Origin of the sequence: Allofranklinella schreckenbergeri, from assembly GCF_003703475.1 — a bacterium.
GTDB lineage: Bacteria > Pseudomonadota > Gammaproteobacteria > Burkholderiales > Burkholderiaceae_C > Lampropedia > Lampropedia schreckenbergeri.
In genome coordinates this window covers 113,361-171,031 of the sequence record NZ_RDQM01000006.1, presented here as the reverse complement: position 1 = coordinate 171,031, position 57,671 = coordinate 113,361, and the positions used below count along the sequence as shown (strand labels likewise).

General features: G+C 61.5%; 46 protein-coding genes and 1 tRNA gene (2 of these 47 cut by a window edge). 21 read left to right on the top strand and 26 right to left on the bottom strand.

Annotated features, from left to right (window positions below; genetic code table 11):
• From rpoC to hisS, 9 genes are all read right to left on the bottom strand, one after another.
• Positions 1 to 2,418, bottom strand: the 5' portion of a protein-coding gene (rpoC, locus tag EBQ26_RS06350) for a DNA-directed RNA polymerase subunit beta' (RefSeq protein ID WP_122238168.1). 1,812 nt of this gene lie to the left of the window's left edge; only the first 2,418 of its 4,230 coding nucleotides appear in the window; the start codon lies at positions 2,416 to 2,418; its stop codon lies beyond the left edge, outside the window.
• Between the two features lie 21 nt (positions 2,419 to 2,439).
• Entirely contained in the window at positions 2,440 to 6,558 is a 4,119-nt protein-coding gene (gene rpoB, locus EBQ26_RS06345) for a DNA-directed RNA polymerase subunit beta (protein WP_122238167.1), read from the bottom strand.
• Positions 6,559 to 7,011: 453 nt separating this feature from the next.
• The gene (rplL, locus tag EBQ26_RS06340; protein ID WP_122238166.1) at positions 7,012 to 7,389 is read right to left on the bottom strand and encodes a 50S ribosomal protein L7/L12; all 378 of its coding nucleotides are present in this window, start codon (positions 7,387 to 7,389) and stop codon (positions 7,012 to 7,014) included.
• Between the two features lie 67 nt (positions 7,390 to 7,456).
• Positions 7,457 to 7,957 carry a 50S ribosomal protein L10 gene (gene rplJ / locus EBQ26_RS06335; RefSeq protein WP_122238165.1) on the bottom strand — a complete coding sequence of 167 codons (501 nt, stop codon included), beginning with the start codon at positions 7,955 to 7,957 and terminating at the stop codon, positions 7,457 to 7,459.
• Between the two features lie 319 nt (positions 7,958 to 8,276).
• The gene (gene rplA / locus EBQ26_RS06330; RefSeq protein WP_122238164.1) at positions 8,277 to 8,972 is read right to left on the bottom strand and encodes a 50S ribosomal protein L1; all 696 of its coding nucleotides are present in this window, start codon (positions 8,970 to 8,972) and stop codon (positions 8,277 to 8,279) included.
• 1 nt (position 8,973) lies between these two features.
• On the bottom strand, positions 8,974 to 9,405 hold the full coding sequence (gene rplK, locus EBQ26_RS06325; RefSeq protein WP_122238163.1) for a 50S ribosomal protein L11: 432 nt from the start codon (positions 9,403 to 9,405) through the stop codon (positions 8,974 to 8,976).
• Positions 9,406 to 9,598: 193 nt separating this feature from the next.
• Positions 9,599 to 10,753: an outer membrane protein assembly factor BamB gene (gene bamB, locus EBQ26_RS06320; protein ID WP_122238162.1), complete on the bottom strand. Its 1,155-nt coding sequence runs from the start codon at positions 10,751 to 10,753 to the stop codon at positions 9,599 to 9,601.
• 63 nt (positions 10,754 to 10,816) lie between these two features.
• Positions 10,817 to 11,473 carry a YfgM family protein gene (locus EBQ26_RS06315; protein ID WP_122238161.1) on the bottom strand — a complete coding sequence of 219 codons (657 nt, stop codon included), beginning with the start codon at positions 11,471 to 11,473 and terminating at the stop codon, positions 10,817 to 10,819.
• Positions 11,474 to 11,560: 87 nt separating this feature from the next.
• Complete coding sequence (hisS, locus tag EBQ26_RS06310; protein ID WP_122238212.1) at positions 11,561 to 12,838, bottom strand: histidine--tRNA ligase; 1,278 nt, start codon at positions 12,836 to 12,838, stop codon at positions 11,561 to 11,563.
• 555 nt (positions 12,839 to 13,393) lie between these two features.
• Here hisS and EBQ26_RS06305 point away from each other — a divergent pair.
• Positions 13,394 to 14,005, top strand: coding sequence for a nitroreductase family protein (locus EBQ26_RS06305; protein WP_122238160.1), 612 nt, complete (start codon positions 13,394 to 13,396; stop codon positions 14,003 to 14,005).
• A 394-nt stretch (positions 14,006 to 14,399) separates the two neighbouring features.
• Here the strand turns inward: EBQ26_RS06305 and EBQ26_RS06300 are convergent, their stop codons facing one another.
• Positions 14,400 to 14,792: a GNAT family N-acetyltransferase gene (locus EBQ26_RS06300; protein ID WP_238944188.1), complete on the bottom strand. Its 393-nt coding sequence runs from the start codon at positions 14,790 to 14,792 to the stop codon at positions 14,400 to 14,402.
• Between the two features lie 48 nt (positions 14,793 to 14,840).
• On the opposite strand from EBQ26_RS06300, the gene EBQ26_RS06295 reads away from it, so the two are divergent.
• Positions 14,841 to 15,611 carry an endonuclease/exonuclease/phosphatase family protein gene (locus tag EBQ26_RS06295; protein WP_122238158.1) on the top strand — a complete coding sequence of 257 codons (771 nt, stop codon included), beginning with the start codon at positions 14,841 to 14,843 and terminating at the stop codon, positions 15,609 to 15,611.
• 316 nt (positions 15,612 to 15,927) lie between these two features.
• Positions 15,928 to 20,682 (top strand): isopeptide-forming domain-containing fimbrial protein, encoded by a 4,755-nt coding sequence (locus EBQ26_RS12660; RefSeq protein ID WP_238944187.1) that lies wholly within the window; start codon positions 15,928 to 15,930, stop codon positions 20,680 to 20,682.
• A gap of 295 nt (positions 20,683 to 20,977) precedes the next feature.
• On the opposite strand, the gene ispG is transcribed toward EBQ26_RS12660, so the two are convergent.
• The 10 genes from ispG to EBQ26_RS06235 form a co-directional block, all read right to left on the bottom strand.
• Positions 20,978 to 22,252, bottom strand: coding sequence for a flavodoxin-dependent (E)-4-hydroxy-3-methylbut-2-enyl-diphosphate synthase (gene ispG, locus EBQ26_RS06275; RefSeq protein WP_122238211.1), 1,275 nt, complete (start codon positions 22,250 to 22,252; stop codon positions 20,978 to 20,980).
• A 56-nt stretch (positions 22,253 to 22,308) separates the two neighbouring features.
• On the bottom strand, positions 22,309 to 23,253 hold the full coding sequence (locus EBQ26_RS06270; RefSeq protein ID WP_238944186.1) for a helix-turn-helix domain-containing protein: 945 nt from the start codon (positions 23,251 to 23,253) through the stop codon (positions 22,309 to 22,311).
• The gene (gene pilW / locus EBQ26_RS06265) at positions 23,246 to 24,019 is read right to left on the bottom strand and encodes a type IV pilus biogenesis/stability protein PilW (protein WP_238944185.1); all 774 of its coding nucleotides are present in this window, start codon (positions 24,017 to 24,019) and stop codon (positions 23,246 to 23,248) included. Before pilW ends, EBQ26_RS06270 begins: the two co-directional genes overlap by 8 nt.
• Before the next feature lie 72 nt (positions 24,020 to 24,091).
• Positions 24,092 to 25,219, bottom strand: coding sequence for a 23S rRNA (adenine(2503)-C(2))-methyltransferase RlmN (gene rlmN / locus EBQ26_RS06260; RefSeq protein ID WP_122238154.1), 1,128 nt, complete (start codon positions 25,217 to 25,219; stop codon positions 24,092 to 24,094).
• A gap of 160 nt (positions 25,220 to 25,379) precedes the next feature.
• Positions 25,380 to 25,805, bottom strand: coding sequence for a nucleoside-diphosphate kinase (gene ndk / locus EBQ26_RS06255; protein ID WP_122238153.1), 426 nt, complete (start codon positions 25,803 to 25,805; stop codon positions 25,380 to 25,382).
• 97 nt (positions 25,806 to 25,902) lie between these two features.
• Positions 25,903 to 26,952 carry a 23S rRNA pseudouridine(2605) synthase RluB gene (rluB, locus tag EBQ26_RS06250; protein ID WP_390614175.1) on the bottom strand — a complete coding sequence of 350 codons (1,050 nt, stop codon included), beginning with the start codon at positions 26,950 to 26,952 and terminating at the stop codon, positions 25,903 to 25,905.
• Positions 26,953 to 27,086: 134 nt separating this feature from the next.
• The gene (scpB, locus tag EBQ26_RS06245; RefSeq protein ID WP_390614174.1) at positions 27,087 to 27,821 is read right to left on the bottom strand and encodes an SMC-Scp complex subunit ScpB; all 735 of its coding nucleotides are present in this window, start codon (positions 27,819 to 27,821) and stop codon (positions 27,087 to 27,089) included.
• Between the two features lie 110 nt (positions 27,822 to 27,931).
• Positions 27,932 to 28,330, bottom strand: coding sequence for a hypothetical protein (locus EBQ26_RS12655; RefSeq protein WP_147474015.1), 399 nt, complete (start codon positions 28,328 to 28,330; stop codon positions 27,932 to 27,934).
• Positions 28,331 to 28,537: 207 nt separating this feature from the next.
• A tRNA-Asn gene (locus EBQ26_RS06240) sits at positions 28,538 to 28,613 on the bottom strand.
• Between the two features lie 49 nt (positions 28,614 to 28,662).
• Entirely contained in the window at positions 28,663 to 29,325 is a 663-nt protein-coding gene (locus EBQ26_RS06235; RefSeq protein WP_122238150.1) for a GntR family transcriptional regulator, read from the bottom strand.
• A 238-nt stretch (positions 29,326 to 29,563) separates the two neighbouring features.
• Between EBQ26_RS06235 and scpA the strand changes: the two genes are divergently transcribed.
• The 12 genes from scpA (at position 29,564) to uvrB (ending at position 42,999) form a co-directional block, all read left to right on the top strand.
• Entirely contained in the window at positions 29,564 to 31,714 is a 2,151-nt protein-coding gene (scpA, locus tag EBQ26_RS06230) for a methylmalonyl-CoA mutase (RefSeq protein WP_122238149.1), read from the top strand.
• A gap of 56 nt (positions 31,715 to 31,770) precedes the next feature.
• Positions 31,771 to 32,142 (top strand): hypothetical protein, encoded by a 372-nt coding sequence (locus tag EBQ26_RS06225; RefSeq protein ID WP_122238148.1) that lies wholly within the window; start codon positions 31,771 to 31,773, stop codon positions 32,140 to 32,142.
• Positions 32,139 to 32,555: a PIN domain-containing protein gene (locus tag EBQ26_RS06220; protein ID WP_122238147.1), complete on the top strand. Its 417-nt coding sequence runs from the start codon at positions 32,139 to 32,141 to the stop codon at positions 32,553 to 32,555. Before EBQ26_RS06225 ends, EBQ26_RS06220 begins: the two co-directional genes overlap by 4 nt.
• An 11-nt stretch (positions 32,556 to 32,566) precedes the next feature.
• Positions 32,567 to 33,595: a methylmalonyl Co-A mutase-associated GTPase MeaB gene (gene meaB, locus EBQ26_RS06215; protein WP_122238146.1), complete on the top strand. Its 1,029-nt coding sequence runs from the start codon at positions 32,567 to 32,569 to the stop codon at positions 33,593 to 33,595.
• 171 nt (positions 33,596 to 33,766) lie between these two features.
• Positions 33,767 to 35,299 (top strand): acyl-CoA carboxylase subunit beta, encoded by a 1,533-nt coding sequence (locus tag EBQ26_RS06210; RefSeq protein ID WP_122238145.1) that lies wholly within the window; start codon positions 33,767 to 33,769, stop codon positions 35,297 to 35,299.
• 18 nt (positions 35,300 to 35,317) lie between these two features.
• Positions 35,318 to 35,611, top strand: a complete 294-nt coding sequence (locus EBQ26_RS06205; RefSeq protein WP_122238144.1) for a helix-hairpin-helix domain-containing protein — start codon at positions 35,318 to 35,320, stop codon at positions 35,609 to 35,611.
• Between the two features lie 156 nt (positions 35,612 to 35,767).
• Complete coding sequence (gene accC / locus EBQ26_RS06200) at positions 35,768 to 37,825, top strand: acetyl-CoA carboxylase biotin carboxylase subunit (RefSeq protein ID WP_122238143.1); 2,058 nt, start codon at positions 35,768 to 35,770, stop codon at positions 37,823 to 37,825.
• 163 nt (positions 37,826 to 37,988) lie between these two features.
• The gene (bioB, locus tag EBQ26_RS06195; protein WP_122238142.1) at positions 37,989 to 39,149 is read left to right on the top strand and encodes a biotin synthase BioB; all 1,161 of its coding nucleotides are present in this window, start codon (positions 37,989 to 37,991) and stop codon (positions 39,147 to 39,149) included.
• A gap of 23 nt (positions 39,150 to 39,172) precedes the next feature.
• A complete protein-coding gene (locus tag EBQ26_RS06190) occupies positions 39,173 to 39,643 on the top strand; it encodes a VOC family protein (RefSeq protein WP_238944184.1) in 471 nt (156 codons plus the stop codon).
• 163 nt (positions 39,644 to 39,806) lie between these two features.
• Positions 39,807 to 40,628: a tetratricopeptide repeat protein gene (locus tag EBQ26_RS13150; RefSeq protein ID WP_275265346.1), complete on the top strand. Its 822-nt coding sequence runs from the start codon at positions 39,807 to 39,809 to the stop codon at positions 40,626 to 40,628.
• A 13-nt stretch (positions 40,629 to 40,641) separates the two neighbouring features.
• On the top strand, positions 40,642 to 40,923 hold the full coding sequence (locus tag EBQ26_RS06180; protein ID WP_122238140.1) for a DUF6364 family protein: 282 nt from the start codon (positions 40,642 to 40,644) through the stop codon (positions 40,921 to 40,923).
• 18 nt (positions 40,924 to 40,941) lie between these two features.
• Positions 40,942 to 42,999 (top strand): excinuclease ABC subunit UvrB, encoded by a 2,058-nt coding sequence (uvrB, locus tag EBQ26_RS06175; protein ID WP_122238139.1) that lies wholly within the window; start codon positions 40,942 to 40,944, stop codon positions 42,997 to 42,999.
• A 214-nt stretch (positions 43,000 to 43,213) separates the two neighbouring features.
• Here uvrB and EBQ26_RS06170 read toward each other — a convergent pair whose 3' ends face one another.
• Genes EBQ26_RS06170 through EBQ26_RS06155 form a run of 4 tightly spaced genes read right to left on the bottom strand, consistent with a single transcriptional unit; the run spans position 43,214 to position 50,219 of the window.
• Positions 43,214 to 45,295 (bottom strand): TonB-dependent receptor, encoded by a 2,082-nt coding sequence (locus EBQ26_RS06170; protein ID WP_122238138.1) that lies wholly within the window; start codon positions 45,293 to 45,295, stop codon positions 43,214 to 43,216.
• Between the two features lie 3 nt (positions 45,296 to 45,298).
• Positions 45,299 to 47,134, bottom strand: a complete 1,836-nt coding sequence (locus EBQ26_RS06165; protein ID WP_122238137.1) for an ABC transporter ATP-binding protein — start codon at positions 47,132 to 47,134, stop codon at positions 45,299 to 45,301.
• The gene (locus EBQ26_RS06160; protein ID WP_238944183.1) at positions 47,131 to 48,930 is read right to left on the bottom strand and encodes an ABC transporter ATP-binding protein; all 1,800 of its coding nucleotides are present in this window, start codon (positions 48,928 to 48,930) and stop codon (positions 47,131 to 47,133) included. Before EBQ26_RS06160 ends, EBQ26_RS06165 begins: the two co-directional genes overlap by 4 nt.
• The gene (locus tag EBQ26_RS06155; protein ID WP_238944182.1) at positions 48,927 to 50,219 is read right to left on the bottom strand and encodes an MFS transporter; all 1,293 of its coding nucleotides are present in this window, start codon (positions 50,217 to 50,219) and stop codon (positions 48,927 to 48,929) included. Before EBQ26_RS06155 ends, EBQ26_RS06160 begins: the two co-directional genes overlap by 4 nt.
• Here EBQ26_RS06155 and EBQ26_RS12905 point away from each other — a divergent pair.
• The 3 genes from EBQ26_RS12905 (at position 50,218) to EBQ26_RS06145 (ending at position 52,303) form a co-directional block, all read left to right on the top strand.
• Entirely contained in the window at positions 50,218 to 50,511 is a 294-nt protein-coding gene (locus EBQ26_RS12905) for a hypothetical protein (protein ID WP_238944181.1), read from the top strand. The genes EBQ26_RS06155 and EBQ26_RS12905 overlap by 2 nt on opposite strands.
• Positions 50,469 to 51,425, top strand: a complete 957-nt coding sequence (locus EBQ26_RS06150) for a helix-turn-helix transcriptional regulator (protein WP_238944180.1) — start codon at positions 50,469 to 50,471, stop codon at positions 51,423 to 51,425. Before EBQ26_RS12905 ends, EBQ26_RS06150 begins: the two co-directional genes overlap by 43 nt.
• 209 nt (positions 51,426 to 51,634) lie before the next feature.
• Positions 51,635 to 52,303: a 7-cyano-7-deazaguanine/7-aminomethyl-7-deazaguanine transporter gene (locus EBQ26_RS06145; RefSeq protein WP_122238134.1), complete on the top strand. Its 669-nt coding sequence runs from the start codon at positions 51,635 to 51,637 to the stop codon at positions 52,301 to 52,303.
• Between the two features lie 81 nt (positions 52,304 to 52,384).
• Here the strand turns inward: EBQ26_RS06145 and pssA are convergent, their stop codons facing one another.
• Positions 52,385 to 53,257: a CDP-diacylglycerol--serine O-phosphatidyltransferase gene (gene pssA / locus EBQ26_RS06140; RefSeq protein ID WP_122238133.1), complete on the bottom strand. Its 873-nt coding sequence runs from the start codon at positions 53,255 to 53,257 to the stop codon at positions 52,385 to 52,387.
• Positions 53,258 to 53,431: 174 nt separating this feature from the next.
• A complete protein-coding gene (locus tag EBQ26_RS06135; RefSeq protein WP_122238132.1) occupies positions 53,432 to 53,908 on the bottom strand; it encodes a universal stress protein in 477 nt (158 codons plus the stop codon).
• Positions 53,909 to 54,163: 255 nt separating this feature from the next.
• Between EBQ26_RS06135 and macA the strand changes: the two genes are divergently transcribed.
• The 3 genes in view from macA to EBQ26_RS06120 are tightly spaced (at most 16 nt apart) and all read left to right on the top strand, a layout consistent with a single transcriptional unit that may run on beyond the window.
• Positions 54,164 to 55,351 carry a macrolide transporter subunit MacA gene (macA, locus tag EBQ26_RS06130; RefSeq protein ID WP_122238208.1) on the top strand — a complete coding sequence of 396 codons (1,188 nt, stop codon included), beginning with the start codon at positions 54,164 to 54,166 and terminating at the stop codon, positions 55,349 to 55,351.
• 16 nt (positions 55,352 to 55,367) lie between these two features.
• Positions 55,368 to 57,362, top strand: a complete 1,995-nt coding sequence (locus EBQ26_RS06125) for a MacB family efflux pump subunit (protein WP_122238131.1) — start codon at positions 55,368 to 55,370, stop codon at positions 57,360 to 57,362.
• Positions 57,359 to 57,671: the beginning of an efflux transporter outer membrane subunit gene (locus EBQ26_RS06120; RefSeq protein ID WP_238944179.1), read on the top strand. The gene runs 1,253 nt beyond the window's last position; only the first 313 of its 1,566 coding nucleotides appear in the window; the start codon lies at positions 57,359 to 57,361; its stop codon lies off the right edge, out of view. Before EBQ26_RS06125 ends, EBQ26_RS06120 begins: the two co-directional genes overlap by 4 nt.

Sequence of the window (57,671 nt, the reverse complement as noted above, 5' to 3'; positions counted from 1 at the left end):
CAAGTCCTGCGTCACGTCCACCAGGCGGCGCGTGAGGTAACCGGAGTTGGCGGTCTTGAGCGCCGTATCGGCCAGACCTTTACGCGCACCGTGCGTGGAAATGAAGTACTGCAACACGTTCAGCCCTTCGCGGAAGTTCGCGGTAATGGGCGTCTCGATGATGGAGCCGTCGGGCTTGGCCATCAGGCCGCGCATGCCAGCGAGCTGACGGATCTGCGCGGCCGAGCCGCGCGCGCCGGAGTCGGCCATCATGTAAATGGCGTTGAAGGACTCCTGCTCGACTTCCTTGCCGTAGCGGTCGATGGTCTTTTCCTTGGCCAACTGCTGCATCATGACCTTGGAGACTTCGTCACCGGCCTTGCCCCAGATGTCCACCACCTTGTTGTAGCGCTCGCCTGCGGTCACCAAACCGGAGGTGTATTGCTGCTCGATCTCTTTGACTTCGGCCTCGGCGCGGCTGACGATGCTGTGCTTTTGCGGCGGCACCAGCATGTCCTCAATGGCGATGGAGATACCCGCATGGGTAGCCAGACGAAAGCCGTTTTGCAGCAGCTTGTCTGCAAACACCACCGTCTCTTTCAAGCCGCATTTGCGGAAGGCCGCGTTGATGAGCTTGGAGATTTCCTTTTTCTTCAGCGCCTTGTTGATGACATCAAAAGGCAGGCCACGAGGCAGGATTTCCGACAACAGGGCGCGGCCCACGGTGGTTTCGCGCACCTTGGTGTTGGCTTCGAGCTCGCCGGTGGCCTTGTTTTTGACCCACTCGGTCAGGCGCACGTTGACGCGGCTGTTGAGCTCCACCACGCCCGCATCCAGCGCGCGCTGCACTTCGTCCACGCCGGTGAAGACCATGCCTTCGCCCTTGCCGTTGATCTTCTCGCGGGTGGCGTGGTACAGGCCCAGCACCACGTCCTGCGAGGGCACGATGGAGGGCTCGCCCGAGGCCGGGAACAGCACGTTGTTGGAGGCGAGCATGAGCACGCGCGCTTCCATCTGCGCTTCCACCGACAGCGGCACGTGCACAGCCATCTGGTCGCCGTCGAAGTCGGCGTTGAAGGCCGCACACACCAGCGGGTGCAATTGAATGGCCTTACCTTCGATCAGGATGGGCTCGAAGGCCTGGATGCCCAGGCGGTGCAGCGTGGGGGCGCGGTTGAGCATCACGGGATGCTCGCGGATGACTTCTTCCAGGATGTCCCACACCACGGGCGTGCCGTTTTCCACTTCTTTTTTGGCGGCCTTGATGGTGGTGGCGATGCCGCGTTGCTCCAGTTGGGCAAAGATGAAGGGCTTGAACAGCTCCAATGCCATCAGCTTGGGCAGGCCGCACTGGTGCAGCTTGAGCGTGGGGCCGACGGTAATCACCGAGCGGCCGGAGTAGTCCACGCGCTTGCCCAGCAGGTTTTGGCGGAAGCGACCGCCCTTGCCCTTGATCATGTCGGCCAGGGACTTGAGCGCGCGCTTGTTGGCGCCCGTCATGGCCTTGCCACGGCGGCCGTTGTCCAGCAGGCTGTCCACGGCTTCTTGCAACATGCGCTTTTCGTTGCGCGCGATGATCTCTGGCGCCTTGAGTTCCAGCAGGCGGCGCAGGCGGTTGTTGCGGTTGATGACGCGGCGGTACAAGTCGTTGAGGTCGGAGGTGGCAAAGCGCCCGCCATCGAGCGGCACCAGCGGGCGCAGGTCGGGCGGCAGCACCGGCAGCACATCCATCACCATCCAGCTCGGCTTGATGCCGGACTTGCGGAACGACTCCAGCACTTTCAGGCGCTTGGAGTTTTTCTTGATCTTGACCTCGGAGCCGGTCATGTCGCCGCGCAGGCGCTCGATTTCGGCTTCGATATCGATGCCTTCGAGCAGCTCCTTGATGCCTTCGGCGCCCATGCGGGCTTCGAACTCATCGCCGTACTCCTCGCGCTTGGCGTCGTATTCGTCCTCGCTCATGATGCTGAACTTCTTCAGCGGCGTCATGCCCGGCTCGGTCACGACGTAGGCCTCGAAGTACAGCACGCGCTCGATGTCGCGCAGCGTCATGTCCAGCACCAGGCCCAGGCGCGAAGGCAGGGACTTGAGGAACCAGATGTGCGCGCAGGGCGCGGCCAGGTCAATGTGGCCCATGCGCTCGCGGCGCACTTTGGTTTGGGTGACTTCCACGCCGCACTTCTCGCACACCACGCCACGGTATTTCAGGCGTTTGTACTTGCCGCACAAGCACTCGTAGTCCTTGATGGGGCCGAAAATTTTGGCGCAGAAGAGACCGTCGCGCTCGGGCTTGAAGGTACGGTAGTTGATGGTCTCGGGTTTTTTCACTTCACCGAAAGACCAGGCGCGGATTTTTTCAGGCGAGGCCAAGCCCACCTTGATGACGTCGAAATGGTCGTCCGGCGTGAATTGCTTGAACAGGTCGAGTAAGGATTGCATGGTGTGAACTCCTTTGGCTCATCAGTTGCGTTCGAGCTCGATGTCGAGGCCCAGCGAACGGATTTCCTTGACCAGCACGTTGAAGGATTCGGGCATGCCCGCCTCAATGGCGTGCTCGCCCTTGACGATGGACTCATAGACCTTGGTGCGGCCGGTCACGTCGTCAGACTTGACGGTGAGCATTTCCTGCAGCACGTAGGAGGCGCCGTAGGCTTCCAGCGCCCAGACTTCCATCTCCCCGAAACGCTGGCCACCGAACTGCGCCTTGCCGCCCAGCGGCTGCTGCGTGACCAGCGAGTACGGGCCGGTGGAGCGCGCGTGCATCTTGTCGTCCACCAAGTGATGCAGCTTCAAGAAGTGCATGTAGCCGATGGTGGTCGGGCGCTCGAAGCGCTCGCCTGTGCGGCCATCGTACAGATAGGCCTGGGTGCGCGTTTCGGTCAAGCCTTTGGCCTTGGCAACCTCATCCGGGTAGGCCAGTTGCAGCATGTTCTGGATGTCTTGCTCATCGGCGCCATCGAACACCGGCGTGGCGAACGGCACGCCGCGTTGCAGGTTGCGCGCCATGTCGATGATTTGCTCATCGCTCAGGCTATCCAGGTCTTCCTTCTGGCCAGCCTGGTTGTAAACCTTGGCCAGGAAGGCGCGGATTTCCTTGATTTGCTTGCCTTTTTCGATTTCCAGTAAGGCGGCAATGCGCTCGCCCAAGCCCTTGGCGGCCCAGCCCAAATGCACCTCCAGCACCTGGCCCACGTTCATGCGCGAGGGCACGCCCAGCGGGTTGAGCACGATGTCAGCGGTCGTGCCATCGGCCAGGTAAGGCATGTCTTCAATCGGCGTGATTTTGGACACCACACCTTTGTTTCCGTGGCGACCGGCCATCTTGTCACCCGGTTGCAGGCGGCGCTTGACGGCCAGGTACACCTTGACCATTTTGAGCACGCCCGGCGGCAGCTCATCGCCTTGCGTGAGCTTGCGGCGTTTTTCTTCAAACGAGAGATCGAAGCTGTGGCGCGTGGCTTCGATGGCGTTTTTCATGCTTTCAAGCTGCGCGGCTACAGCCTCATCGGCTGGGCGGATGTCGAACCAATGGTGTTTGTCCACCGAATCCAGATACGCCGCCTCGATCTTGCTGCCCTTGGCCAGCTTTTGCGGGCCGCCGTTGGCCACCTTACCCAGCAGCAGCTTGCGCACGCGGTCGAAAGCATCGGCTTCCACAATGCGCAACTGGTCGTTCAGGTCCAGGCGGTAGCGCTTGAGTTCGTCCTCAATGATTTGCTGAGCGCGCTTGTCACGCTCAATGCCTTCGCGGGTGAACACCTGCACGTCGATCACCGTGCCGCTGGAGCCTTGGTCCACACGCAGCGAGGTGTCCTTCACGTCGCTGGCCTTCTCGCCGAAGATAGCGCGCAGCAGCTTTTCTTCCGGCGTCAGGGTAGTTTCGCCCTTGGGCGTGACCTTGCCCACCAGCACGTCGCCAGGTTGCACTTCCGCACCCACATAGATGATGCCGGAGTCGTCCAGACGGCTCAGTTGCTGCTCGGAGAGGTTGGGAATATCGCGCGTGATTTCCTCGGCACCCAGCTTGGTGTCGCGCGCCATCACCACCAATTCTTCAATATGGATGGAGGTGTAGCGGTCGTCGGCCACAACGCGCTCGGACAGCATCACCGAGTCCTCGAAGTTGTAGCCGTTCCAGGGCATAAAGGCGATCAGCATGTTCTGCCCCAAGGCCAGCTCGCCCAGGTCGGTAGAGCCGCCATCGGCAATCACATCCCCCTTGGTCAGCTTGTCGCCCTTCTTGACGATGGGGCGCTGGTGGATGTTGGTGTTCTGGTTGCTGCGCTGGTACTTGATGAGGTTGTAGATGTCCACCCCCACTTCGCCGGCGATGGCCTCGTCGTCGTTGGCGCGGATCACGATGCGTGTGGCATCGACGTAATCGACCACGCCGCCGCGCTTGGCGGTGACTACGGTGCCCGAGTCCACGGCCGAGACGCGCTCGATGCCCGTGCCCACGAAGGGCTTTTCCGGGCGCAGCACAGGCACGGCTTGGCGCTGCATGTTGGCGCCCATCAATGCGCGGTTGGCGTCGTCGTGCTCCAGGAAGGGCACGAGCGAGGCCGCCACGGAGACGATCTGCGCAGGGGAAACGTCCATGTACTGCACGCGGCTGGGGTTGACCAGGATGGATTCGCCCTTCTCGCGCGCCGACACCAAATCGCCAGTCAGATTGCCGTCCTTGTCCAGCTCGGCGTTGGCCTGGGCGATGATGTAGTCACCTTCCTGAATGGCCGAGAGGTAATCGATTTCATCAGTGACCTTGCCATCGACCACGCGGCGGTACGGCGTTTCGATAAAGCCGTATTCGTTCAGGCGCGCATACAACGCCAGCGAGTTGATCAGACCGATGTTCGGGCCTTCAGGCGTTTCGATCGGGCAGACGCGGCCGTAGTGCGTGACGTGCACGTCGCGCACCTCGAAGCCGGCGCGCTCGCGCGTCAGACCGCCCGGGCCCAGGGCCGAGACGCGGCGCTTGTGCGTGATCTCCGACAGCGGGTTGGTCTGGTCCATGAACTGCGAGAGCTGCGAAGCGCCGAAGAACTCCTTGAGCGCAGCCGAAATCGGCTTGGAGTTGATCAAATCGTGCGGCATCAGCGGCTCCTGCTCAGCCGTGCCTAGGCGCTCCTTGACGGCTTTCTCGATACGCGCCAGGCCGGTGCGGTACTGGTTTTCGGCCAGCTCGCCCACGCCGCGCACGCGGCGGTTGCCCAGGTGGTCGATATCGTCCACCTGACCTTTGCCGTTGCGCAAGTCCACCAAAATTTTCACAACCGCCAAAATGTCCTCGTTGGACAGCACCATCGCACCTTTGGGGTCGGGGTTGCCAATCTTGGCGTTGAACTTCATGCGCCCCACGCGCGAGAGGTCGTAGGTGTCCGGATTGAAGAACAGGCGATAGAACAAAGCCTGCACCGCTTCTTCGGTAGGCGGCTCACCGGGGCGCATCATGCGGTAAATGGCGATGCGGGCGGCTGTTTCATCCGTCGTTTCATCAATGCGCAGCGTCTGGGAGATATACGCACCCCGATCCAGCTCATTGGTGTAGATACAGGCAATTTGCTTGATGCCCGCCGTGCGGAGTTTTTTCAGCAACGCCTCGGTCAATTCCTCATTGACGCGGGCCAGCACCTCGCCCGTATCGCCATCGATCACGTTCTTGGCCAGCACACGGCCAATCAAAAAGTCCTCCGGCACCGCCAAATCCTTGAGGCCAGCTTGCTCTATCTCGCGGATGTTGCGCGCCGTCACCCGTTTGTCTTTGGCGACGATGACTTTGCCCGATTTGTCCGTGATATCGAACCGCGCCACATCGCCCTTGAGACGTTCGGGCACCAGCTCCATGCGCGCGCCGCTGTCCATCAAGGTGAAGTTGTCGTTGTCAAAGAAGTTCGCCAGGATCGCCTCGGGCGTCAGGCCAATCGCCTTGAGCAGAATCGTCACCGGCATCTTGCGGCGACGGTCAACGCGGAAGTACAGCAAATCCTTGGGGTCGAACTCGAAATCCAGCCAGGAGCCACGGTAAGGAATCACGCGCGCCGAAAACAGCAGCTTGCCCGAGCTGTGGGTCTTGCCCTTGTCGTGCTCGAAAAACACGCCCGGGCTGCGGTGCAACTGGCTGACGATGACGCGCTCGGTGCCGTTGATGATGAACGAGCCTTTGTCGGTCATCAGCGGCACTTCGCCCATGTAGACCTCTTGCTCTTTCACTTCCTTGACCACCTTGTTTTGCGAGGTGGAGGCGTCACGGTCGTAAATGATGAGCTGCAGGCGCGCGCGCACGGCCGAGGCGTAAGTCAAGCCCCGGGTCTGGCATTCGCGCACATCGAAAGCCGGTTTGGCCAAGTTGTATTCAATGAACTTCATCTCCACAAAGCCGTTGTGGGAGACGATCGGGAAAGCCGAGTTGAATGCCGCCTGCAAGCCCTCGTCCAAGCGTTTCTTGGGGGGCACGTCCGCTTGCAGGAATGCCGTGTAGGCATCCTTTTGCATTTGCAGCAAATAGGGGATGGGCAAAACACTTTCGCGGCGGCCAAAGCTCTTGCGGATGCGCTTGCGTTCGGTATAGGAATAAGCCATGAGATCTCCGGTCTGAAGGGCTGGGTTTCAGGGGATTCTTCGACGGTGCACTTGCCAGCGCCCAGGATAGGGGCTTGAAGTCTTGGCGGTTGGCCACTACCAACCATGGCAGACGGCGGTGCGTTGCACACCACCCGACCAAGGTGCTTTGCTGTGTCGCGGATTCAGAAAGCACACAAAAACAGGCTTGGCGCATCAACGACCAAAAACGCTTTTGTCTGCACTCTGACGCAGGCCGGCGGCCAGCTTGCCACCCACACGCAAATAAAATTTTAAATCAAAAGAAAATAAACACCTTACCCATCAAGCCAAAATCAGTCAATTTATTATCCTATTGATATGAAAAATAAAACATCCTCCCCCTTGACGGCAAGCTTTCAATTTCCATAGGCGTGAAAACAACAAGAGCCAGGGGCTCGCAATCGAACCCCTGGCTTATGCAAGCGCCTCAAATTACTTGAGTTCAGCCTTGGCGCCAGCTTCTTCCAGCTTCTTGAGAGCGGCTTCAGCGTCAGCCTTGGGCAGAGCTTCCTTGACCGTCTTGGGAGCGCCGTCAACCAGCTCTTTGGCTTCCTTGAGGCCCAGGCCAGTGATTTCACGCACAGCCTTAATCACGGCCACTTTGTTGCTGCCAGCATCCTTGAGTTCCACGTTGAACTCGGTCTTCTCTTCGGCAGCAGCAGCGCCGCCAGCAGCGCCACCAGCAGCAGGAGCGGCCATGGCGGCAGCGCTCACGCCGAATTTCTCTTCAATCGCCTTGACCAGATCGTTCAGTTCCAGAACGGTCATGCTGTCCAGGGCGGTCAGGAATGCGTCTTTATCGAATGCCATTTTGTTGATCCTTTAATGGGAAATAGGGAGTTTCGGATTGGTTCGTTTCGAGCAATAGCCCCGCGCATCATGCAGCGGCCGCCTCGCCCTTTTTCTCGGCCAAAGCGGCCAGCACGCGAGCCGTGCGGGAGACTGGCGATTGCAACAAGCCCAACAGCTGCGACAGCAACACTTCTTTGCTGGGGATGCTGGCCAGCTCCTTGACGCCATTGGCATCAAGCGCTTTGCCGTCGTAAACACCGCCACGGATGACCAGCTTGTCATTGGTTTTCGCAAAGTCGGCCACCACTTTCGCGGCAGCGATAGCATCTTCCGAGAAACCATAGATCAGCGGGCCTGTGAGCTGATCCGCCACCACTTCGAACGCACTGCCAGCCACTGCGCGACGTGCAAGCGTGTTCTTCAACACGCTCAAATTCACGTTTTGCGCACGGGCCTTGACGCGAAGCTGGGTCAGATCAGCCACCGTGACACCACGGTATTCCGCCACTACCAGCGTCTGGCTTTTGGCGGCGAGGTCGGCCACTTGCGCAACGACCGCCTCTTTTTCACTGCGATTCAGACTCAAGGTCCTTCTCCTTTCAATGCAGCCAAGCGAAGCCCCAAAAGAACTTCACCCACTGCGCCGGTTTCAGCGACCACAACTGCCAGAGAACAGGCCCGCAATGCGGCAAAACCGCATCCGCTGCACCATTTCCACCAGTGGGCACACCATCTGCGCTGGCCCATTTACCACCCCACAAAGGTGGCTCAAAAGCTTAAACAGGCAACCCTGCACCAGCGGTCTTCGATGACCTACCACCCCAAAAAAAAACAGAGGGATGACAGCCCACCAAACCAAAGCACCCCTAAGCAAAAACCAAGGCGCGCTTTGGATTTTTTTCACATCAGGCCGCGATGCTTTGCGTTTCCACACGCACACCCACACCCATGGTGGACGACACAGCAACCTTGCGCAGGTACAAGCCCTTCGCGCCAGCAGGCTTAGCCTTATTGAGCGCCTCAATCAGAGCCTGCAAGTTTTCCTGCAACTTAGCATCTTCAAACGAACGACGACCAATCGTGCCGTGGATGATGCCAGCCTTGTCAACACGGAATTGAACCTGACCGGCCTTGGCATTCTTCACAGCCGTCGCCACATCAGGCGTCACCGTACCCACCTTGGGGTTAGGCATCAAACCACGCGGACCGAGAATTTGACCCAAAGCACCTACCACGCGCATCGCATCAGGAGCCGCAATCACAACGTCGTAAGGGATGTTGCCAGTCTTGAACTCAGCCGCCAGCTCATCCATACCCACCACGTCAGCACCAGCCGCCTTAGCTTCTTCCGCTTTGGCGCCTTGGGCGAACACCGCCACACGCGCCGTCTTGCCGGTACCGTTAGGCAACACGACCGCGCCACGCACCACCTGGTCGGACTTCTTGGCATCCACACCCAGTTGCACAGCCACATCGATGGATTCATCGAACTTGGCCGTAGCGCACTCTTTGACCAGAGCAATCGCCTCAGCCCAAGGGTAGAGCTTGCCGCTATCAACCTTGCCTTGCAGGGCTTTTTGTTTCTTAGTCAGCTTGGCCATTTCACACCCCTTCCACAGTCACACCCATCGAGCGCGCAGAACCCGCAATGGTGCGCACCGCCGCATCCAAATCAGCCGCACTAAGGTCGGCCATCTTGGTTTTGGCAATTTCTTCCAACTGCGCACGGGTGATCTTGCCCACCTTTTGCTTGTTGGGGTTGGCAGAACCCTTATCCAGCTTGATCGCCTTCTTGATCAACGTAGCCGCAGGAGGCGTCTTGATGATGAAGGTAAAGCTCTTGTCCGCGTAAGCCGTAATCACCACAGGCAACGGCAAACCAGGCTCCATGCCTTGCGTTTGCGCATTGAACGCCTTGGTGAACTCCATGATGTTCAGGCCACGCTGACCAAGCGCAGGACCAATAGGAGGCGAAGGATTGGCCTTGCCTGCGGGCACTTGCAGCTTAATGAAGCCGACGATTTTCTTTGCCATTTAAAAAACTCCAATCTGGGTACAAACGCCGCTCTGCAACTTCGACAATAGCCCAAGCCGCTAGACCAGCTCCCCCTCAGGTTAAAAATGCCCGGCATCGGGCAAACCGCGCATTGTAATGACGCCGGTTTTTTTGCACAAGAGGCTACTGCAATAATTTGGGGCAAGCCGGGCGTTTTGCATGCCCTCCGAATCAAGGCAACACACCCTCTCCCAAGCGCAAGCCCTGTACCGAGCCATCCTCCGCAATAACCACCAATGTTTGACCGACCAACAGCGGCGCGCGCAAGGCCGACTTACCCACCTGCCATCGGGTCAGCTCGCTGCCGTCCTCGCGATCGAGCAGATGCAGTAAGCCCGTAGAGTCGCCCACAGCCACTGCGCGCCCCAAGCCCAGTGGCGCAGAAAGTTGGCGATGCCTCAAGCGGTCAGAAAGCCATTTTTGCTTGCCATCCACACGATCCCACGCCTGCAATCGGCCGGAAACATCTACGCCGTAGATGGCATCCACATCCCCTCCAACGCCTTGCGCGCCGTTGTGGCGTTGCGTCCACAACGTGGCTCCGCTGACGGCATCCACACAGCCAATCGCCGTTTGAAACGCTTGCACGCAAAGGCCGCCACCTTGACGGCTAAAAGGCGCCAGCACATCAACCAAGCGCTCAATATCATTGATGCCACGCGGCACCGCCACGGGAGTCTCCCAACGCAACGAGCCGGTATCGGGATTGACACCCATGACCCGCCCAGAAAACCCGGTCACCAGGGTATCGCCCACCGCCGTGAGCAGCAGCGCCTGGCGCAGCGCCAGCGCCTCGCCCTCCGCACCCGGGCGATCCCAAATGGGAGCGCCGCCTTCGGCATCAAAAGCGTACAGCGCACGATCAGCCGCCAGCACAAATACGCGCCCACCTGCCACCAGCGGCGGCGTGAACGAACGGCCTGGCAAAGCACGGCGCCAGATGACTTGCCCATCGCGCAGTGCGACCACATCGTTTTGCGCAGTCACAACGGCAAAGACACGCCCATCGCCGCCCACGCCGGCCACCAAAGATTCGCCCAGTTTGGCCTGCCAGAGCACGGCGCCTGTCTCGGCGTCCAGGCTCGTCACCGCGCCCGTAGCTGTCGCCACAGTCAGCGCATTACCGTTCACTTGCGGCCGCAACTGCACATCACCCAATTTGCCGATCTGCGCCGTCCAGGCTGGACTCAACGCCACGCGTGATGCGCTGGGCGCCAGCACTTGCGGCTTCGGCGCTTTATTGCCGGAGAGCAAGGAGCAGGCCACCAACTGGCTGGCTACCACGGCCAACAACAGCGCCTTGCAGGATTTAGCGATACGCATCATTTCTCCCGTTCACATCCGAAGACCACGGCAGCGCTGCACGCGCCGCCATCCATGCCCCACGCATCAACCCGCTTTGGCCGGGTTCTGTCCCAAAGCATTGAGCTTGGCTTCCACCACGCTGCGATAGGGCGTGAAAGCATCCAGACCCGCAAACGCCGCCTGGTAAGCGGCGATAGCCTCCTGCGTCTTGCCCTGTTCTTGCAGGATGTCGCCACGACGGTCATCACGCAAAGCGCGGTATTCGTAGGGGAAGTTGTAACCATCCAACGCCGCCAACGCCGCATCCCATTGTTTCTGCTGCATGTGCACGGCAGCCTTGCGCAACACGGCCAGCGCTTTAAAGCCTTCATCCTGGCTGTTGCGCTGCACCCAGTCGAGCACCTTTTCCGCCGCAGGCCAATCCTGCTGATCCACCCAATATTTACCTGCCAGCAATGAGGCCTGGCTGGCCTGCGCCGTACTCGGGAAGCTCGATTGCAGCACTTCCAGACTCTGCGCCAATGCGCCGCTTTGGTTTTGCTGCGTCGCCAAGGCCACTTGATCGAACAGCTCGGCGGCTTTGCCAGCTTGCTGTGTTTTCCAATAATTCCAACCGTTGTAAGCCGCTACGGCCAAGACGATCGCCAAAGCCACGGAGGAAATCAGCGTCCCCCAGCGATTCCAGAAGTGCTTGATCAGCGCGATTTGTTCCTGTTCTTGCAGGTCGTAGTTAGAAGCCATACACAGTGAAATAGGGTCAATCAGTCAAGAGCGTCGCAAGCAGTCTCACACTTGGGTGGCGCTCGCTAGCGCGCGTGGTACGCCCACTCAAGGCGAAACCAGTGATTGTATGCGGGCCGCCAAGGCGCCAATATCCGCCAGGGGCAGACACTGCTGCTCGCCGCCTCGCAAAGGTTTGAGCGCCACCTCGCCGCGCGCCAATTCATCCGCCCCGAACACCAGGGCACAGGCAGCACCGCTGGCGTCGGCCTTTTTGAATTGGCTCTTGAAGCTGCCCATGCCCTGGGCCGAATCGGCGCTGGCGTGCATTTGCACGGCCACGCCAGCGGCGCGCAATTGGGCCAGCACGGCCATGACTTGCGGCAGGCTGGCCACATCGGGCACCACGGCGTAGGCGTCGGGCACGGCCTCGGGCGGGGCCACGCCCTCTTCCTTAAGCAGCTCCAGCACGCGCTCCACGCCCAGCGCCCAGCCCACGGCCGGGGCGGGCTTGCCGCCGATTTGCTCGATCAAATAGTCGTAACGGCCGCCGCCGCAGATGGTGCCCTGCGCGCCCAGCGATTCGGTGATGAACTCGAACACCGTCAGGTTGTAGTAGTCCAGCCCGCGCACCAGGCGCGGGTTGATGCGCCAGGGCACGCCGTTGGCGTCCAGAATGGCCTGCACAGCCTTGAAGTGCGCCAGCGAGGCTTCGCCCAGGTAGTCCATGAGCTTGGGCGCGCCTTCGGCCAGCGCCTGCATGGCGGGGTTCTTGGTGTCCAGAATGCGCAGCGGGTTGCTGTGCAGGCGGCGGCGCGCGTCTTCGTCGAGTTGCTCGGCGTGCTGCTCGAAGTAGGCGATCAGCGCGGCGCGGTGCGCGCGGCGCTCTTCGGGCTGGCCCAGGCTGTTGAGCTCCAGCCGCCAGTTGCGGATGCCCAGTTCGCGCCACAGCGCCACGGCCAGCAGGATGAGCTCGGCATCGACCTCCGGCCCGCCAAAGCCCAGCGCCTCGGCGCCGATCTGGTGGAACTGCCGGTAGCGGCCGCGCTGCGGGCGCTCGCGCCGGAACATGGGGCCCATGTAGTACAGGCGCTTGCCGCCGTCGTAGAGCAGGTTGTGCTCCACCGTGGCGCGCACCAGGCCGGCCGTGCCCTCGGGGCGCAGCGCCAGGTGCTCGGCGCGGCCGTGTTGGTCGGCGCGGTCCTCGAAGGCGTACATCTCTTTTTCGACGATGTCCGTCACCTCACCGATGCCGCGCACGAACAGCGCCGTGTGCTCCATGATGGGCAGGCGCACGTTGCGGTAGGCGTGGCCCGCCATGACGCGGCGCACCGCGTCCTCCAGCCACTGCCAGCGGCTGGATTCGGGCGGCAGGATGTCGTTCATGCCGCGCACGGCGCGCAGCGCTTGGCTCGCAGCCTTTTCGGCTTTTACGGGAAGATTGGATTGGGTCACGGTGCTCAAAAACAGCGTTCAAAAGGGACAAAAGCAAACGGCGGCACGACCAGTGCTATTACAAAAGTCGCTAAGCAGGGCGCTCGCCCGACGGTGGAGGCGGTCTGCAAGGCGTAAAGCGCGGCCAATAGCCTGTGCCATTGACCGCGCCTTGTAACGCAGCGAACGCCCGACCCTGGAAATGAGGGCGGCGCGAGGATTTTGATAACAGGCCCGCAACACTCGCAGCGGCCAGCGCACAAAAATCAGTGCGCTATGTTACCAAGCCCATCCCTAGCCGCTGCCCATCAGCGCATTCCATGCTGCTCTCGCTGCGGGAAGCAAGGCATAGCACACACCAAGGCAGCATTCCTTCTCTAGAACACTGAGTTTCTTGCACCAGGCCACACCAATTTAAGAAAACGCCCTATGATTCGCCCCGGCTCATCGACACTCTATTGAAAGAGGAAAGAGCAATCCTTTCATTGAAATTCAGTTCGGAAAAATATGTCTAACCTGCAATCTCTGCAACACAACGCTGAAACCCGCCGCTCTATTTATGCTCTGGGCAAGAATTTGCCCATTAGTAATGAGCAGGTTGTAAAAATCGTCGAGCATGCGCTTCAGCACACACCTTCGGCTTTTAACTCTCAATCGACCCGTGCATTGGTTCTTTTTGGTTCTGAGCATGAGAAGTTGTGGGACCTCACCAAAGAGGAGTTGCGCAAAATTGTCCCAGCAGACAACTTTCCTGCCACCGAAGAGCGGATTAATGGCTTTAAAGCCGCTGCTGGCAGCGTCCTCTTTTTTGAAGATCAGGAAGTCGTCAAAGGCCTGCAAGAAAAGTTCGCCCTGTACGCTGAAAACTTCCCAATTTGGAGCGAACAAACCAATGCCATGCACCAATATGCCATTTGGACGGCACTGGCTTGCGCTGAGGTAGGCGCCAACTTGCAACACTACAATCCGCTCATTGACGCGCAAGTGTCCCAGAATTGGGATATTCCCAGCAATTGGAAATTGCGCGCGCAATTGGTCTTCGGCAACGTACTCGCTCCCGCTGGGCAAAAAGATTTTGCTCCAATGGAGAGCCGATTGAAAGTATATGGGGCTAATTGAATTGGCCACACACTTTCTCTAGCCCAATACACACTTCGAAATTCGGCTGATATTGCCCCTTATCCTTCCTCGCGCTTTCCAATGGATTAAGTTTTTTTCTTGGAAAGCAAAGCGCTTGGAAGTGATAGCGCCCTATAAAAAGCCCTCAAACGTCTGGCTCTGCGCAAGACATTTGAGGGCTTTCTCTTTGGCTCCAGAGGCGCGATAGCCCGCTCATAAATCGGGTTCTGGCTTGATCAAAAATGACTGTTTTGCTGCGAGCATGCAGGCAACAAAGCCAGCCTCTTCAATAGATTAACACATATTACAAATCAAAGGAAAAATGAAATCAATAAAAACACGCCGAAGAATGGATAAATTTTATCCCATTGATCTGTAAAAAATCACCCCAAGGTTACACTGGGCAACGCAAAGACTGCCATTGCGGCTTGCGCTGCAAATAGGCTTCGATAAACGAGCAAGCGGGCACGACGCACTGGCCTGCCGCCTGGATATCCTCCAGCGCAGCCTGAGCCAACAAGCTTGCCAAACCTTGCCCGTTGTATTCAGGTTGAACCACGGTATGCGGCAGCACCACTTGGTTGCCCCGGATTTCATAATCAGCAAAGCCTGCGACAGTGCCGTCATCCAACAAAACCTCATAGCGCTGGGCTTCTTCATTTTTACGTACGGTTGGCATAGCAATCTCCTTGATGAGAGTAGAGGGAAAGTTCAGGGCGATTATCACGCGATGACGCCAACAGCCTGTAATCGGGCATTCCACCAGGCCTTCAATGAGAAAATGCACTCGCCATTTTTTCCTTGCCCCCCAACCGAAATTTCTTCAAGCCAAGCCATGAGTGCGTTCGCCCACGCCGAAAACGCCAGCACGCCAACCGTACTGCGCGTTGCGACTTACAACATCCACAAGGGGGTACAGGGAATGGGGCCTCTGAGCCGGCTGGAAATTGGCAACCTGGCGCTGGCGGTGGAGCAACTCGATGCCGACATCATCTGCTTGCAAGAGGTGCGCAAAAACAATGCACGCGCTCAGGCCCGCTTTGCCCGCTGGCCTGAGCTGCCGCAGGCCGAATTTCTCGCGCCGCAGGGTTACGAAGCCGTCTATCACACCAACGCCATCACGCGCCACGGCGAGCACGGCAATGCGGTGCTGACGCGCTGGCCGGTATTGCATTCACAACAAAGGGACATTTCCGACCATCGTCTGGAGCAGCGCGGCATTTTGCATGCAGGCATCGACGTCGGCGGCTGCGTGGTGCATGTGCTGGCGGTGCACCTTGGGCTGATCCATATCAGCCGCTTACGCCAAATCGCCATGATTTGTGAATTCGTACGTGACGAAGTGCCTGCGCACGAGCCCGTCATCATCGCGGGCGACTTCAATGACTGGGGATCACAGACTGGCTTGCTGCTGCGCGAGACAGGCTTTGTGGAATACGACGGCGCACGCGCCTTGACCTACCCCTCACGCCTGCCGCTGGTACAGCTCGACCGCATTTTCGTGCGCGGGCTAAAGCCCCAATCCATTTTCGTCCCGCGCGGGCGAGTGTGGTGGCGCATGTCCGACCATTTACCTTTGGTGGCGGATTTCTCTTTTCTATTATAAATCAATAAGCAATAAATATAGCCACTGTAGGCAATTATTTATTGACATCGAATTTCCTATAAAAATAAACAAGGGCAATAAAGCATCGCAGCGGCAAGCCGCCTGTTCGCACGCTCGGCACGTGGGTACAAATGGTTTCGCAGGGCTACTAGCGCCACCTGATGCCACCCCCCCATCGCTGCGGCAAAGCTCTTAACGCGCACCATAAATTTCCTTACAAATCAAAGGGCTGTGTTGAATATTTAAGGTTCTATGTATGAAAATGTATCGGCCCAATATAATCGGGCGGCTTAAATCAAAAAAAGGAAAACCTGACATGTCCCGTTTTGGTCATTTCCTGCGTCGGCCCTTGGTAGGGGCTTGCGCAGGCTTTTTGGCGGCGGTTTCTGCAACGCCAGCCCAAGCGGCTTCGGTGGATTTGATTTCCACCATCACCGTGCCGGCCAGCTTGCAAACGCTCACGCCATTCAACATCACACTGAGTTACTCCAACGCACAACCTGGCAGCGAAGCGACGGATGCGGTTATCAGCACGCCCTTGCCTGCCAACTTGTTCAACGTCAGCGTGGTGGGCGTTACTGCCAGTCACGGCGCAACATGCCCTGACGTAAGCGATTTCACCCACGTGCCCGCAGGCGTCACGGCCAATGGAGCTCCCGCCGTGCAGGCGGTGATCCCGAAACTGCCTACCAGCGGCAAGTGCGAGGTGGTTCTGGGCGCCACCGTACTCAAGCCAGGTTCCTATACGTTCGGCACCACAATCGATGCCGCTGCGGGCGATAGCGAGACGCTGCCTAATACCAACCCGTCTTCCACCAATTTGTCGATACCAGCCAGAGGCATTCAAATTGGCATCAAGAAAGAAGTTGTTAGCGGCGCCACCCCAGCGGGCACAGGCCCTGGCGGCATTCCCCGCTTCGAAGCCAATGGCTGGGACATCGTTTACCGGCTGACCTACACCAATGATTCCGACGTGGATTTGCCCATCGGCGTGACTCAGGATCAATGGCGTGATCAGGAGCAAATCAACTCCAGCACACGCCCAAGGGATGCGACATCCTCGGACATTTCCTGTACCCCCAGCGACGCGGGTTCTGTGTGCCCCGGAATCATCCAGGGTAACAACAACTTTGCGCTGGGTTCAGGCACGCCCTTGGTTTTCCAAACGACCAATGCGCTGCTCAAGGCCCATTCCAAGATGGTGATCGAGTACAAGCGTACTTACACACCACCCGCATGCGGCCAGTTGGTTCTGACCAATGCTGCAAGCTGGCGCCCCGATCCCGCCCTCAAGCCATTCGTACCAGATTATGTAGAGGGCATAGATGGCGAATCGCGCGTACAACTGGTATTCCAGGAACCACAGCCCTGCACTGGCTTGCATGTCCAATGGGACGCAGAGAAAACGCTGGATCGCATCACCAAAAAAGATGGCACGCCTGTGCCCCCCACGAGTGGCAAGAACATCATTCGCGAGGATGGGGACGCAGCCCATTTCACCATCACGCTTACCGGTGATAACCAACGTGAAGTGCCGCTACGCTTGGATGACCTGTACCGCAACTCCAGTGCCGGCTCCAACCATCCAACTTTCTTTCCAGCCCTGGTTGCTGGCCCCGGAAGTCTGCCCAGCGTGCGCTACAGCGTCTTCGTAGATGGATGTGAGGCCACAGGCGCTGCGGGCGCAGCGTGCCCTGGTGGAGTATGGGCAGGCCCTTACCCCAAGAAGATTAGGGAAAACATCCCCGCCAACAGCAACTACGGCGGTCTGAGCGGTGTTCAATTCATGCTGGCCCCCAAAGCCGTGGTGAAGCTCAAGCTGCGCGTGGTTTACCACATTGACCACCCCGATCCCGCCAGCGGCTTGAAACTGTGCCGTGCAAACTTGGACAGTATGGTCAATACCATGTCGGCCGCGGTCGTCCAAGATGGCGCCTTGGCCAATGGGAGCATCTACACTGGCGTTACAAAGCGTGACCGGATGAGCGCGCCACTGGAACTGTTGAGCGACAACACCCCACGCTGCACCAATTTGACGGCGGCGAAAACAGTCAATAACACATCGGTAGCTTCGAACCAGGAGCTGGAGTTCACGCTCACCTACAGCAATAGCACCGCAACAGATGCCAAAATCAACACCCACTCGTTGAATGCCGAAGTCAACCCCATCCTGAACGCACGCGTAACGGATACATTGGGTAAAAACTTCATCCCCTCTACGGTTAGTTGCGCCAAATTGGAAGGTGAAGCAGTAGCGCCAACCGTTTCCCTGGCCAACATCACGGGAGCGGACAACACATTTGCGGCCGAGATCCCCAGCATGCACAGTGGGGGCAAAGTGCAATGCGTTATCAAAGGCAAAGTGACGGTGCCTGGCACTTATGAAAACACCACTGAAATCAGCCTGCCGCAAGGTTCCAACCTGACTGAAACCACCTTGGGAGACAACTTCGGAAAGCAGAACTACGGCATCATTGGCCCTCAACTTGTGCTGCAAAAAACGGCCAACCCCACTCAAGTTGCCGTTGGTGACCCTGCCACCTTCACTGTCGTGCTTCAAAACGTCAGCACCGAAGCTGCTCTGAACACACGATTCACAGATCCAGCCACCACGGGATTGGACAACATTGCATGGAGCTGCGTGGCTGCCGCCGGGGCCACATGTCCTGCCGCCAATGGCAATGGCGCAATCGACCACACCCTTCCATCCATTCCTGCTGGCGGCCAGTTGACCTACACCGTTACAGGAACGCTGGCAGCGGCATCCGTAACCAACACAGCCAGAGTGCATCCCCCTGCGGGAGGAGGCTGCCGCTTGGAAGGGGAAACGACAATGAACCCTGGCCCCTGTGAGGCCACAGCCACTGTCACATCTCCCACCCCACCCACGCCCAAGGTGGCCGTAACTAAAACGGCTCATCCTGCCGCAGGCACATCTGTAGCCATCGGTGGAGCCATTACTTACACCCTCACGGCTCAGGTTGCCATAGCCCCTACGGCCAACGAGTTGGTATTGACAGATACCCCCAGTGCGCATCTGACCATTGATCCTGCCAGCTTCACTGCCCCTGCAGGAGGCAGTTGTGAGCTGGGCGCAGGCGCAAACGCAGGCAAGCTGATTTGCAAGTTGCCCGCTGGCGCCGCAATTGGCAATCACACTTTCAGCTACGAAGCGAAAGTCGCTGCAGGAGCCACTGGCTCGATTGCCAACCACTTGGTGCCTACAGGCGGAGATAACCCTACATGTGCCGCCCCAACCGATTGCGCAGTAAATCACACGGTTTTGGCGCCTGCACCCCAGCCCAAAGTGACCGTAGCCAAAACGGCTAACCCGGCTAATGGCAGTAACGTAGCGCATGGCAACGTCGTGACTTATACAGTAGCAGTCACGGTGACTAATCTCGCCACGACAGCGCCAGTCACACTGACCGACACACTCAGTACAGGTTTGAGTTTGCAAGGCAACCCCACCGTTCCTGCGGGGGGCAGTTGCAATGCCGCAGGCCAGGTTTTGACCTGCCAGCTGGCCGCAGGTGCCGCTATTGGCGTACATACCTTTAGCTATCAAGCCAAAGTGGAGACAACAGCGACTGGCCAAGTCAGCAACACCGTTGCCGTCACCGGCCCCAACACAGATGCACGAACCTGCGCAGCGGGCTGCACCACTACGCATCCAGTCACAGTTACGCCGCCGCCACCACCACCACCACCACCACCACCACCACCACCACCGCCTCCACCGTCGGCCACTTCTAAAGTGATGGTGTCCAAGAGCGCCAATCCGGCTGCTGGCACGGCTGTGGCAGCCAATGAGCAAATTGCTTACGCCATCAATGTGCGAGTAGCTGAGGCTGCCACAACGGGGGTGTTGACGCTGACAGACACCTTAGGCGCAGGTTTGCGTTTTGTGGAAGGCTCTTTCCAAACTCCCGCAGGTGGCAAATGCCAAGCAACAGGGCAAACGCTCCGTTGTGAACTTGCGGCAGGAGCCGCCGTGGGTGCACACACCTTCCGCTACCAGGCCAAGGTGGATGCTCAAGCTACTGGCACGCTGAATAATCGCGTGACAGCCAATGGCATTGACAAGCCTGCCTGCACGGAATGCCAGGTGAGCCATCCGATTGCCACGGTTCCTGCACCTGTCGTCAAGGTCAGCAAGAGCGCCACTCCAGCTGCGGGTAGCGCTGTGCCAGCAGGCACGGTCCTCACTTATGCTCTCAAAGTGAAAGTGGAGAAGGGGCCAACCAAAGACAAGGTTACATTGACCGACACCCTGGATGCTGGCTTGCTCTACGTAGACGGTTCATTCAGCGTGCCCGCAGGCGCTACGTGCAGTGCAGCAGGGCAGGTTCTCACTTGTGAACTGGCTGCTGGCGCCGCTACGGGTGAACACCTCTTCACCTATCAGGCCAAAGTGCGTGATGGAGTCACAGGCTCTTTGAACAACACTGTTGTTGCTGCAGGGGCCGATCAGCCTCGCTGCACAGGCGCAGGCGATTGCCAGACGACCCACCAAGTGACACCTCCCACCGTGCCACCGCCTGCAACAACCCCAGCCGTAACTGTCAAGAAGAGCGCCACCCCTGGCAGCGGCAGCACTGTTGCCGTGGGCAGCCTCATTACTTACACGCTGGATGTCACAATCGCCCAAGCACCAACGACAGACAAAGTGACACTCAAAGATACCTTGGGCGCTGGCTTGGATTACGTGCACAACTCATTCGTTACACCTGCAGGCGGAACTTGCAGCGCCGCTGGCCAGTTGCTGACGTGCGAATTGGCCGCTGGCACAGCCGTAGGCTCGTACATCTTCCAGTACCAAGCCCGCGTACGCTCGGCCACAGAAAAGCTGGACAACATCGTTGTGCCACATGGCGCTGTGCTGGATAGCCCAAGCTGCACCAGCGCCAATGATTGCCAAACATCGCACAAAGCCCTGCCTTTGACGCCTCCCGCAACAGGCGGATCGGTTACGCCAGTACCTGGCAACGCCCCGTGGGCGATGCTGCTGGCGATGCTGGCTCTGCTGGGGCTGGGGTATCGCTATCAAGCGCATCGAGGCCCACGCTAATAAGTGGTAAGCAAAAAAGCCCAGCCCGCCAGGCTGGGCCCCTAGCACAAAGCCCCTGTAAGGTCCAACCTCACAGGGGCTTATTTCATGCCGCTAGTTAATAGGGGGATTCAACTTCCAACAGCCTCGACCGTTTGCTCACGCCCAAAACAAAACAGCCATTTCCGCAGCAATGGCGGTATTGGCCACTTGCGCCGCAATCGAATAAGCCAATCAAAGCAAAACCAACCTTTTGCCCATCAAGCCTAAACAAGGCAATTTATTTTCTTTTGAATTGTAAACTCAAAAGAAAAATTCACCCCGCCACAGCGCCATAACGCTTTTCCACATACTCGCTGACGACGCGGTGGAACTGCTGGGCGATGTCCTCGCCCTTGAGGTGCATGGCTTTTTCGCCGTCGATGAAAACGGGGGCTGAGGGAGCTTCACCGTTACCGGGCAGGCTGATGCCGATGTCGGCGTGCTTGCTCTCGCCCGGGCCGTTGACGATGCAGCCCATGACGGCCACCTTCATGTTCTCCACGCCCGGATAGCGCGCCCGCCACAGCGGCATTTGCGCGCGCAAAAAATCGTCGATCTGCTTGGCCAGCTCCTGGAAGGTGGTGCTGGTGGTGCGCCCGCAGCCCGGGCAGGCGGTGACGCTGGGCACAAAGGTGCGCAGGCCCAAGGCCTGGAGGATTTCAGCGGCAACCACGACCTCCTGTGTGCGCGCCTCGCCTGGCTGGGGCGTGAGGCTGACGCGGATGGTGTCGCCAATGCCTTCCTGCAATAGCAGCGACAGCGCCGCAGCCGAGGCCACGGTGCCTTTGGCACCCATGCCCGCTTCAGTCAAGCCCAGGTGCAGCGGGTAGTTGCAGCGGCGCGAAAGCTCACGATACACAGCCACCAAGTCCTGCACACTGCTGACCTTGCAGGAGAGCACGATCTGCCCGGCGGCCATGCCCAGCTTCTGGGCTTTTTGCGCCGAGTCGATGGCTGAAGAAATCAAGGCTTCATACATGACCTGGCGCGTGTCCCAGGGCTGGGCGCGCTGCAGGTTTTCATCCATCAAGCGCGCCAGAAGCTCCTGATCCAGGCTGCCCCAGTTCACGCCAATGCGCACGGGCTTGTCCCACTTCAGTGCGGCCTCGATCATCTGGCCGAACTGGATGTCGTGGCGCGCGCCCTTGCCCACGTTGCCGGGGTTAATGCGGTATTTGGACAGGGCCTGGGCGCAATCGGGGAAGTCGCTCAGCAGCTTGTGACCGTTGAAGTGGAAGTCGCCCACCAGCGGCACGTGCACGCCCATGCGGTCGAGCTGCTCGCGGATGTGCGGCACGGCCTCGGCGGCCTTGTTGGTGTTGACGGTGATGCGCACCAGCTCCGAGCCGGCCTGCGCCAGCTCCTTGACCTGGATGGCCGTGGCGATGGCGTCCTCGGTGTCGGTGTTGGTCATGGACTGGATGCGTACCGGCGCGCCACCGCCAATCGTGACGACGTGCTCGCCCCAACGCACCTGCGCTTGCAGGGAATGGTGCGGACGTGGCTCGGAAAGCGGGATGGGGGTGCCACCAGTCCGGCCCAAAACCATTGGCGCCGACAACGGCTCCGGGTGCACCTGGGGCTGGCCAAGCATCGCGTCCTCACTCACGGCGACACCTCAAAGCGCGCCACATTGCCGCGCGCAAAGGGCTGGACGTCAAAAGGCTGGCCTTTGACGACAACCTTGACGGCATCGACCCGACCGATTTCCACCCGCAAAGGCGGCGGATTGGTGATCGCAATCTCGCGCCCCTTGGGCAAGGTGCTTTGGTGCAGGATGGCATTGGAAGCATCGCGAATTTGCACCCAGACAGGCTCTTGCGCGGAAATGCGAATGCTCTCGGCAGGAGCGGCAGGCTGTTCTTCCTGCACGGGCGGCTCGGCTACTGCTGCGGGGGCAGCTTCAGTGGGCTCGCTGGCAGGCGCTTGCTCCTGGCCTGGCGTCAAAGCTGGGGCGAGGGTGCCACTCTCCGCAGACGCCGCCGCACTCAGCGCTGGGACCTGCACTTCCTGGCTGCTCAAATGGGGAGAACCAGATGCAATTTCGTGGCCGACGGAAGACTCGCCCCAGCCCATTTTGTGTTCGATTTGCGGCCAGAAAAACACGATGGCCGCCACGATGGACATGACGATCGCCAAAACAATCGCCGAGCCCGGGATGCCCGAGCGCACCGCAGGCTGCGAAGGCGTGGGCAATGCGGTGGATTTAAACGGCTGGTTAATCCCATCCGTGTCGCGCGCCAGCCGGGGCGAATGGACCTGCGGAAACAAAGCCATGACGGGCGCAGAGTCGTAGCCCAGGAGACGACAAATCGTCATGGCCAGCGCGCGGGTGAAGACCATATCCGGGAGCTGGCCGTAGTCATCACGCTCCAAGGCTTCGAGCTTGCCTGCAGGGATTTTGAGCACCGCGGCCAGCTCTTCCAAACTCACTTCGCGCTCTAGCCGGTAATGCCTCAGCCACGCTCCCGGCGTTTTCAAGGACTCCACCGAAGGGCGTTCCAAGCCCGTAGCGACCACGTCCATAGATGCAGATGCGTCTTCACTCATAAAAAGCGCCGCGTTCATAAAGAGTCGTTTCTCGTGCCTGGGGGAAGCGCTGCACCAGCGCACTACCCAACTCACGCACACCCAAGAGATTGCCCATGGCGTTCTCCACCTTAATGCCTAACCATAGGGTTTCCGCATTGGCCATGTCCGAGCTATTGAGCGGACGCAGATAAATCTGCGCCTGGCTGACTTGCCCTGCGTCGTAATGCATCTTGGCCAAGTTGTACGCCACCACAGGGTTGCGCGGATCCACCCTGTACGCCTGCTCCAGCGTGGCTACAGCGGCACGCGTTTGGCCCGCACCTTGCAAGCACAAACCTTTGGCCATCAACGTGCGAGCAGCAGCAGCCTGGCCGGGCATCGCCAGCACGCGGTCGAAATACGTGATGGCTTCGTCAAAACGGCGCAATTGGCACAGCAGCCCGCCATAGTTGTGCAGCACATCGGGATCGTTGCTCTTGGCACGCAAGATGCGAGAGAAATCGGCCTCTGCGCTGACATAGTCGCCCCGCTGTGCATGGGCCATGCCACGCACCATGTATGCATCGGTCAAGCCAGAGTCCAAAGCGAGCGCCTGGTTGGCCTCCTCAATGGCCACCTCATTACGCCCAACCCGCAGATACTCCGCCGCAAGCTCCAAACGCGTTTGCGCTGCGCGGCGCACATCCGCGCTCGATCGAGGCACGGTCAAAGCCCCATCTGCGCCAGGATGTACGGTGGAGGTCACCCGCGATGTTTCACAAGCGCTCAGTACACACGCCAGCATTGCCATCGCAATATGGCGCGTTCCACAACCCCATGCTTTTTTGCTCATCGCCCTATCTCCACAGATTCACCATCACAAAGGCACGGCATCGCGCTTGCGCTGCATGCGCACCACCGCTCTGGTGCGATCTTTCACTTCGCCTGCCAACTGGCCACAGGCTGCGTCGATGTCGTCCCCACGGGTTTTACGCACGGTCACCACCACTCCCGCATCAAGCAACACCTTGGCGAATGCCTGAACATCGTGCGGCGTAGAGCACACCAGCCCTGAATCGGGGAAAGGGTTAAATGGAATCAGATTGAGCTTGCACCAGCCTACACCCAGCCCATCCGTATTCAACAAGTCAAGCAAGGCTTGGGCATGCTCGGGCTGGTCGTTGACTCCTGCAAGCATGCAGTACTCAAAAGTGATGAAGTCGCGTGGCGCATACTGCAGGTAGCGTCGGCACGCTGCCATCAACTCGGCCAAAGGGTATTTCTTATTGAGCGGCACCAGCGAATCGCGCAGCGGATCCTGCGGTGCATGCAAGGAAACCGCCAAAGCAACAGGCACTTGCTGCGCCAGGCGATCCATCATCGGCACGATGCCCGAAGTCGATACTGTCACCCGTCGGCGCGACAAGCCGTAGCCGTTGTCATCCAGCATGGTGCGCAAGGCCGGAACCAGTTGCCCGAAATTCTGCAACGGCTCGCCCATCCCCATCATCACCACATTGCTGATTTGGCGTTCACTGGTTTTGTGGCGCCTGCGCAGCTCGTGCTCGGCATACCAAAGCTGCGCAACAATTTCTGCCGCCGTCAAATTGCGGCTGAATCCCTGATGCCCTGTAGAGCAAAAGCGGCAGCCAATTGCGCATCCTGCTTGTGAAGAAATGCATAGCGTCGCCCGGTCTTTCTCGGGGATAAAGACGGCTTCGACCGCATTCCCTTCCCCGACGTCAAACAACCATTTGATGGTGCCGTCGCGGGAAGCGCGCTCTGTCAGCACGGGAAGGGCTTGTATGTAAGCACACTCCGCCAGCTTGGCGCGCAAGGATTTGGCCAAATCGGACATGGCCTCGAAATCGGCTACCCCACGTTGGTGAATCCAACGATAAAGTTGCGTTGCGCGAAATTTTTTTTCGCCCAGCGCAGCACAAAATGCCACCAGACCCTCATGGTCTAGCCCAAGGAGGTTGGTTTTAGAAGGGGCGCTGTTCATATTGAAGCTGGGCGAACGGCACGTTACCAGGCAAAACCCAAGAACCTGTCAAGGGAAGCGAACTTGGGCAACCTTCACTACACATGCAAGAAGGCGACTTGCCCAAGCGCACCAAGATTCCCAACAGGCTTTGCTTCAGCCAGGTCAACGCGCACACCAATCAACGGGAATAAATATTCAGACCAGGGAAGAAGAAAGCCACTTCCACTGCAGCTGTTTCCGGAGCGTCGGAGCCATGCACAGCATTGGCATCAATGCTGTCTGCAAAGTCCGCACGGATGGTGCCTGCATCGGCCTTTTTCGGGTCGGTCGCCCCCATCAACTCACGATTTTTAGCAATGGCGTTCTCACCTTCCAGCACTTGAACCATGACTGGGCCGGAGATCATGAAGTCCACCAGATCCTTGAAAAACGGACGCTCTTTGTGCACAGCATAGAACTGCTCCGCTTCTTGGCGCGAAAGGTGAATCATGCGAGCGGCAGCAATCTTCAGGCCCGCATTCTCAAAACGAGCGTAGATCTGACCAATCACATTTTTGGCGACTGCGTCAGGTTTGATGATGGAGAGAGTGCGTTCGATAGCCATCGTTATGTTCCTTTTGGAGCTAAGTTGAAGAAAACCGCGCATTCTAACGACTTCGTATTACCCAAAGGCGGGGGCATGCGCTGACGCACCAGCGCCATCAGCGGGCGCGTTTCGCTTTTCCACGGCCTTTGCCCTTGCCCCGCTGGGCTTGGGGCTTGTAAATGCCAGCCTCACCAATGTACCCCTGCGAAGCGGATACGCCGCCTCGCCCGGCGAGCATCCGAACAGGCTTGCCAACGCTTTTAACCTCCGCCGCTGAGGATGGCGCAGACCGGCCGGCTCCAGTTTTTCGGTCCGGCACACGCCGCACCCTACCGCGGCCCATCGGCACAGGCGGCTCAAGCCCTACCTCATCCATTAAACGCGCCACGTCGGCATCAGGCAACTCATACCAAGCGCCTCGGCGCAAACCGCGCATCAACACCACACTGCCATAACGAATACGAATCAAGCGGCTGACGGCATGACCAACGGCCTCCATCATGCGACGCACTTCGCGGTTACGCCCCTCAGAAATCGTGACGCGGTACCACTGATTCACCCCTTCGCCCCCACCATCTTGGATAGAACCGAAAGCCGCTTCGCCATCTTCCAATTGCACCCCTTCAAGCAATTGGGCGCGCTCCTCATCGGAAAGCGCTCCGAGAATGCGCACGGCGTATTCGCGCTCTAAGCCGTAACGCGGATGCATCAAGCGATTAGCCAAATCGCCTGAATTGGTCAGCAGCAGCAGCCCCTCCGTGTTCAAGTCCAAACGGCCTACGGCTTGCCATTTGCCCACAGCCAAAGGCGGTAACTTTCGAAATACGGTTGGCCGACTTTGCGGGTCGTTGCGCGTCACCATTTCGCCCGCCAACTTGTGATAGGCCAAAACGCGCGTTGCTTGCTGCGCCATGCGCAGCCGCACCGGCTTGCCATTGACCTTGATCTGATCGCCCTGCTGCACACGCTGACCCACATGGGCCGGTTTGTCATTGACCATTACCCGCCCTTGGGCAATTAAGGCCTCCATCTCCACGCGCGAGCCTATACCTGCCTGCGCAAGCACCTTGTGCAGCTTGGGTTGCTGCATATCGGCTTGCAATACGCGTTTATGAGAATTTGCAGACTGTGCCTCTGCTGCTCCAACCAAAGTACAGGAGTTCAAAGGCGTTACGTCTTCAGCCCGCCTTGGCGAGGAACGCGGTGCTACCTTGCGAGGCGGAGACCGACGCTCTGCGCCACTGCGCGAAGCCGCGCCAAAACGACCGCCACGACCGGGGCGGGGTGATTGGGGATGTTTCATACGTTTTCCAAACTATGGGAATGCTCTGTTGTGGCTGTCATTGTCGTACAGCATGCAAGCGCATTCGCACGGCCCTGCCCTACCTCATCCTCGCCAGCAGCCCCTGCAAGCGACCGCGCTTCCACGCGAGCATCCGGCTGGATCTCCTCTTGCGCAGGCAGTGCTGCCTCTACGGTATTGGACACGGGGGAATCTATGCCCAATTGGCGCAACGTGTCCTCATTCATGGCATCGACTTCAGGCAAATCACGTAAAGACGCCAAACCCAAATCATCAAGAAACTGTGCCGTCGTCGCCAGCAACGCCGGGCGTCCCACCGACTCGCGGTGACCAATCACCTCAATCCAGCCCCGCTCTTCCAACTGCTTGATGATGTGGCTATTGACCGCTACGCCTCTTATCTCTTCAATGTCTCCGCGCGTAACGGGCTGCCGGTAGGCAATGACAGCCAATGTTTCCATAGCGGCACGAGAATAACGCGGCGTGCGCTCTGGCTCCAGCCGCCCCAAATAGGGCAATACGGCAGAACGACTTTGAAAACGCCAACCGCTGGCAACCTGCACCAATTCCAGACCACGCCGCTGCCAATCGTGTTGCAACTGCTCCAACCACGCCTGAATGTGCGTCTCCGTCACGGGCGCATCTTCGCCGAAAAGAGCTTGCAACTGCGACACACGCATAGGCTCCTGCGCACACAGCAAAGCAGCTTCAAGAACAGAAATAGGATCCACAGCGTGCGGACTTGCAATAATTCGCATAAAAATTAAATAAAAACTTCAAAATCTCTGCATCACTCTAATAAAAAAGCCACCCGAAAGTGGCTTTTTTATTGGAGACATATTCAGGGTTTCTTGCCCACCGGAAACGGCCACACTACCTGCGGCGCCAATGTCGTACGCACAGAACTTTCAGCAACTGTTTTGATTTTCTCAGCATCGATATTAGCTGATGTTCTATTCCTCACCTTACCAACTTTTTTCGCAGTAATCTGCTTCTTCGCCTTTGGCTTCGCCGCCTCATCGGCCAACTTGGGTGTTGCGTTTTTTTTCGGTATTTTCGCTACAGATGCCTTGGCCGAAACGCTTTTTTTTGCTGCGGTTCGCTTAGGCGCTGGATTTCCTATTTTTTGCCCTTCATCGGTATTTTTTTTCGCACGCTTTGCACCTGAAGACCCCATCGACCCCGCATTTTTTGCATTGCCATCCATTCTCTCACCGATATTTTTTTTCTCGTTCGCCATTCGTCTCTCCCGCTTTAAAGAGCAAATTACCTCATCCCCACGCTAAATAAGAATACCTCGATTTCAAATCAACCCTTCAATCTATCCTTATCAATCAGAAGCCCTGCAAAAGCAAAGCTTCGCCCGCCGCCGCGATCTCAAACGCTTTCTTGCTCTGAACGCGCATAAAAAAAGCAGACCGAACGGCCTGCTTTTTAACATAAGAATTGGCTCCCCGACCTGGGCTCGAACCAGGGACCTGCGGATTAACAGTCCGTCGCTCTACCGACTGAGCTATCGGGGATCAAGCTGCGCATTGTAGCGCAAAAACCGGAGCCAAAATTCAAAGACCTTCATGCATCCCGCAAAGGACGCGCAGCATCCAAGCCATTCATGATGTGCTGCGCCATATGCCTTCTGGCGGCATCGGGATCTTTTTCCTGCAGCGCTCGCATGATGGCGCGGTGCTCTTGCAGCGATTGCGCAATGCGCCCCTGTCGCAGCAGGGAGCTATGGCGGCGCAACTTCATGACTTTGCGCAAGTCGGCCACCATTTGCTGACGCCAGCGGTTGGCGGCCATTTCCAGCAAGCGCACATGAAACTCCTCATTGGCTTTGAAAAAAGCATCCGGATTGTGCGCATTGCGTTCAAGCCGCTCGTGAATGCGCTCAAGCGCCTCGTATTGCGCTGGGCTGGCATGCGCGGCCACAAAAGCGGCTGCGTCGGCCTCAAGCAGGCTGAGCATTTCGTAGACTTCCTGCAAGTCCTCCTCGTTGGTCTCAGCCACATAAGCGCCGCGGCGCATTTTCATCGTAATCAAGCCTTCTGCGGCCAGCACCTTGAGCGCTTCGCGCAAGGGCGTGCGGCTGATGCCCAACTCAGTCGCAATAGCCACTTCGTCAATCCAATCGCCAGGCTTAAGCGCCCGATTGGCGATGCGCTGGCGCAGCCAATCAGCCACATCCTCGTACAAGGCGCGGCGAGCAAGCTGGGGCGGAGGGAAAGCGGCGGGCATGAATGGGGCCTGATGCAGCTCATCAATGGCCTATGAGCGGGATTTGCAGACGTAGGCCTTAAATTATGCATTCATAATTACGAATGGCATACACTAGCGCGCCATAGTCGCTGGCGTATGAGGATCAAGCTCTTGCAAGCTTGTGCCGCTTTTCGCATCCCTGATGCGGCAGAAACATCTACGTCAAAACAGCCGCACCTTGTTCGCAACAGAAATAAACCAACCTTTGGGATCGCTTATGACCACACCCGAATTCAAGCAATACAGCATGGCCGACTGGGAAAAGGCGGCCAACAAAACATCTCCTGAAGGTGATTGGCAGAACCTGAACTGGCACACACCCGATGGCATCGTCGTCAAGCCCCTGTACACGGCTGAGGACACCAAGGACTTGCCCTACACGAACACACTGCCGGGGCTGGAGCCGTTCATCCGCGGGCCGCAGGCCACCATGTACGCTGGCCGCCCCTGGACGATCCGCCAGTACGCGGGCTTTTCCACTGCGGAAGAATCCAACGCCTTCTACAAAAAGGCGCTGGCCGCAGGCGGTCAAGGCGTTTCCGTGGCGTTCGACTTGGCCACGCACCGCGGCTACGATTCCGACCACCCGCGCGTGACGGGCGACGTGGGCAAGGCCGGTGTGGCCATCGATTCGGTTGAGGACATGAAAATCCTGTTCGACGGCATTCCGCTGGACAAGGTGTCCGTCTCCATGACCATGAACGGTGCGGTGTTGCCGATTCTGGCTGGCTACGTGGTGGCGGCCGAGGAGCAAGGCGTTTCGCAGGACAAGCTGGCGGGCACGATCCAGAACGACATCCTCAAAGAATTCATGGTGCGCAACACCTACATCTACCCGCCCAAGCCATCGATGCGCATCATCGGCGACATCATCGAGTACACGGCGCAGAACATGCCCAAGTTCAACTCGATCTCCATCTCCGGCTATCACATCCAAGAGGCGGGCGCCAACCAGTCGCTGGAGCTGGCCTTCACGCTGGCCGACGGCAAGGAATACGTGAAGACCGCGCTGGCCAAGGGCATGGACGTGGACGCCTTTGCCGGCCGCCTATCCTTCTTCTGGGCGGTGGGCATGAACTTCTACCTGGAAATTGCCAAGATGCGCGCCGCGCGCCTGCTGTGGTGCCGCATCATGAAGGAGTTCAACCCCAAGAACCCCAAGAGCCTGATGCTGCGCACGCACAGCCAGACCTCGGGCTGGTCGCTGACCGAGCAAGACCCCTACAACAACGTGGTGCGCACCACCATCGAAGCCATGGCGGCCGTCTTCGGCGGCACACAAAGCCTGCACACCAACGCGCTGGACGAAGCCATCGCCCTGCCCACGGAATTCTCCGCCCGCATTGCGCGCAACACCCAGCTCATCATCCAGGAAGAGACGCACATCACCAGCGTGGTCGATCCCTGGGCGGGCAGCTACCTGATGGAAAAGCTCACCCAAGACATGGCCGATGCCGCCTGGGCCATCATTGAAGAAGTCGAGCAAATGGGCGGCATGACGCAAGCGGTCGATTCCGGCTGGGCCAAGCTCAAGATCGAAGCCGCCGCCGCTGAAAAACAAGCGCGCATCGACAGCGGCAAGGACGTAATCGTTGGCGTCAATAAATACAAGCTGGCCAAGGAAGACCCGGTCGAAATCCTGGAAATCGACAACATGAAAGTGCGCAATGGCCAGATCGCGCGGCTGAAAAAAATCCGCGAAACCCGCGACAGCGCCGCCGTGCAGGCCGCGTTGGATGCGCTGACTGCCGCGGCCGAGAGCGGCCAAGGCAACTTGCTGGATTTGTCCATCAAAGCCATCCGCCTGCGCGCCACGGTGGGCGAAGTTTCTGATGCGCTGGAAAAAGTCTTTGGGCGCCACCGCGCCGATACGCAAAAGGTCACAGGTGTGTACGCTGCCGCTTACGACTCGGCCGAGGGCTGGGACAAACTCAAGCAGGAAATCAACCAATTTGCCGAAGAACAAGGCCGCCGCCCGCGCGTGATGATTGCCAAGCTCGGCCAGGACGGGCACGACCGCGGCGCCAAAGTGGTGGCGACCGCCTATGCCGACCTGGGCTACGACGTGGACATGGGCCCGCTGTTCCAGACGCCCGAGGAATGCGCTCGCCAAGCCATTGAGAACGACGTGCATGCCGTGGGCATCTCCACCCTGGCCGCAGGCCACAAAACCCTGGTGCCCGCCATCATTGCCGAGCTGAAAAAGCAAGGCGCAGACGACATCATCGTCTTCGTCGGCGGCGTGATTCCGGCGCAGGACTACGACTTCCTCTACGAGGCGGGCGTCAAGGGCATCTACGGCCCGGGCACCCCCATCCCGGCCAGCGCCAAGGATGTGCTGGAGCAGATCAGGAAGGCCGTGGCCTGAAGGCCAGAGCGCTTTGTCGGTTGACACGGCATTTCAATCCATTGGGGAGGTACACCATGGCCGTATCCGTTCACATGGAGCCGCTGCTGGAAAAAGAGCTGGAGCTGGCCGCGCAACGCAAAGGCATCACCAAGTCGCAATTCATCATCGACGCGGTGGAGCGCGCGCTGGGGCGCAAAAACCCTTACCAGCTCTTGCTGAAGATCGAAGCAGAGTCTGCGCAAGACCCGCAAATGCAAAGAATTGCACAGGCTTTTTCAGCGGCATCTGCGGTGGATGCAGGCGCGCCGACCAGTGATGCAGACCGTTTGCGCGCGCTATTGCAAGCCCGGCACGACGCTGCCCAACACGATTGGGAGGCCTTCCAGCAAGCCCGCCGTGAAGGCAAGCCTTGGCAAGCCGATGGGCAAGAGCAGGCAGCGCCATGAATGTGGTGTTGATCGATACGGGGGCACTGGTGGCCTTGTACGCCCCCGAGTCCTACGCGCACCGCCATTACACCGGTTTGCTGGCAGATGCCGGCAGCGACTGGCGTCTTTGCAGCACCTGGCCTTGCGTGGTAGAGGCTTGCCATTTTTTGCGCCCCGATAGGCGCTGGCGCATGCTGCGTTGGGTAGCTGAAGGCGGGGTGGCCGTTTTCCCCATGGATGCAGCCCAACTGCCGCAGTTGCTGCTAGCCATGCAACGCTATACCGAGCTGCCCCGAACCGATATGGATTTCGCTGACGCTTCGCTGGTTGACTTGGCGGCGCAGACGGGTGTCAACCGTATCATGCCCCTGGATGTGCGCGACTTCTCGCGCTACCGCCTGCCCGATGGCCGGGCATTCGAGATTTTGTGAGGCAGCACCGCATGACCCTCCCTTTGTTGGACCACATCCTGCACGGCAACGCCGCGCAGCAACGCCGCGCCATGGCCAAAGCCATCACGCTGCTGGAATCCACCCGCGCCGACCACCGCGCGCAGGGCGATGAGCTGCTCACGCAACTGCTGCCGCATACCGGCAAAGCCTTGCGCCTGGGCATCAGCGGCGTGCCTGGCGTGGGTAAATCCACCTTCATCGAGGCCCTGGGCATTTACCTGATCGAACAAGGCCACCGCGTGGCGGTGCTCAGCATCGACCCCTCCTCCAGTGTCTCGGGCGGCTCCATCCTGGGCGACAAAACGCGCATGGAAAAGCTCTCCGTCAACGAGCGCGCCTACATCCGCCCCAGCCCCAGCGGCGGCAACCTGGGCGGCGTGGCGGAAAAAACCCGCGAGGCCATGCTGGTGTGCGAGGCTGCGGGCTACGACGTGGTGATTGTGGAAACCGTCGGCGTGGGCCAAAGCGAAACCGCCGCCTGGGGCATGACCGACATGTTCGTGCTGCTGCAACTGCCCAACGCGGGCGACGATTTGCAAGCCATCAAAAAAGGCGTGATGGAAATGGCCGACCTGGTGGTCATCAACAAAGCCGATATCGACCCCAAAGCCGCCACGCGCGCGCAGGCGCAAATCACCTCCTCGCTGCGCCTTTTGGGCATGCACGGCACGGCCGAGCAGCACGATGGGCGGCACTGGTCGCCCAGCGTCATCCAAATCAGCGCCTTGCTGGGCCAGGGCGTGGAAAATTTTTGGGCCGAAGTGCGCCAATACCGCCAGTTGCAGACCGACAATGGCGAGCTGCCCCTGCGCCGCCAGCGCCAGAACATGGCCTGGATGTGGGAGCGCATCGACGCCGGCCTCAAACTCGCCTTCCGCCAGCACGAAGCCGTGCGCCAGCGCCTGCCGCAATTGCAGCAGCAAGTGCTGGGCGGCCAGTTGGCCGCCTCCACCGCCGCGCGCCAACTGCTCGATGCCTATGGCGCGGCGGCGGCGCTTTCCGCGCCCGGCAGCACGTGAAGCCGCCACAACGCCCAAACACCCAAATTACAAATCAAGGAAAAACGAATTTATACCCAATATGCCGAAACATATTATTTTCTTTTCCTTTTGATTTGTAAAATATTGCGGAAAGCGCCCCATCGCCCGCGCACGCCGCGCCCACCCATTTGATTGATCCGAAGGAAGACCATGCAAGACATCGTTGAAAAACTCCGAGAAAAACGCGCCCAGGCCCGTCTGGGCGGCGGGCAAAAGCGCATCGACGCGCAGCACGCCAAAGGCAAACTCACCGCGCGCGAGCGCATCGAGCTGCTGCTCGATGAAGGCACGTTTGAAGAATGGGACATGTTCGTCGAGCACCGCTGTGCCGACTTCGGCATGCAGGACACCAAAATCCCCGGCGACGGCGTCGTCACCGGCTACGGCATGATCAACGGCCGCCTGGTGTTCGTCTTCAGCCAGGACTTCACCGTCTTCGGCGGCGCGCTCTCCGAAGCCCATGCCGAGAAAATCGTCAAGATCATGCAGCAGGCCATGAAGGTCGGCGCCCCCGTCATCGGCCTGAACGACTCGGGCGGCGCGCGCATCCAGGAAGGCGTGGCCTCGCTGGGCGGCTATGCCGATGTGTTCCAGCAAAACGTGCTGGCCTCGGGCGTCGTGCCGCAAATCAGCGTCATCATGGGCCCCTGCGCAGGCGGCGCGGTGTATTCGCCGGCCATGACCGACTTCATCTTCATGGTCAAGGATTCGAGCTACATGTTCGTCACCGGCCCAGATGTGGTCAAAACCGTCACCCACGAAGAAGTCACCGCCGAAGAGCTTGGCGGCGCGCTCACCCACAGCAGCAAGAGCGGCGTGGCCGACATGGCCTTCGAGAACGACGTCGAAGCCCTGATGATGGTGCGCCGGCTCTACAACTACCTGCCGCTGTCCAACCGCGAAAAACCGCCCGTGCGCCCCACCAGCGACCCGGCCGACCGCATGGACTACAGCCTCGACACCCTGGTGCCCGCCAACCCCAACCTGCCCTACGACATCAAGGAGCTCATCCTCAAAGTCGTGGACAACGACGACTTCTTCGAGCTGCAACCGGACTACGCCAAGAACATCGTCATTGGCCTGGCGCGCATGAACGGCCAGACCGTGGGCATCGTCGCCAACCAGCCGCTGGTGCTGGCCGGCTGCCTGGACATCAAGAGCAGCATTAAGGCCGGGCGCTTCGTGCGCTTTTGCGACGCCTTCAACATCCCCATCGTCACCTTTGTGGACGTGCCCGGCTTCATGCCCGGCACCGCACAGGAATACGGCGGCATCATCAAGCACGGCGCCAAGCTGCTTTTTGCCTACGCCGAGGCCACCGTGCCCAAGATCACCGTCATCACCCGCAAAGCCTATGGCGGCGCCTACGACGTGATGGCCTCCAAGCACCTGCGCGGCGACGTCAACCTGGCCTGGCCCAACGCCGAAATCGCCGTCATGGGCGCCAAGGGCGCGGTGGAAATCATCTTCCGCCAGGACAAGAACGACCCGGAAAAACTCGCCGCCCGCGAAGCCGAATACAAAGCCCGCTTTGCCAACCCCTTTGTTGCAGGCGCGCGCGGCTTCATCGACGACGTCATCCAGCCGCACGAAACCCGCAAGCGCATTTGCCGCAGCCTGACCATGCTCAAGGACAAGCAGTTGGAAAACCCCTGGCGCAAGCACGACAACATTCCGCTGTAATTGCGGTCGCTTTTGCCCATGCCCAAAGCGCTCTGTGCCGAAACTGCCGTGAGGTTGACCGACATCCCCAATGTCGGTGCCTCAACGGCTGCGGATCTGTGCAGCATCGGTATCGATACGCCCGACGCGGTGCGCCGCATGGATCCACTGCTTGCCTACCGCGCTTTGCGCACGCCTGCCGGTCAGCTCCATGACCCTTGTGTGTTCGATATCTTCATGGCCGCGCATGCATTCATGAATGGCGGCCCAGCACAACACTGGAGTGCGTTCACAGCACAGCGCAAGGCGCTGTTGGCGCAGGCTTCAGACTGAATCGCAAGAGATATTCAAGGAAATTCACCATGTTCAAAAAAATCCTCATCGCCAACTGCGGCGAAAACACCGTTTCGCCAAATGGCCTGCTGCGCGCAGCGCAGGCAGGCGATTTCGCCGCTCCCACGCAGGTGATTAGCTGAAAGGGTCTTTGCCATGTTCAAAAAAATCCTCATCGCCAACCGCGGCGAAATCGCCTGCCGCGTCATTGCCACGGCCCAGAAAATGGGCATTGCCACCGTGGCCGTGTATTCCGACGCCGACAAGGAGGCGCGCTTTGTGCAAATGGCCGACGAGGCCGTGCGCCTGGGGCCGCCGCCTTCGCGCGAGTCCTACCTGCTGGGCGACAAGATCATCGAGGTGGCCAAGGCCACGGGGGCTGAGGCCATCCACCCCGGCTATGGCTTCTTGAGCGAGAACGAGGAGTTCGCGCGCAAGGTGGAGGAAAACGGCATCGCCTTCATCGGCCCCAAATACGAGGCCATTGCCGCCATGGGTGACAAGATCGCCTCCAAGAAGCTGGCCAACGAGGCCAAGGTCAACACCATCCCCGGCTACAACGATCCGATCGACACTGCCGAGCAGGCCGTGGAAATCGCCAAGGGCATTGGCTACCCCGTGATGATCAAGGCCAGCGCGGGCGGCGGCGGCAAGGGCTTGCGCGTGGCCTTCAACGACAAGGAGGCGCTGGAGGGCTTCGAGTCCTGCCGCAACGAGGCGCGCAATTCCTTTGGCGACGACCGCGTGTTCATCGAGAAATTCGTCGAGCAGCCGCGCCACATCGAAATCCAGGTGCTGGGCGATGCGCACGGCAACGTGGTCTATCTGCACGAGCGCGAATGCTCCATCCAGCGCCGCCACCAGAAGGTGATCGAGGAAGCGCCCTCGCCCTTCATCAGCGCCGAAACCCGCAAGGCCATGGGCGAGCAGGCCGTGGCGCTGGCCAAGGCGGTGAAGTACCAAAGCGCGGGCACGGTGGAATTCGTGGTGGGCAAGAACCAGGACTTCTACTTCCTGGAGATGAACACCCGCCTGCAGGTGGAGCACCCGGTGACCGAGTGCATCACCGGGCTGGACTTGGTGGAGCAAATGATCCGCATCGCCGCCGGTGAAAAACTCGCCTTCACCCAAGCCGATGTGAAGCTGGAGGGCTGGGCCATCGAGTGCCGCATCAACGCCGAAGACCCCTTCCGCGGCTTTCTGCCCAGCACGGGCCGTCTGGTGCGCTTTGTGCCGCCGGAGCAAAACCTGTTTCAGGGCCAGGCCAGCACCGACTTGGGCGTGCGCGTGGATACGGGCGTGTACGAAGGCGGCGAAATCCCGATGTACTACGACTCCATGATCGCCAAGCTCATCGTGCACGGCAAAGACCGCGCGGACGCCATCGCCCGCATGCGCGAGGCGCTCAACGGCTTCGTCATCCGCGGCATCAACAGCAACATCCCCTTCCAGGCGGCGCTGCTCTCGCACCCCGATTTCGTCTCGGGCAACTTCAACACCGGCTTTATCGCCCAGCACTACCCCGAGGGCTTTCACGCCGAGGATGTGCACCATGACGAGCCTGAATTCCTGCAAGCGCTGGCGGCGTGGACGACCGTGCGCTTTCGCGACCGCGCCAGCCGCATCTCCGGCCAATTCGCCGGGCAGGAAGTGCGCGTGGGCAAGGAATTTGTCGTCATCGAACTCGATGCGCGCCAGGGCCAGCACATCTACACCGATGCGCTGATCGAGCAATACGCGCACGAAGATGGCGACAAAGCCGTGGTCGTCGTCAATGGCAAGCGCTACACGCTGCAAGCGCAAACCCCCATGGGGCACCAAATCGCGGTGCAAGGCACCGTCAACGGCCAGCCCTTCACGGCGCAGATCGAGCGCGGCGTGGGCAAAAACCCGCTGGCGCTGCGCATCAATCACAACGGCCGCCAGATCGAGACTTTGGTGCTCTCGGCGCGCCGTGCCGAGCTGTTTCGCATCATGCCGTTCAAGGCGCCGCCCGATCTCTCCAAATACCTGCTCTCGCCCATGCCGGGCCTGCTGGTCAAGGTCGAGGTCGAGCCGGGGCAAAAGGTGCAGGCCGGCGAGCGCTTGGCCGTGATCGAAGCCATGAAGATGGAAAACGTGCTGTTTGCCGCGCAGGACGGCGTGGTCAGCAAAATCGCCGCCGCCAAGGGCGAATCGCTGGCCGTCGATCAAGTCATTCTTGAATTTGAATAAGCCGCCCCGCCCATAGCGCCAGCCGCAGGCCAACCGCCTGCGGCTGCTTGTGTTTTATGAATCAAAATAAAAATCACTCTATACACATCATGCCGAAACAAGGGCATTTTGTTTCTTTTTGATTTGTAAAATAAACCAGACACCCCGTTGGAGAGCCTCATCCATGTACACAGAAGACGCCACCGCCGCCGATGCCTCGGCCAGCCTGGGCAGCAGCCAGCCGCTGGTCTTTCACAAACCCGCCCAACCGCGCCCGGCCCCGAGCAAGCCCCAACGCTGGAGTGTGGAGGCCATCCAGCAACTGCTGGATTTGCCTTTCATGGACTTGCTCTACCAGGCCCAGACCGTGCACCGCCAGCACTGGCCCCAGGGCGATGTGGAGCTGGCCACGCTGCTCTCCGTCAAAACCGGCGGTTGCCCCGAGAACTGCGGCTACTGCCCGCAATCGGCCGAGTACGACACCGGCGTGAAAGCGCAAAAACTCCTGAGCGTGGATGAAGTCACCGCCGCCGCCCAGGCCGCCAAGGACGCAGGCGCCACCCGCTTTTGCATGGGCGCAGCCTGGCGCGCGCCCAAAGACCGCGACATCGAAAAAGTCGTCGAACTCATTGCCGCCGTCAAGGGCCTGGGCATGGAAACCTGCGCCACCATGGGCATGCTCCAGCCCCACCAGGCCAAAGCCCTGCGCGCCGCCGGGCTGGACTACTACAACCACAACCTCGACACCGCGCCCGAGTACTACCAAACCGTGGTCGATACCCGCAACTACCAGGACCGCCTCGACACCCTGCAAGCCGTGCGCGATGCAGGCATCAGCGTCTGCTGCGGCGGCATCATCGGCATGGGCGAAGCGCCCGTGCACCGCGCCGGGCTGATCGCGCAGCTCGCCAACCTCGACCCGTATCCCGAATCCGTGCCCATCAACAGCCTGGTGCCCGTGCCCGGCACGCCGCTGGCCGATTCCGACCCCGTCGATCCGCTGGACTTCGTGCGCATCATCGCCGTGGCCCGCATCACCATGCCCAAAGCGCGCGTGCGCCTCTCCGCAGGCCGCCAGCAACTGGGCGAAGCCGTGCAAGCCCTGTGCTTTCTGGCCGGGGCCAACTCCATCTTCTACGGCGACAAATTGCTCGTCACCGGCAACCCCGAGGCCAGCGACGACGCCCGCCTGCTCGCCAAACTCGGCATCAACGGCCGCCACACCCAGGTGCAACCCGAACACGGCCACTCACACGCCCACCCCCATGCGCACAGCGCAGGCGGCGGTTGCGGCAGCGGCCAGGGCCAAAACCAAAGCAGCGGCGGCTGTGGCTGCGGCAGCTGACATTTTTCAAGGAGAGACACACCATGAGCATCCAAGCGCGCCCCTTCAAAGTCCTCGGCATCCAGCAAATCGCCATCGGCGGCCTGAGCAAAGACATCCTCAAACGCCTGTGGGTCGATGCCCTCGGGCTGGAAGTCACCGGCAACTTCCGCAGCGAGCGGGAAAACGTCGATGAAGACATCCTCAGCATGGGCCAAGGCCCCTGCAAAGTCGAAGTCGATCTGATGCAACCCATCAACCCCGAAGGCAAACCCGCCGTACACGCCACCCCGCTCAACCACATCGGCCTGTGGGTGGACGACCTGCCCAAAGCCCTCGAGTGGCTGGCCGCCCAGGGCGTGCGCATGGCCCCCGGCGGCATCCGCAAAGGCGCAGCCGGCTACGACATCGCCTTCCTGCACCCCAAAGCCAACGACGAATTCCCCATCGCCGGCGAAGGCGTGCTGATCGAACTGGTGCAAGCCCCGCCGGAAGTGATTGCGGCGTTGGGGTGATGGGCGTTTGCGCCCGGCTTTGTGCGCCTTGATGAGTGCATGGAACATTTCCCGTCATGCCCGCGAGGGCGGGCACTCCGCAGGCATGACGGCTGCAAGCCGCTCTTGCAAGCAGTGCCTTCATGAAAATCGAAACTGCCCAAGCGAAAGAAAGGAGCCTGCCGTGAACCTGAACCGCATCGCCTGCATCGCCGCGCTGCTGGCAGCCAGTCTGGCCTTTTCGCCCTGGGCGCGGGCTGATGAAGCTGAAGAAATCGCCGCCATTCAGGCCAGGGCGCAGAAAGGCGATGTTCATGCGCAGTACTTCTTGGGGCAGCTCTATGAACAAGGCTTGGGCGTGCGCCAGGACGATGCCCAGGCTGTGCAGTGGTACCGCAAAGCCGCCCAGCAAGGGCATGGAGATGCGCAATTCATCTTGGGGATGATGTACACCAGGGGCGAAAGAGTGCGCCAGGACGATGTCCAGGTTGTGGAGTGGTTTCGAAAAGCCGCGCAGCAAGGGGATGCGGATGCGCAATTCAACCTGGGGGTGAGTTATGCCCAAGGCCAAGGCGTGCGCCAGGACGATGCCCAGGCCGTGGAGTGGTACCGCAAAGCCGCGCAGCAGGGGCTTGCGGAAGCGCAATTGAACCTGGGGATGATGTACGACCAAGGCCGAGGAGTGCGCCAGGACTATGCCCAGGCCGTGGAGTGGTTTCGCAAAGCCGCGCAACAGGGGCATGCGGAAGCGCAATTCAACCTGGGGGTGAGTTATGCCCAAGGCCAAGGCGTGCGCCAAGACTATGCCCAGGCCGTGGAGTGGTTTCGCAAAGCCGCGCAGCAGGGGTTGGCAAATGCGCAATACAACCTGGGGGTGTCGTACGCCCAAGGCAAAGGCGTCAGACAAAACACTGCCACAGCCAAAGAGTGGTACGGCCAAGCCTGTGACAACGGCGATCAAGATGGCTGCGACGCATACGCCCGCCTGAACAAGGCAGGTTTTTGAACAAACCACATCCATGCAAACCCAACTCACCCTCTGGTTGGATACCGAGCTTCTCCGCCAGGTCGAGGCTTATGCCGAGCGCGAGGGCCAATCCGTTGCGGCGCTGGTGGAGGACTATTTCGCCCAGCTGGCGCAGCTTCCCGCGCCCGGGGCCTCGTCTGCCTCGCTGGATACGCCTGCCAAGCCCGTCGCGCCTGTCACGGCCCGCCTTCTGGGTGCGCTGCACGACGGTCTGCAAGAGGACGGAAAAAGCGCCTGGCGCCAGCATGTGCAGCAAAAACATGGCCGAAACTGAAAGCCTTTTCTGAACCCCATGTCCTCCCCCGCCACTCCGGCCCAAGGCCAATTCGTCACCTTCCCCGATTCCCCCTTCCAGCTTTTCCAGCCCTACCCGCCTGCGGGCGACCAGCCCACGGCGATTGCCGGGCTGGTGGAGGGGGTGCAGGATGGCGAGGTGTTCCAGACCTTGCTGGGCGTGACCGGCTCGGGCAAGACCTTCACCATGGCCAACGTGATTGCGCGGCTGGGGCGGCCGGCCATCGTGTTCGCGCCCAACAAAACGCTGGCGGCGCAGCTCTACAGCGAGTTCCGCGAGTTCTTCCCCAAAAACGCGGTGGAGTACTTCGTCAGCTACTACGACTATTACCAGCCCGAAGCCTACGTGCCGCAGCGCGATTTGTTCATCGAGAAAGACTCCGCCATCAACGACCAGATCGAGCAAATGCGCCTCTCGGCCACCAAAAGCGTGCTGGAGCGGCGCGACGTGGTGATCGTGGCCACCGTCAGCGCCATCTACGGCATTGGCGCGCCCGAGGATTACATGCAGATGCGGCTGATTCTGCGCGGCGGCGGCCTGGCCAACCAGCGCGACTTGATTGCGCAACTGGTGCGCATGCAGTACCGGCGCAGCGACATGGATTTTGCGCGCGGCACCTTTCGCGTGCGCGGCGACACCATCGACGTGTTCCCGTCGGAAAACTCCGAGCTGGCGCTGCGCATTGAGCTGTTCGATGACGAGGTGGAGGCGCTGCACTTGTTCGACCCGCTCACCGGCCGCGTGGTGCAGAAAGTGCCGCGCTTCGTGCTCTACCCCACCAGCCACTACGCCACGCCGCGCGAGAAGGTGCTGGCCGCGGTGGAGGCCATCAAGATTGAGCTAAGCGAGCGCCTGGAGCAGCTTTACGAGATGGGCAAGCTGGTCGAAGCCCAGCGGCTGGAGCAGCGCACGCGCTTTGACCTGGAAATGCTCGCCGAAGTGGGCCACTGCAAAGGCATCGAGAACTACAGCCGCCACCTCTCGGGCGCGCAGCCTGGCGAGCCGCCGCCCACGCTCACCGACTACCTGCCCGCCGATGCGGTGATGTTTCTGGACGAGAGCCACCAGATGATCGGCCAGCTCAACGCCATGTACAACGGCGACCGCTCGCGCAAGCAAACCCTGGTCGATTACGGCTTTCGCCTGCCCAGCGCGCTGGACAACCGGCCGCTGAAGTTCGCCGAATTCGAGCAGCGCATGCGCCAGGTCGTGTTCGTCTCGGCCACGCCCGCGGCCTATGAGCAAGAGCACGCCAGCAAAGTCGTCGAGCAAATCGTGCGCCCCACTGGCCTGCTGGACCCCGAGGTGCAGGTGCGCCCTGCCACCACCCAAGTCGATGATGTATTGCAGGAAATCCGCCTGCGCACCGAGCAGGGCGATCGCGTGCTCATCACCACGCTGACCAAACGCATGGCCGAGCAGCTCACCGACTACCTGACGGAAAACGGCGTCAAGGTGCGCTATCTGCACAGCGATGTGGACACGGTCGAGCGCGTGGAAATCATCCGCGACTTGCGCCTGGGCACGTTTGACGTGCTGGTGGGCATCAACCTGCTGCGCGAGGGGCTGGACATCCCCGAAGTCTCGCTGGTGGCCATTCTGGATGCCGACAAGGAAGGCTTTTTGCGCGCCGAGCGCAGCCTGATCCAGACCATTGGCCGCGCCGCCCGCAACGCGCGCGGCAAAGCCATTTTGTACGCCGACCGCATCACCGACTCCATGAAAAAAGCCATTCAGGAGACCGCGCGGCGGCGCGAAAAGCAAATGGCCCACAACCAGGCCCACGGCATCACCCCGCGCACCATCCGCAAGGATGTGCGCGATTTGATCGACGGCGTTTACAGCGAAAAAGCCCGCGAGCAGCAGCAAACCCAGGCCGAGCACGCCGCCTACGCGGGCGAACTGCTGGAGATGAGCGAGAAAGAAGCCGCGCGCGAAATCAAACGGCTGGAGAAAAAAATGCTGGAGCACGCCCGCAATCTGGAGTTCGAGCAAGCCGCCGCGCTGCGCGACAAGCTGCACCAGCTCAAGCAACGGCTGTTTGGCGCAGGATGAATTGCAGATAAATTACAAATCAAAAGTAAAACAAATTACCATGTTTCGGCAATTACGTATTGAAATGATTTTTACTATTGATTTGTTAATAGAGGCTTCATGCCTCACTGCACCCCCATTTTGATCCGACTCTCCCAACCCCATGGGCGGCCCAAAACACGGGCGGCTTGGCGACATCCTTTTCAGCCGCTGCCAGGCCGCGTTTTTTCTCTTTTCAATACGCCCAGGTCACCGTCAGCCCCAGGCTTCTGCCCGGCGCCACTTGCGCAAAGCTGCCCAGCGGGCCGTAGGCAAAGCCATAGCTGCGGTAGCGTTTGTCCGTCAGGTTGTGCGCGTAAAGGCTCAGCTCCAGTTGGGGCGATGGGCTCCAGGCCAGTGCGGCGTCCACCAAGGTGTAGGCCTTTTGCTTGAGCGCATTGGCGCTGTCGAAATAGTGCGCGCCGGTGTGGCGCAGGCGCAGTTGCGGGCGCAGCGTGGTCTGGCCCAGTGGCACGCGGCCCGTGGCGCTCAGGCTCAGACCGTGGCTGGGGGTGAAGGGGACGCGGTTGCGCCCGCAGCCTTGGCAACTGCTGGCGCTGTAGCGCCGAAAGCGCGCCTGGTTGACGAAGCCCGAGGCCGCCAGCGTCCATGCCGGGCTGGCGCGCCACTGGGCCGATAGTTCCAGACCGCTGGAGCGGGTATCGCCGACGTTTTTCAGGGTTTGGTAGCCCATCTGGCTGTCGCCGTAGAGCTGGGCGTCGCGCGTGGCGATGCGGTAGAGCGCCAGCGTCAGGTTCAGGTGGTCGGTGCTGTAGCGCGCGCCCGCTTCGATGTTGGTGGAGCGCTCGCGGCCAAAGCCTTCGGCATCGGCCAGGCTGGTGGGTGCGAGGTTGTAGCCCGCTGGTTTGTAGCCTTGCGCCAGGTTGAGGTAGCCGCGCCAGGCGCTGCTGAACTGGTAGCCCGCGGCCAGATGGCCCAAGGTGGTGTGCTCGTGCGTGCGGCGCTGGCCTGCGACGGGGCTGCCCATCATGTGCCCATCAAAACGGGTGCGGGCGCTGTCGCGCGAGAGGCGCAGCCCGCCGGTCACGTCCAGCTTTTGGCTGAGGCGCCAGGTGATGTCGCCGTAGGCGGCCAGGGTTTCGCTGCGGTTGTGCGAGTGGCTGTGCAGCATGGGGCTGTGTGCGGGCAAAACCAGGTCGATGGTGTAGTCGCGCTGCTGGCGCACGTCCTGCCGGTACAGGCCGAATACGCCATCCCAGCGCCGCGCAACGCCAGCCCGGGTGGCCAGGCGCAGTTCCTGCACGTTTTGCCGCCAGTGCTCGGGCTGCCAGGAATATTGCATGGCAAAGGGAAATTGCCGCGCATCCAGGTGCAGCCGCTGCGTGCTGGCAATGGCGCTGAGTTGCCAGTCCTGCCACTGGTACTGGCCTGAGCCGGTGAGGCTGTTGGTGCAGCGCTGCTGGCGCACTTCGCGCCAGGCTTCGGGCAGGCCGGGCATGGTATAGGCGGTGCGTGCGTCGATGGCGTCGAAAGGGGTGTAAACGTCTTGCTGGCCGCGCATGCAGTCGCGCGCGGCGGCAAGGCCCAGCTCCCAGGGGGCAGCGGCGGGCGCCAGCCGCAGCTTGAGCCGACCGGCGCGCGAGCGCGAGCCGCCCAGATCAGAGCCGAGTACGTCGCTGTGCAAAGGGCCGCTCGTGCGCTGGCTGGACAGCGAGGCGGCGCCGTAGAGCAGATCGCGCACCAGCGGGCCGGAGATGTTGGCCTGCGCCTGGTGCCCGCGGTGGCTGGCCACGCCAGCGCGCAGCAGCGCCTGCGCGCTGTTGTCCGGCTGGCGCGTGACGATGTTGAGCACGCCGCCCTGGGCGCTTTTGCCGTAGAGCGTGCCTTGCGGGCCTTTGAGCAGTTCCACCTGCTCGACGTCCAGCAGAGATTGCAGCGCGGCGGTGGGCACCTGCGGCACGCCATCGACGTACACCGTCAGCGCCGGGTTGTAAAAATCCTGCGCCGAGGTCACGCCGCGCAGCGTGATTTGCGGATAGAGCTGGCTGCCGCTGTAGGCCATTTGCAGCTCGGGGAACACGCGCCCCAGTTCCTGCGTGCTGGCCACCTGGGCATCCTCCAGCGCCCAACGGCTGGCGACGTTGGCGGCGCCGTTGAGTTGTTCCAGCTCGGCGTCGCGCTTGCTGGCCGAGACGACGACGGCGGGCAGCGTGATTGCATCGCGCTCTGGTTGCGCGTTGTCGCCCGCTTGCGCGGCATACGCTGGCAGCAGCGCCAGGCTGAGGCAGCACAGGGCAAAAGGTGGATGAAGGCGCATGGTTCAGTCTCCTGTCGGTGAGGGGGTATGGGGGGATTGGCCGGATTGGCGGGATTCGGGCGCGCGGTGGGCGCTCCAGTGCTTGGCGCTTTCGCTGGCGCGCCACATGCGGGCGTAGCGCCCGTTGCCCGCGAGCAATTGCGCATGCCGGCCGCGCTCGGTGATGCGGCCGTCGTCCAGCACCAGAATCTGGTCGGCAGCGGCGATGGTGCTGAGGCGGTGGGCGATCACGATCACGGTGCGGCTGCGCACCAGCGCGTCGATGGCGGCCTGGACGGCGATTTCGCTTTCGGTATCCAGCGCGGCGGTGGGTTCGTCGAGGATGACGATGGGCGCGTCCTTGAGCATGGCGCGGGCAATGCTGATGCGCTGGCGTTCGCCGCCCGAGAGCCGCGCGCCGATCTCGCCCACGCGGGTGTCATAGCCTTGCGGCAGTCGGCTGATGAACTCGTGGCAGCAGGCCGCTTGCGCCGCAGCGCGCACCTGCGCGTCGCTCGCCTCGGGCCTGGCCATGCGGATGTTGGCCAGGATGCTGTCGTCAAACAGATACACCTCCTGGAACACCACGGAAATCATCCCGTTGAGCTGCTCTGGCGTCAGGGCGCGCAGATCGGCGCCGCCGATGGTGATGCGCCCGGCCTGTGGATCGGCATGGCGCAGCAGCAGGCGCGCCAGCGTGCTTTTGCCGCTGCCCGAGGGGCCAACCAGCGCGGTCAGGCTGCGCTCTGGCAATTGGGCGCTGATGCCGTGCAAGGTCTGCGCGCTGGCATTGGCATAGCGAAAGTCCACGTTTTCGATGGCGATGGCAAAGCCTTGCGGCTGGGCCGCTGGCGTGGCCTGTGGCAGCGGGGCGATGCGCAGCAGGGCGTCGATCTTGCCCAGCGCCGCTTCAATCAGGTCGATGACCTTGGCGTACAGCACGAAGCTGGCCAATGGCTCGCCAAAGCGCACGGCCAGCACCATCAGGGCCGCGAGAATGGCGGTATCGAGCGCGCCAGCGGTGACCAGCAGCGCGCCCACGCACACCACCAGCAGCACGGCCAGCTCCATCACGGCGGCCAGCACCAGATTGGGCCTGGCGCCTTTTTGCAGGCCGATGGTTTGCACGGCCTCCAGTTGCGCGATGCTGGCTTGCAGGCGTTGCGCGCCTTCGCCAGTGCAACAGGCCGCGCGCCAGGCGGGCAAGCCCTGGATGTATTCGAGCGCATCGGCGCTGGCGCGAGCGTTGGCCTCGGCCAACATGCGCATGCCGCGCCCGAAGGCCGGCCGCCGCCAGCGGTACAACGGCACGAGCAGCGGAAACACCAACAGCAACAGCAGGCCCATGCGCCAGTCGAAGTACAGCGCGGCCAGGGCCACGACCACAGGGGTCATCAAGGCATTGGCCATCATCTGCGCCACGGTCAGCAGATAGCTGAGGTTTTCATCCACCCCTCCCAGCAGTGCGGCGTGGACTTCGCCCGCGCGGCGGCTTTGCAGCTCTTGCAGTGGGATACGGCGCAGTTGCTCGCCCAGGGCGGTGCGCAGCTCGTGGCTGTTTTGCACCATGTCGCCGCCGTAGTCGAAGGCCATGGCGCGCCAGCGCAACGCCATGCTGGCGATCATGGCCAGCGTCATGGCGACCAACCAGGGCCAGGCGGCACGCCAGTCGGGCGCGGGCATCAGGGCCTGGAACAAGGGCATCAGGCAGGCCAGGGCCAGACCCTGGGTGGCGCTGGCAAGCGCCAGGGCGATCAGACTGGCGCGCAGGCGCGGCGCGCGCGAGCGGGCGCTGTGCATCAGTTGCCGCCAGGTCTGGCGCAAGGGGGTGATGCGAGGGGCGGACGCGGCGCGATTCATGCCTGCTCTCCTTGTCGGCGTGATGCATGGCTTGCCGCATGGCTGCCCGACAAGGCCCAGTCGCGCGCCTGTTCATGGTTGCGCCACAGGCGGGCGTACAGGCCGCCCTGCGCCAGCAGGGTGTCATGGCGGCCTTGCTCGGCCAGCCGCCCTTGCTGGAACACCAGAATCTGATCGGCCGTGCGAATGGTGGGCAGGCGATGCGCCACCATCAGCACGGTTTTGCCGCGCATGAGCTGCGCCAACGCGGCCACTATGGCGGCTTCGTTTTCTGCATCGGCGTAGGCCGTGGCCTCGTCCAGCACCAGAATCGGGCGGTTCTGCAAGATGGCCCGCGCAATGGCGATGCGCTGGCGCTGCCCGCCAGACAGATGCACGCCGCGCTCGCCCGCCTGCGTGTCATAGCCCTGCGGCAAGGCCTCGATGAATGCGTGCGCCTGGGCGCAGCGGGCGGCGGCGATCACCTCCTCCAGCGTGGCGTCTGGCACGCCCAGCCGGATGTTGTTGGCGATGGTGTCGGCCAACAGAAAAACGTCCTGAAACACGAAGCCGACCTGGCGCATCAGCGCATCGGGCTGCATGTGGCGCACGTCCACGCCACCGACCAGAATGCGCCCGGCGCTCACATCCCAGAAACGCGGAATGAGTTGCGCCACGGTGCTTTTGCCCGCGCCCGATGGGCCAACCAGCGCGGTGACGCTACCCGGCGGCGCCCGAAAGCCCACGCCCTGCAAGGCCAGCGGGCCATCGTCGCCGTAGCGGAAATCGACCTGCTCGAACACCACGCTGGCGTCGCGCGGCGTCTGCGCCTGACCCGGCGCGGGCAAGGGCAGCGGCGGCAGTTGCAGGATTTCATGGATGCGCTGGATGCTCATGTGCGTCTTGCCGATCAGATGCCGCAGCGCCATCAGCGGCATCAGCGCCTCGGCCATGCCCGTGCCAATCAGCAGCGCGGCCAGCCAGTGGGCGGCATCGAGCCTGCCTTGCGCCAGCAGCCACGCGCCCAGCCACAGCAGCGCCGCCAGGGTGGGCAAGGGGCTGAGGATGATTTGCGACAGGCGCGACGGCAGGCCCGCCATGCGGTACCAGCGCAGCAGCACGGCGCGGTAGTCCTCCAGGGCGCGCTGGTAGCGCCCAAAGGTGGTCGCGCCGGTGTCGAAGCTGCGCACCACCGGCATGGCCTGCACGTACTCCACCACCGCGCCGGCCACGCGCTCGCCAGCCTCGTGGTAGCGACGCATCATCTGGGCGCTGCCGCGCCAGGCCAGCGCTACGGTGGCCATGCCGATGCCCAGCACGGCCGTGGCGGCCAGCGCCAGCCGCCAATCCAGCGCGTACAGCAGCACGCCGGTCAACAGCGGCGCGGCATAGGCCCGCGCATACAGGGGCGTGGCATCGGCCACGAAAACATGCAGGGCCTTGACGTCCTCCATCAGCACCTTGCTCAGCGCGGCGCTGCCCAGTTGCTGCACCTGGCCCAGCGGCACCTGGGCCAGATGGCCCGCCAGCGTGGTGCGCAGCAACGCCTCCAGGCGAAAGGCCGCGCAGTGCGAGATGTGCGCGGCGCGCAGGCGCAGCGTGAAGGCCAGCGCCGTCAACAGTAGGCAGACCAGCAACGGTTGCCACGGGTACTGCCGGGGCGTTTGCAGCAGGGCGTGCATGGCCCAGGCCAGGGCCGCCATCGCGCCCAGCGCCGTGGCCGAAGCGATGGCGGACCAGGCCATGGCGCGGCGGATGCGGCCTTGCACCGGGCGCATGATGGCCCAGGCACTGGGCCGGGTGGTGTTCTGGCTCATGGCGCGGATCCTGCATTGGCGGTGCTGTCTTGGTTCTGGCGTGCTTGCTGCTTCACCTGATGGCTCACCCGCACCATGGCCAGCGCCGCCAGCAAGGCCGCCAGCGCAAAACAGGCGGCGTAGCCCAGGCGCTGCGACAGCCAGCCGCCCAGCACGCCGCCTGCCAGCGCCAGCAGCGCATCGGCGCTTTGGCACAGCGTGAAATCCACCCCCGGCTGCAAGGGCGATGCCAAGCCCATCAAGGCCGCATACAGCGCCACCCACAGGCAGGCCATGACGGCGAATATCAAGCCGATCAGCGCCACCAAAAACGCTGTGCTGCTCGCCTCATCGGGCCGCGCCGCCAGCGCCAACGCCGCCAGCACGATGGCCTTGCAGCACATCGCCACAGCCACGGCGCGCCAGCCAGGGCAGCGCCGCACCAACAAGCCGCCCACAATCGCGCCGCCCAGGCCTGCGGCCAAGTGCAGCGTGCCGAATACCCAGCCCACCTGCTGCAAGTCCATGCCACGGTCGAGCAACAGCGGCCCGAACATGCCCAGCGACAGGCGCACACCCGCGCTGCACAGCAGCAGCAACGCCAGGCCCGTGCGCAGCTCGGGGCGACGCAGCGCGTGGGCGATGCCGGGGCGGTGCGCCAACGCCTGGCAGGCTGGGCGGGCGGGCTCGCGCAACGTCAGCATGGGCAGGCCCAGCAGCGCCATGAGCGCAGCCGTCAGGCACAGCGCCATCGGCCAGCCCAGCCGGCCTGCGAGCAGCAAGAACCCGCCCGCGCCCAGCATTGCGCCCACGTAACTGCCGCCCACCTGCACGGCATTGCCCCAGCCGCGCCAGCGCGCGCTGAGCTGCTCCACGGCAAAGCCGTCACAGGCCACGTCCGCCGTGGCGGCCACCAGCGCGGCCAGCAGCAGTGCCGCCAGAATCCAGGGCGCGTGCGCACTCAGCGTCAGTGGCAGCAGCAGGCCCGCCAGCCCCAGCGCCGCCAGCACGGCGGCCATCAGCCATTGCCCGGCCAGCACCAGAGGGCGCGAGCGCCGTTGCACTTGCCCGGCAGGCAGACGCCAGCGCTCGATGTGGGGCGCCCAGAAAAAACGCAGCCCCCAGGGCGCCCACAGCAAGGCCGTCAGCCCCGCCACGGTCAGCGAGGCCCCGGCATCGCGCAGCAGTGTGGGCAAGGCCTGCGTGACCAGCCCGGTGACGATGGTTTGCGTGACGTACACCCCGCCAATGGCGGCCAGCACATGCGGCCAGCCTGGCGGGATGCAGTGGGGTGAAGGGGAGGTGCCCATGGGCGAGAGCGGCGGCGGAAAAATGGATAACGGATCGGCCATTGCAAACCGCGGCTGCGCGCATGGCGCGGATAACCTGGATGCCGCGCTGCCATCTGCTCTTGCCGATGCGCCTGCGGGCCGCGCCAAGCCAGGTGGGGAGCGCGCCATACAATCGTTTGCAATTGCATGCGAATGCGTATCATCTTGCGAGCCGTTCGGGCCGATGCGCGGTTTCGGGGCGGAATTTGTCGATTACGGAAAATGCCTATGCACACACGCAATGCACCAGTGCAAGACCCGGCCCGGCTGATGGATAGCGCCTTGGGCGGTGTGCCCCAGGCTTGGCGGCAGGCCATGTGGCTGGAGCGCCCCAACGAGGGCATCAACCTTTGCGGCATGAATGGCCGGCCTGGCGAGGACTGGGCCTTTGAATCCGCCTCGGCGCCCGCGCTGGCCTTGAGCATCCTGCTCGAAGGCCAGATGGAGGCCGCATTCGAGGACGGCGCCGCCTTTGGCCTGGGCGCGGGCCAGGCCTTGCTGATGGCTGCTGGCCAGCACACCCGCGGCTGGAACGTGCTCTCTGGCGCAGGGCCGTTTCGCCTGCTCAATCTGCACTTGAGCCCGCAGGCGCTGCGGGGCCTGACCGGCATGGGCATGCAGGACATGCAGGCCCTGCTGCGCCAGGCCCGCCACGGCATGCGCCACCTCGACGCCTGTGCGACCGTGCTGCCGGTGTTCAGCCAGTTGCAGCGCATCGCCGTGGAGCTGGCGCGCCAGCAGGGCTGCTTGCCCGATTGCAAGGCCAAGAGCGCCTTGCTGTGCGCCAAGGCCGCCGAGGCTCTGGCCGCCGTGCTCCAGCATTGCAGCATTGATCAGGGCCACGCCCAATTGCGGCGCGCTGTGCCGGCCGACCGGCCCCGGCTGCTGCGGGCCAATGCCCTGCTGGAGAGCGCCTGCGAGCAGCCCTGGAGCGTGGCCGCGCTGGCCCAGGCCGTGGGCCTGAACGAGAAGCGCCTGCAAGCGGGTTTTCAGGCTCTATACGCATGCAGCGTGCACGAGCGTCTGACCGCCATCCGGCTGGATCTGGCCCAGAACCTGCTGGCCCAGGGCCACTCCATCGCCCAGACCGCGCAGCGCTGCGGCTTTGCCAGCGCCAGTCATTTCAGCAAGGTCTTCAGCCAGCATCAGGGGCTGCCGCCCAGGCAGTGGCTGAAAGGGCGGTAGGGGCGAGCTGTTTGATGCGCAGTATTTTACAAATCAAAAGTAAAATAAATATCCATTTTTCGGCAATTCTGTATTGAAATTACTTTTACTATTGATTGAATAAAAAGGCGCAGGCGAACTTCACTACAATCGCGCCCCTGCCCTGGGCCAGCGGCCCGGGTTTTGCAACCACATGGGTTCCCTCACCCCATCAATCAAAAAGGTCCAACATGACTGCTACGGCTGCACCCCAATCGCGGGTGCCTTTTTACTTGTCCCTTCTGGTGGCATTTCACATCGCCATCATCATTGCCAGCAATTATCTGGTGCAGTTGCCCATCGATTTGTTTGGCTTTCACAGCACCTGGGGCGCGTTCAGCTTTCCGCTCATCTTTCTCGCCACGGATTTGACCGTGCGCCTGATTGGCAAATCCGCCGCGCGGCGCGTCATTGCGCGGGTGATGGCGCCAGCGCTGGTGGCGTCTTACATCGTCTCCGTGCTGTTTCACGAAGGGCGCTTCAACGGCTTTGGCGCGCTGCTGGAGTTCAACAGTTTTGTGTTCCGCATCGCCTTTGCCAGCTTTGCCGCTTACGTGCTGGGGCAGTTGCTGGATATCCAGGTGTTTGATCGCATCCGCCGCAGTTGGGCGGCCTGGTGGGTGGCCCCGGCAGCTTCGGCCATCGTCGGCCAGGCGCTGGATACGGTGGCCTTTTTCGGCATCGCCTTCTGGCGCAGCAGCAACCCTTTCATGGCCGCCAACTGGGTGGAGATTGCCACGGTGGATTACGTCATCAAGCTGGCCGTCAGCCTGCTGCTGTTTGTGCCGGCCTACGGCCTGACGCTGGCCGCCATCGTGCGCGTGATGCGCCGCCCTTTGCCTGGGGTGGCTGCGGCTTGAAGCGCTGAAAGTCCTGGGGGCGTGCCATGAATGGCGCGTGACGCGCCTGCCCATCGTTGCCCAATCGCCCCTCAACGGGTTCTACCGATGCAGGCCGATTTCGTCGGGCTCGTTGGTGGAGACGCTGATGACGCTCACCGGCTCGCCTTTGGCGCGCCGACGGGCGTAAACGACAAAGCCGCTGAGGGCATAGAGCACGAACAGCCCGAACAGCACCAGGGGCGGGTCGATGTTGATGATGGCGATCACCAGCACGACGAGCACGACGCTGATGAACGGCACGGAACGGCGCGCGCGCAGGTCTTTGAAGCTGTAGTACGGCAGGTTGGTCACCATCGTGATGCCCGCGTACAGCGTGATGCCGAACATGATCCAGGCGATGGCGTTGTGCGAGAGGTAGGCGTCGTAATTGCGGCCCTCATCGGTCATCAGCCAGATAAAACCGGCCACCAGCGCAGCCGCCGAGGGCGAGGGCAGGCCCTGGAACCAGCGCTTGTCCACCACCGAGGTGTTGACGTTGAAGCGCGCCAGGCGCAGCGCGGCGCAGGCGCAGTAGATGAAGGAGGCGATCCAGCCCCAGCGGCCCAGGCCCTGCATGGCCCATTCGAGCGCGACGAGCGCGGGCGCGACGCCGAAGGAGACCATGTCCGAGAGCGAATCCATTTGCTCGCCAAAGGCGCTTTGGGTTTTGGTCATGCGCGCCACGCGACCGTCCAGCCCATCCAAAATCATGGCGGCAAAAATGGCAGTGGTGGCGTGGTCGAAGCGCCCGTTCATGGCCATGACGATGGCGTAAAAGCCGCAAAACAGCGCCGCCACGGTGAAGGAGTTGGGCAGCACGTAAATGCCTTTGCGCAAGGGGCGTGCGGGCGTGGGCGTGGGCGTGGATGCTGGCGCGGATGTCTGGGCGGGCGGCGCCGGCTCAGCGGGCGAGGAGTTGGGATGGTCGGTCATGGGCAAGAAGCCGATACGGGCACAAGCGATGGAGAGCAAACCAGGCGCGCATTTGGGCGCGCCTGCATGGCGATCAAATTATTTTCTATCAATCATTCAGCAATAAAACCATGCCATTTCGGCATAATGGCAATGAAGTTGAATATTTTTTGATTTGTAATTTCATAAGAGGGATTAGGCCGCTTCCTGCGGCGCATCCTCTGGCTCATCGGCCGGGCGGCGCACCACCAGAACGGGGACGTGGACGGCGCCCAGCACGCGATCGGTCGTGCTGCCCAGCAGCAGCTTTTCCAGCCCGGAGCGCCCGTGCGAGGCCATGACGATCAGCGAGATATCGCGCTCCTGCACCACTTGCGAGATGGTGTTTTGCACAACGGAGCCTTCCAGCGTCAGGGTTTCAACGGGGATGCCCTGCGCCTCCAGCTCCTGGCGGGCCTGCTGCAAGGCTTGCTGGGCCTGCTCGTTGGCTTCGGCCACGTATTGGGCCTGGCCGTAGGCCAGATCGGTGCCGATACCGGTGAAGGGATAGGGGTCGATCACATACAGCAGCAAGATGGAGCTGCCAAACGCCTGGGCCATGGCTTTGGCATGGCGGATGGCGCATTGGGACGTGGGCGTTCCGTCGATAGGAACCATGATGTGGGCATACATCGTTAGACCTCCAGTAATTCCAATTCCAAACAGGGCGCTGGCGCGCTGGCATACCTGGGCCGCATGTTAACGATTTTCCCCGCGCCCAATCGCTTGGGGCCACGCTCGCTCAGCAGGTGGACCGGGCGTTTTTACGCAGCCTTTACTGTGGATTGCCCCATGCCCCAACACAAGGCGCGGACAATCGCTGCCCTTCAATGGCCCAGCGCGTCGCGCGCGCCAAGCCGCCCCGTGATATCAAACCAATCGAGCAGCATGCGTAAAAAAAACAGGAAATGGGTGTTTCTCATCGCCGCCTTGGCGCTGATCGCAGGCGGGTACTACGCCAAGCAGATGTGGGTCAAGCCCAAGCCTGTGGCCACCTACGCCACGGCGCCTGTGGCGCGCGGCGACGTGGAGAAAACGGTGCTGGCCTCGGGCAAGCTGGAGGCCTTGCAGCAGGTGAACGTGGGCGCGCAAGTGTCGGGCCAAGTCAAACGCCTGGCGGTGGAGCTGGGGCAGCAGGTCAAGGCGGGCGATTTGATCGCCGAGATCGATTCCCTGACGCAGCAAAACGCCCTGCGCAATGCCGAAGCGGCGCTGACCACGGCCAAGGCCGATCTGGCCGCGCAAAAAGCCGGGCTGGCCCAGGCCAAGGCGGCCTACCAGCGGCAAAAGCAGATGCGGGCAGCCGATGCCAACTCCCAGGCCGATCTGGATGCGGCCGAGCAGGCCTACAAAGTGGCCCAGGCCAGCGTGCAATCACAGCAGGCGCGCGTGGCGCAGGCGGGCATTTCGGCCGATACGGCGCGTTTGAATCTGGGTTACACGCGCATCGTCGCCCCCATGGATGGGCAAGTGGTGGCGGTGGTGACCAAAGAGGGGCAAACCGTCAACGCCAACCAGTCCGCGCCGACCATCATCGTGCTGGCACAGCTCGATACGATGACGGTGAAGGCGGAAATCTCCGAAGCCGATGTGCCCCACGTCAAACCCGGCCAGCCGGTGTACTTCACCATTTTGGGCGAGCCCGCCAAGCGCTACGAAGCCACGCTGCGCAATGTGGAGCCGGGGCCGACCACGCTGGGCACCACCACCACTGCCACAACCAACACCACTACTGCCCAGGCCATTTATTACAACGGCTTGTTTGATGTGCCCAACCCCGCGCACACCTTGCGCATTGCGATGACGGCGCAGGTGAACATCGTGCTGGGCGCGGCCCGCGATGTGCTGACCATTCCCACCAGCGCGCTGGGCGCACGCCGCGGTGATGGCAGCTACACCGTGCGCGTGCTCGCCGCCGATGGCACGGCGCAGCCACGGCAGGTGCAAATTGGCTTGAACAACAACGTCTCGGCAGAGGTGAAAAGCGGCCTGCAAGAGGGCGAGCAGGTGATCGTGGCCGATTCCGCCCAGCCCTCGGCTGCACGCACGCCGCGCGGCCCCGGCATCCGCATGTAAAGGGGCGCAAACGACCATGCCAAGCGCTTCTCAAACCGCCCGTGGCGCGGCGCCGCTGCTGGAGGTGCGCCAGCTTTGCCGCGAATTCCCCGCCGGGGAAGGCACGATTGCGGTGCTCAAGAACGTCAGCCTGGATATCCACGCGGGCGAGATGGTGGCCATCGTGGGGCAGTCCGGCTCGGGCAAGTCCACGCTGATGAATATCCTGGGTTGTCTGGATCAGCCCAGCTCGGGCAGTTACCGCGTGGGCGGGCGCGAAACCGGCCAGTTGGAGCCCGACGAGCTGGCTCAACTGCGCCGCGAGTATTTCGGCTTTATTTTTCAGCGCTACCACCTGCTGTCGGATTTGACGGCGCAGGCCAATGTGGAGGTGCCCGCCATCTACGCGGGCGCGCCCAGCTCCCAGCGCCAGGCGCGCGCGCGGCAACTGCTGGCGCGGCTGGGCCTGGCCGAGCGCACCAGCCACACGCCGGGCAAGCTCTCGGGCGGGCAGCAGCAGCGCGTCTCCATCGCGCGGGCGCTGATGAACGGCGGTCAGGTGATCCTGGCCGACGAACCAACTGGCGCGCTGGATTCGGCCTCGGGCGTGGAGGTGATGAACATCCTCTCCGAGCTGCACGCCGAAGGGCACACCATCATCCTGGTCACGCACGATATGAAGGTGGCCGCGCACGCGCAGCGCATCATCGAAATCCGCGATGGCGAGATCATTTCCGACCGGCCCAACGCGCCTGCCAACACGCCGCCCCCGCCAGCAGCCCAGGCAGCGGGCGCGCGGGCGCAAGTGCCCATGCGTGAAGGGCTGGGGGCGCACTGGGGGCGATTTGTGGAAGCCTTCCAAATGGCCTTGCTGGCCATGAACGCACACCGCCTGCGCACGTTTTTGACCATGCTGGGCATCATCATCGGCATTGCCTCGGTGGTCTCCGTCGTGGCTTTGGGCGAAGGCTCGCGGCGCGCCATCTTGCAGGACATCGCCTCCATCGGCACCAACACCATCGACATCCGGCGCGGCTCGGGCTTTGCCGACCGCCAGGCCTTTCGCATCCGCACCCTGGTGGCCGCCGATGCCGACATCCTTGCGCAGCAAAGCTACGTGGCGGGCGTGACGCCGCGCGTGAACAGCTCCGCCACCGTGCGCTACGGCAATGTGGAATCCACCGGGGAAATCCAGGGCGTGGGCGAGCAATTCTTCCAGGTGCGCGGCCTCAAGCTGCAAGCGGGCAGCCTGTTCGATGCCGACGCCGTGCGCGAGCGCAGCCAGGTGGCGGTGATCGACGACAACACGCGCAAAACCTACTTCCCGCACGGCCGCGCCGTGGGCGAAGTGCTGTTTTTGGGCAAAGTGCCCGTGCGCGTGATCGGCGTGCTCCAGCCCGACAGCAACGCCTTTGCGCCCGCAACCAACAACGTCGTGGTGTATGTGCCCTACACCACGGTGATGAGCCGCATCTCGGGGCAGGACTACCTCAGCTCCATCACTGTGCGCGTCAGCGATGGCGCTTCCTCGCAAGCGGCGGAAGCGGGCATCACGCAACTGCTCACGCAGCGCCACGGCAAGCAGGATTTTTTCCTGATGAACTCCGACACCATCCGCAAAACGGTGGAAAACACCACCAAAACCATGACGCTGCTGATCGCCTCCATCGCCGTCATCTCCCTGCTGGTGGGCGGCATCGGGGTAATGAACATCATGCTGGTGTCGGTCACCGAGCGCACCGGCGAAATCGGCGTGCGCATGGCCGTGGGCGCGCGCCAAAGCGACATCCAGCAACAGTTCCTGATCGAAGCCGTGCTGGTCTGCGTGCTCGGCGGCCTTCTGGGCATTGGCTGCGCGCTGGCCTTTGGCGAGCTGTTTGGTTATTTCAAAGTCGGCTTTGAGCTGGCCTTTTCCACCCAGGCCATGCTGTGGGCCTGCCTGTGCTCCTCCATGATCGGCATCGTGTTCGGCTTTTTGCCCGCACGCAGCGCCGCGCAACTCAACCCCATTGAAGCGCTTTCGCGCGATTGACTGCCCCTCCCGTGATCGCCCTCGCTTTGCCCTCCCCCATCATCCTCGCCCCCATCACCGCCCCCCGGCCCGCGCGCTGGGGCGCCACCGTGGCCCTGGGCCTGCTGCTGGCAGGCTGCGCCCACCTGCACACCCCGTATGAAGCGCGCGGCATTGCCGTGCCCGCGCAGTGGAGCGCCACCAGCGCCGCAAACACCGAAAACACCGAAAACAGCAACGGGAGCGCCCACGCAAGCCACGCCACCGCCTGGCAGCGCCCCGCCCTGCAAGACGCCTGGTGGAAACGCTTTGGCGATGCCGAGCTCGATC

Excerpts from the sequence above, each read along its gene's own strand:
- rpoB (WP_122238167.1), bottom strand. The coding sequence starts at position 6,558 with ATGGCTTATTCCTATACCGAACGCAAGCGCATCCGCAAGAGCTTTGGC.
- rplL (WP_122238166.1), bottom strand. The coding sequence starts at position 7,389 with ATGGCATTCGATAAAGACGCATTCCTGACCGCCCTGGACAGCATGACC.
- rplA (WP_122238164.1), bottom strand. The coding sequence starts at position 8,972 with ATGGCCAAGCTGACTAAGAAACAAAAAGCCCTGCAAGGCAAGGTTGAT.
- rplK (WP_122238163.1), bottom strand. The coding sequence starts at position 9,405 with ATGGCAAAGAAAATCGTCGGCTTCATTAAGCTGCAAGTGCCCGCAGGC.
- bamB (WP_122238162.1), bottom strand. The coding sequence starts at position 10,753 with ATGATGCGTATCGCTAAATCCTGCAAGGCGCTGTTGTTGGCCGTGGTA.
- EBQ26_RS06315 (WP_122238161.1), bottom strand. The coding sequence starts at position 11,473 with ATGGCTTCTAACTACGACCTGCAAGAACAGGAACAAATCGCGCTGATC.
- hisS (WP_122238212.1), bottom strand. The coding sequence starts at position 12,838 with ATGAACGACATCCTGCCGCCCGAATCCAGCCGCTGGCAGTGGCTGGAG.
- EBQ26_RS06305 (WP_122238160.1), top strand. The coding sequence starts at position 13,394 with ATGTCTAACCTGCAATCTCTGCAACACAACGCTGAAACCCGCCGCTCT.
- EBQ26_RS06295 (WP_122238158.1), top strand. The coding sequence starts at position 14,841 with ATGAGTGCGTTCGCCCACGCCGAAAACGCCAGCACGCCAACCGTACTG.
- EBQ26_RS12660 (WP_238944187.1), top strand. The coding sequence starts at position 15,928 with ATGTCCCGTTTTGGTCATTTCCTGCGTCGGCCCTTGGTAGGGGCTTGC.
- ispG (WP_122238211.1), bottom strand. The coding sequence starts at position 22,252 with ATGGTTTTGGGCCGGACTGGTGGCACCCCCATCCCGCTTTCCGAGCCA.
- EBQ26_RS06270 (WP_238944186.1), bottom strand. The coding sequence starts at position 23,253 with ATGAGTGAAGACGCATCTGCATCTATGGACGTGGTCGCTACGGGCTTG.
- pilW (WP_238944185.1), bottom strand. The coding sequence starts at position 24,019 with ATGCTGGCGTGTGTACTGAGCGCTTGTGAAACATCGCGGGTGACCTCC.
- rlmN (WP_122238154.1), bottom strand. The coding sequence starts at position 25,219 with ATGAACAGCGCCCCTTCTAAAACCAACCTCCTTGGGCTAGACCATGAG.
- ndk (WP_122238153.1), bottom strand. The coding sequence starts at position 25,805 with ATGGCTATCGAACGCACTCTCTCCATCATCAAACCTGACGCAGTCGCC.
- EBQ26_RS12655 (WP_147474015.1), bottom strand. The coding sequence starts at position 28,330 with ATGGCGAACGAGAAAAAAAATATCGGTGAGAGAATGGATGGCAATGCA.
- EBQ26_RS06235 (WP_122238150.1), bottom strand. The coding sequence starts at position 29,325 with ATGCCCGCCGCTTTCCCTCCGCCCCAGCTTGCTCGCCGCGCCTTGTAC.
- scpA (WP_122238149.1), top strand. The coding sequence starts at position 29,564 with ATGACCACACCCGAATTCAAGCAATACAGCATGGCCGACTGGGAAAAG.
- EBQ26_RS06225 (WP_122238148.1), top strand. The coding sequence starts at position 31,771 with ATGGCCGTATCCGTTCACATGGAGCCGCTGCTGGAAAAAGAGCTGGAG.
- EBQ26_RS06220 (WP_122238147.1), top strand. The coding sequence starts at position 32,139 with ATGAATGTGGTGTTGATCGATACGGGGGCACTGGTGGCCTTGTACGCC.
- meaB (WP_122238146.1), top strand. The coding sequence starts at position 32,567 with ATGACCCTCCCTTTGTTGGACCACATCCTGCACGGCAACGCCGCGCAG.
- EBQ26_RS06210 (WP_122238145.1), top strand. The coding sequence starts at position 33,767 with ATGCAAGACATCGTTGAAAAACTCCGAGAAAAACGCGCCCAGGCCCGT.
- EBQ26_RS06205 (WP_122238144.1), top strand. The coding sequence starts at position 35,318 with ATGCCCAAAGCGCTCTGTGCCGAAACTGCCGTGAGGTTGACCGACATC.
- accC (WP_122238143.1), top strand. The coding sequence starts at position 35,768 with ATGTTCAAAAAAATCCTCATCGCCAACCGCGGCGAAATCGCCTGCCGC.
- bioB (WP_122238142.1), top strand. The coding sequence starts at position 37,989 with ATGTACACAGAAGACGCCACCGCCGCCGATGCCTCGGCCAGCCTGGGC.
- EBQ26_RS06190 (WP_238944184.1), top strand. The coding sequence starts at position 39,173 with ATGAGCATCCAAGCGCGCCCCTTCAAAGTCCTCGGCATCCAGCAAATC.
- EBQ26_RS06180 (WP_122238140.1), top strand. The coding sequence starts at position 40,642 with ATGCAAACCCAACTCACCCTCTGGTTGGATACCGAGCTTCTCCGCCAG.
- uvrB (WP_122238139.1), top strand. The coding sequence starts at position 40,942 with ATGTCCTCCCCCGCCACTCCGGCCCAAGGCCAATTCGTCACCTTCCCC.
- EBQ26_RS06170 (WP_122238138.1), bottom strand. The coding sequence starts at position 45,295 with ATGCGCCTTCATCCACCTTTTGCCCTGTGCTGCCTCAGCCTGGCGCTG.
- EBQ26_RS06165 (WP_122238137.1), bottom strand. The coding sequence starts at position 47,134 with ATGAATCGCGCCGCGTCCGCCCCTCGCATCACCCCCTTGCGCCAGACC.
- EBQ26_RS06160 (WP_238944183.1), bottom strand. The coding sequence starts at position 48,930 with ATGAGCCAGAACACCACCCGGCCCAGTGCCTGGGCCATCATGCGCCCG.
- EBQ26_RS12905 (WP_238944181.1), top strand. The coding sequence starts at position 50,218 with ATGGGCGAGAGCGGCGGCGGAAAAATGGATAACGGATCGGCCATTGCA.
- EBQ26_RS06155 (WP_238944182.1), bottom strand. The coding sequence starts at position 50,219 with ATGGGCACCTCCCCTTCACCCCACTGCATCCCGCCAGGCTGGCCGCAT.
- EBQ26_RS06150 (WP_238944180.1), top strand. The coding sequence starts at position 50,469 with ATGCACACACGCAATGCACCAGTGCAAGACCCGGCCCGGCTGATGGAT.
- EBQ26_RS06145 (WP_122238134.1), top strand. The coding sequence starts at position 51,635 with ATGACTGCTACGGCTGCACCCCAATCGCGGGTGCCTTTTTACTTGTCC.
- pssA (WP_122238133.1), bottom strand. The coding sequence starts at position 53,257 with ATGACCGACCATCCCAACTCCTCGCCCGCTGAGCCGGCGCCGCCCGCC.
- EBQ26_RS06135 (WP_122238132.1), bottom strand. The coding sequence starts at position 53,908 with ATGTATGCCCACATCATGGTTCCTATCGACGGAACGCCCACGTCCCAA.
- macA (WP_122238208.1), top strand. The coding sequence starts at position 54,164 with ATGCGTAAAAAAAACAGGAAATGGGTGTTTCTCATCGCCGCCTTGGCG.
- EBQ26_RS06125 (WP_122238131.1), top strand. The coding sequence starts at position 55,368 with ATGCCAAGCGCTTCTCAAACCGCCCGTGGCGCGGCGCCGCTGCTGGAG.